The sequence below is a fragment of the Pseudomonas sp. GD04058 genome (assembly GCF_029836855.1).
Classification (GTDB): domain Bacteria; phylum Pseudomonadota; class Gammaproteobacteria; order Pseudomonadales; family Pseudomonadaceae; genus Aquipseudomonas; species Aquipseudomonas bharatica.
This window is the reverse complement of sequence record NZ_JAOECN010000042.1, coordinates 1-40,580: the sequence shown is the minus strand read 5'-3', so window position 1 is coordinate 40,580 and position 40,580 is coordinate 1. Positions and strand designations below refer to the sequence as shown.

Annotated in this window: 38 protein-coding genes and 1 pseudogene; 21 read left to right on the top strand and 18 right to left on the bottom strand. The window is 63.8% G+C overall.

Annotated elements, in window-relative coordinates; genetic code table 11:
• Positions 1-490: 490 nt before the first annotated feature.
• The 3 genes from N7650_RS24115 to N7650_RS24105 all read left to right on the top strand — a co-directional run bounded on the left by N7650_RS24115 (position 491) and on the right by N7650_RS24105 (position 2,855).
• Positions 491-1,180 (top strand): YetF domain-containing protein, encoded by a 690-nt coding sequence (locus N7650_RS24115; RefSeq protein ID WP_279900334.1) that lies wholly within the window; start codon positions 491-493, stop codon positions 1,178-1,180.
• Positions 1,181-1,269: 89 nt separating this feature from the next.
• Entirely contained in the window at positions 1,270-1,590 is a 321-nt protein-coding gene (locus tag N7650_RS24110; protein ID WP_279900333.1) for a helix-turn-helix transcriptional regulator, read from the top strand.
• Between the two features lie 293 nt (positions 1,591-1,883).
• On the top strand, positions 1,884-2,855 hold the full coding sequence (locus tag N7650_RS24105) for a DNA topoisomerase IB (RefSeq protein WP_279900335.1): 972 nt from the start codon (positions 1,884-1,886) through the stop codon (positions 2,853-2,855).
• 19 nt (positions 2,856-2,874) lie between these two features.
• Here N7650_RS24105 and N7650_RS24100 read toward each other — a convergent pair whose 3' ends face one another.
• Positions 2,875-3,189 (bottom strand): DUF3077 domain-containing protein, encoded by a 315-nt coding sequence (locus N7650_RS24100; RefSeq protein WP_009396051.1) that lies wholly within the window; start codon positions 3,187-3,189, stop codon positions 2,875-2,877.
• A gap of 533 nt (positions 3,190-3,722) precedes the next feature.
• On the opposite strand from N7650_RS24100, the pseudogene N7650_RS24095 reads away from it, so the two are divergent.
• Both N7650_RS24095 and N7650_RS24090 read left to right on the top strand, forming a co-directional pair.
• Positions 3,723-3,920, top strand: a pseudogene (locus N7650_RS24095) (DUF4172 domain-containing protein); the annotation flags it as partial.
• 122 nt (positions 3,921-4,042) lie between these two features.
• The gene (locus tag N7650_RS24090; protein WP_009396046.1) at positions 4,043-4,495 is read left to right on the top strand and encodes a DUF2846 domain-containing protein; all 453 of its coding nucleotides are present in this window, start codon (positions 4,043-4,045) and stop codon (positions 4,493-4,495) included.
• 104 nt (positions 4,496-4,599) lie between these two features.
• Here N7650_RS24090 and N7650_RS24085 read toward each other — a convergent pair whose 3' ends face one another.
• The 6 genes from N7650_RS24085 to N7650_RS24060 all read right to left on the bottom strand — a co-directional run bounded on the left by N7650_RS24085 (position 4,600) and on the right by N7650_RS24060 (position 10,087).
• Complete coding sequence (locus N7650_RS24085; protein WP_009396044.1) at positions 4,600-5,004, bottom strand: type II toxin-antitoxin system HicB family antitoxin; 405 nt, start codon at positions 5,002-5,004, stop codon at positions 4,600-4,602.
• 13 nt (positions 5,005-5,017) lie between these two features.
• The gene (locus N7650_RS24080; RefSeq protein WP_347815658.1) at positions 5,018-5,152 is read right to left on the bottom strand and encodes a type II toxin-antitoxin system HicA family toxin; all 135 of its coding nucleotides are present in this window, start codon (positions 5,150-5,152) and stop codon (positions 5,018-5,020) included.
• A gap of 420 nt (positions 5,153-5,572) precedes the next feature.
• A complete protein-coding gene (locus N7650_RS24075; RefSeq protein WP_279900332.1) occupies positions 5,573-6,862 on the bottom strand; it encodes a hypothetical protein in 1,290 nt (429 codons plus the stop codon).
• A gap of 19 nt (positions 6,863-6,881) precedes the next feature.
• Positions 6,882-7,271, bottom strand: coding sequence for a nuclear transport factor 2 family protein (locus N7650_RS24070; protein ID WP_279900331.1), 390 nt, complete (start codon positions 7,269-7,271; stop codon positions 6,882-6,884).
• A gap of 65 nt (positions 7,272-7,336) precedes the next feature.
• Positions 7,337-8,638: an FAD-binding oxidoreductase gene (locus tag N7650_RS24065; RefSeq protein WP_279900330.1), complete on the bottom strand. Its 1,302-nt coding sequence runs from the start codon at positions 8,636-8,638 to the stop codon at positions 7,337-7,339.
• 33 nt (positions 8,639-8,671) lie between these two features.
• Positions 8,672-10,087, bottom strand: a complete 1,416-nt coding sequence (locus tag N7650_RS24060) for an APC family permease (protein ID WP_279900329.1) — start codon at positions 10,085-10,087, stop codon at positions 8,672-8,674.
• A 227-nt stretch (positions 10,088-10,314) separates the two neighbouring features.
• Between N7650_RS24060 and feaR the strand changes: the two genes are divergently transcribed.
• Entirely contained in the window at positions 10,315-11,253 is a 939-nt protein-coding gene (gene feaR / locus N7650_RS24055) for a transcriptional regulator FeaR (protein WP_009396032.1), read from the top strand.
• Between the two features lie 229 nt (positions 11,254-11,482).
• On the opposite strand, the gene N7650_RS24050 is transcribed toward feaR, so the two are convergent.
• The 4 genes from N7650_RS24050 to N7650_RS24035 form a co-directional block, all read right to left on the bottom strand.
• Positions 11,483-12,763 (bottom strand): OprD family porin, encoded by a 1,281-nt coding sequence (locus tag N7650_RS24050; RefSeq protein WP_279900328.1) that lies wholly within the window; start codon positions 12,761-12,763, stop codon positions 11,483-11,485.
• 389 nt (positions 12,764-13,152) lie between these two features.
• Positions 13,153-13,353: a hypothetical protein gene (locus tag N7650_RS24045; RefSeq protein ID WP_037059064.1), complete on the bottom strand. Its 201-nt coding sequence runs from the start codon at positions 13,351-13,353 to the stop codon at positions 13,153-13,155.
• 197 nt (positions 13,354-13,550) lie between these two features.
• Entirely contained in the window at positions 13,551-14,660 is a 1,110-nt protein-coding gene (gene aguA / locus N7650_RS24040; RefSeq protein ID WP_279900327.1) for an agmatine deiminase, read from the bottom strand.
• Between the two features lie 142 nt (positions 14,661-14,802).
• On the bottom strand, positions 14,803-17,703 hold the full coding sequence (locus N7650_RS24035) for an aminotransferase (protein WP_279900326.1): 2,901 nt from the start codon (positions 17,701-17,703) through the stop codon (positions 14,803-14,805).
• A gap of 213 nt (positions 17,704-17,916) precedes the next feature.
• Between N7650_RS24035 and rfbB the strand changes: the two genes are divergently transcribed.
• Genes rfbB through N7650_RS24000 form a run of 7 tightly spaced genes read left to right on the top strand, consistent with a single transcriptional unit; the run spans position 17,917 to position 24,977 of the window.
• A complete protein-coding gene (gene rfbB / locus N7650_RS24030; protein ID WP_009396022.1) occupies positions 17,917-18,999 on the top strand; it encodes a dTDP-glucose 4,6-dehydratase in 1,083 nt (360 codons plus the stop codon).
• Positions 18,996-19,871: a glucose-1-phosphate thymidylyltransferase RfbA gene (gene rfbA, locus N7650_RS24025; RefSeq protein WP_009396020.1), complete on the top strand. Its 876-nt coding sequence runs from the start codon at positions 18,996-18,998 to the stop codon at positions 19,869-19,871. Before rfbB ends, rfbA begins: the two co-directional genes overlap by 4 nt.
• Positions 19,868-20,413: a dTDP-4-dehydrorhamnose 3,5-epimerase gene (gene rfbC / locus N7650_RS24020; protein ID WP_009396018.1), complete on the top strand. Its 546-nt coding sequence runs from the start codon at positions 19,868-19,870 to the stop codon at positions 20,411-20,413. The genes rfbA and rfbC overlap by 4 nt, the downstream gene beginning before the upstream one ends.
• Positions 20,410-21,270, top strand: coding sequence for a dTDP-4-dehydrorhamnose reductase (rfbD, locus tag N7650_RS24015; RefSeq protein ID WP_279900325.1), 861 nt, complete (start codon positions 20,410-20,412; stop codon positions 21,268-21,270). The genes rfbC and rfbD overlap by 4 nt, the downstream gene beginning before the upstream one ends.
• Before the next feature lie 37 nt (positions 21,271-21,307).
• The gene (locus N7650_RS24010; protein WP_009396015.1) at positions 21,308-23,122 is read left to right on the top strand and encodes an ATP-binding protein; all 1,815 of its coding nucleotides are present in this window, start codon (positions 21,308-21,310) and stop codon (positions 23,120-23,122) included.
• Positions 23,119-24,522, top strand: coding sequence for a sigma-54 dependent transcriptional regulator (locus N7650_RS24005; RefSeq protein WP_279900324.1), 1,404 nt, complete (start codon positions 23,119-23,121; stop codon positions 24,520-24,522). Before N7650_RS24010 ends, N7650_RS24005 begins: the two co-directional genes overlap by 4 nt.
• Positions 24,522-24,977: a YiiD C-terminal domain-containing protein gene (locus N7650_RS24000; RefSeq protein ID WP_279900323.1), complete on the top strand. Its 456-nt coding sequence runs from the start codon at positions 24,522-24,524 to the stop codon at positions 24,975-24,977. The genes N7650_RS24005 and N7650_RS24000 overlap by 1 nt, the downstream gene beginning before the upstream one ends.
• On the opposite strand, the gene cysQ is transcribed toward N7650_RS24000, so the two are convergent.
• Together cysQ and nudE are read right to left on the bottom strand one after the other, a co-directional pair.
• Positions 24,966-25,793, bottom strand: a complete 828-nt coding sequence (cysQ, locus tag N7650_RS23995; RefSeq protein ID WP_279900322.1) for a 3'(2'),5'-bisphosphate nucleotidase CysQ — start codon at positions 25,791-25,793, stop codon at positions 24,966-24,968. The genes N7650_RS24000 and cysQ overlap by 12 nt on opposite strands.
• Positions 25,790-26,356 carry an ADP compounds hydrolase NudE gene (gene nudE / locus N7650_RS23990; RefSeq protein WP_009396011.1) on the bottom strand — a complete coding sequence of 189 codons (567 nt, stop codon included), beginning with the start codon at positions 26,354-26,356 and terminating at the stop codon, positions 25,790-25,792. The genes cysQ and nudE overlap by 4 nt, the downstream gene beginning before the upstream one ends.
• Before the next feature lie 73 nt (positions 26,357-26,429).
• Here nudE and yrfG point away from each other — a divergent pair, with 73 nt between their 5' ends.
• The gene (yrfG, locus tag N7650_RS23985; protein WP_279900320.1) at positions 26,430-27,092 is read left to right on the top strand and encodes a GMP/IMP nucleotidase; all 663 of its coding nucleotides are present in this window, start codon (positions 26,430-26,432) and stop codon (positions 27,090-27,092) included.
• A 120-nt stretch (positions 27,093-27,212) separates the two neighbouring features.
• Here the strand turns inward: yrfG and lysM are convergent, their stop codons facing one another.
• Complete coding sequence (gene lysM, locus N7650_RS23980) at positions 27,213-27,653, bottom strand: peptidoglycan-binding protein LysM (RefSeq protein WP_279900319.1); 441 nt, start codon at positions 27,651-27,653, stop codon at positions 27,213-27,215.
• A gap of 82 nt (positions 27,654-27,735) precedes the next feature.
• Here lysM and N7650_RS23975 point away from each other — a divergent pair, with 82 nt between their 5' ends.
• From N7650_RS23975 to N7650_RS23965, 3 genes are all read left to right on the top strand, one after another.
• Positions 27,736-28,623: a LysR family transcriptional regulator gene (locus N7650_RS23975; protein WP_279900318.1), complete on the top strand. Its 888-nt coding sequence runs from the start codon at positions 27,736-27,738 to the stop codon at positions 28,621-28,623.
• Between the two features lie 98 nt (positions 28,624-28,721).
• Positions 28,722-29,558, top strand: a complete 837-nt coding sequence (gene fdhD / locus N7650_RS23970; protein WP_279900317.1) for a formate dehydrogenase accessory sulfurtransferase FdhD — start codon at positions 28,722-28,724, stop codon at positions 29,556-29,558.
• Complete coding sequence (locus N7650_RS23965) at positions 29,555-31,891, top strand: FdhF/YdeP family oxidoreductase (protein ID WP_279900315.1); 2,337 nt, start codon at positions 29,555-29,557, stop codon at positions 31,889-31,891. The genes fdhD and N7650_RS23965 overlap by 4 nt, the downstream gene beginning before the upstream one ends.
• Positions 31,892-32,007: 116 nt before the next feature.
• Here N7650_RS23965 and tauD read toward each other — a convergent pair whose 3' ends face one another.
• From tauD to tauA, 4 genes are read right to left on the bottom strand one after another with little or no spacing between them, the layout of a single operon-like run.
• Positions 32,008-32,841: a taurine dioxygenase gene (gene tauD / locus N7650_RS23960; protein ID WP_009396005.1), complete on the bottom strand. Its 834-nt coding sequence runs from the start codon at positions 32,839-32,841 to the stop codon at positions 32,008-32,010.
• Positions 32,842-32,865: 24 nt separating this feature from the next.
• The gene (gene tauC, locus N7650_RS23955; RefSeq protein WP_064303799.1) at positions 32,866-33,696 is read right to left on the bottom strand and encodes a taurine ABC transporter permease TauC; all 831 of its coding nucleotides are present in this window, start codon (positions 33,694-33,696) and stop codon (positions 32,866-32,868) included.
• A complete protein-coding gene (gene tauB / locus N7650_RS23950) occupies positions 33,693-34,487 on the bottom strand; it encodes a taurine ABC transporter ATP-binding subunit (protein WP_009396003.1) in 795 nt (264 codons plus the stop codon). Before tauB ends, tauC begins: the two co-directional genes overlap by 4 nt.
• Positions 34,488-34,501: 14 nt before the next feature.
• On the bottom strand, positions 34,502-35,479 hold the full coding sequence (tauA, locus tag N7650_RS23945; protein WP_279900313.1) for a taurine ABC transporter substrate-binding protein: 978 nt from the start codon (positions 35,477-35,479) through the stop codon (positions 34,502-34,504).
• A 329-nt stretch (positions 35,480-35,808) separates the two neighbouring features.
• On the opposite strand from tauA, the gene N7650_RS23940 reads away from it, so the two are divergent.
• From N7650_RS23940 to N7650_RS23925, 4 genes are read left to right on the top strand one after another with little or no spacing between them, the layout of a single operon-like run.
• Positions 35,809-37,050, top strand: a complete 1,242-nt coding sequence (locus N7650_RS23940) for an SfnB family sulfur acquisition oxidoreductase (protein ID WP_279900311.1) — start codon at positions 35,809-35,811, stop codon at positions 37,048-37,050.
• 22 nt (positions 37,051-37,072) lie between these two features.
• Positions 37,073-38,278: an SfnB family sulfur acquisition oxidoreductase gene (locus tag N7650_RS23935; protein ID WP_279900310.1), complete on the top strand. Its 1,206-nt coding sequence runs from the start codon at positions 37,073-37,075 to the stop codon at positions 38,276-38,278.
• Positions 38,278-39,678, top strand: a complete 1,401-nt coding sequence (locus tag N7650_RS23930; RefSeq protein ID WP_279900308.1) for an LLM class flavin-dependent oxidoreductase — start codon at positions 38,278-38,280, stop codon at positions 39,676-39,678. The genes N7650_RS23935 and N7650_RS23930 overlap by 1 nt, the downstream gene beginning before the upstream one ends.
• Positions 39,671-40,486, top strand: a complete 816-nt coding sequence (locus N7650_RS23925) for a MetQ/NlpA family ABC transporter substrate-binding protein (protein WP_009395997.1) — start codon at positions 39,671-39,673, stop codon at positions 40,484-40,486. Before N7650_RS23930 ends, N7650_RS23925 begins: the two co-directional genes overlap by 8 nt.
• Positions 40,487-40,580: the final 94 nt, after the last annotated feature.

Below are 40,580 nucleotides of genomic sequence, written 5' to 3'. Positions count from 1 at the left end.
TTGACGGGCTCTTACATCTACCTAAAATGCCCCCCAACACACCCGCCAAGCCTAGGTTGACCCAGTCAGCAAGCTCAAATCGTGCGGGTTTTTTCTGCCTGGAGAAAACTACATGAGGCCCTTCGACAAGCCGGCCTTCAGTAGAACAGAAATTGGAACTGCTAAAGAAACGAGGCCTGCACGTCGCCAACGATGATCGGGCCATGCGCTTTCTTGAAGTCCGCCCTTCCACGCGGGTCAATGGCCACTACTATGCCGATGCATTCAACCCGGCACTTTGTCGATGAGCACAATTTACCGAGCGGGTACTCGACGCTGGAAAAGCATTAGTCCTGCTTGCCTGGGCAAGCCTGCCCAGCAACAAGGTGTCTACACCTATCTGAATAGCCAGTGTCTGCCCCTCGACAGCCCATCCCTTAGACTCTTCCACTTGAACTAATCGACCACGCCCAGGGCTAACTCAGTATCGACAGTCTCTCAGCCCAGAAAAATGACCGCTTTCGACTGGCCCCGCATGCTCCTCGACGATCACCCCCTGGCTTTCCTCGGCGAAGTCATGGTCCGCACTCTGCTGGCCTATGCCGTGGTCTTCATTTTCCTCAAGGTCGCCGGCCGCCGTGGCGTGAAGCAGCTTTCCTTATTCGAACTGGTGGTGATCCTGACCCTGGGCTCTGCAGCCGGCGACGTGACCTTCTATCACGACGTGCCGATCCTGCCGGTGCTGATGGTGTTCGTCGCCATGGGCATCGCCTACCGACTCACTACCCGCCTGTTGAGTCGCTATCACCGCCTGCAACGCTGGCTGGAGGGAGAGCCTTTCATCCTGATCAGGGATGGACGCTTCGAACTGGAGACGTTGAACAAGGGCAATATCGCCCACGACGAATTCCTCATGGAACTGCGCCAGGGCGGCGTGGAACATCTGGGCCAGGTGCGCCTGGGCATCGTCGAGATCAACGGCGGCGTCAGCCTGTATTTCTATGACAAGGACGAAACCCGCCCCGGCTTGCCTGTTCTGCCGCCGAGCTTGAAGGCCGTGCATCGCCAGCCCAAGCACGACGGCTTGCATGCCTGCTTCCATTGCGGGGAATTGGCAACGCTGCAAGCAGGCCAGAACCTCCCATGCCCTCGCTGCTCAGATCAGTGCTGGGTGCAGGCGTTGAGCAACGCTAGAGCCTGAAGAAGCCCAAACGTCAGAGCGCTTTGACAACCAGCTCCTTGGTGAATAACCTTTTATCTTAAATTTTAGATAATCCAGGTGGCCGCCCAATGGCACTTCAATTCCACGAAAGCCCTTTCCACGTCACTCACGACGACAAAACGGCCAGCAAAATGGCCTTGAAGATGGACCTGTCGATCTTCATCACAGACTGCATCAAAAAAATGGGCCTCAAGCAGAGTGAGGCCGCAACCAGGCTAAACGTGACCCAGTCTCGTGTATCCGAACTGGCCAATGGCAAGATCGAGAAGTTCACGCTGGACGCCATGATGGACATGCTCGACAAGCTCGGATTCCGTACCAGCTTCACCGGCCCTGATGACGCGGGGTCCTCCCCTCGAATCATCATCGCCCAAGCCCAGAACAGCTAAACCTTGAAGCCCATGTTTCTGAGCTCCTGCTTGAGTTCCTTCATCCGGTCCTCAGCAACCTGCATTGCATGACGATCGGATCATGTCTGCCATACCCGCCAAATCGTCACGAGATGTCACCTGGCTCAACGACAGAAAATCCCGGAACTTAATCCCCCTCCAACCGGGCTAACTGAATACCGACACCGCGATTGTCCCGGACCTGCAAGCGAGCCCCCAAAGTGAGCGAATCCCCCCTCCTCCCCGCCGGCCTTCACTACGTCGATGACACCACCCCCGGCCTTACCCGCCGAATGCTCCGTGGCAAGTTCGCCTACTTCACCCCTGCCGGCGAGCGCGTGCGTGCGGCTGAGGAGATCGCCCGAATCAACGCGCTGGCCATCCCGCCGGCCTACACCAACGTCTGGATCTGCCCCGACCCCGACGGCCATCTGCAGGCGACCGGCCGCGATGCCCGAGGTCGCAAGCAGTATCGTTACCACCCGCGCTGGCGCGAGATCCGCGATGCCGACAAGTACGGCAGCCTGCTGGCCTTCGGCAAGGCCTTGCCCAAGCTGCGCGCTACCCTGCAACGCCACCTGGCCCGCCCCGAGCACAGCCGCGAGAAGGTGATGGCGACCGTTATCCATCTGCTCGACGAAACCCTGATCCGCATCGGCAACGCCCGCTACGCCGAGCAGAATCGTTCCTACGGCCTGACCACCCTGCGCAACCGCCATGTCGAGGTGAGCGGCAGCACCATCCGTTTCCATTTCCGTGGCAAGAGCGGCATCGAGCATGAGGTGAGCGTCAACGACCGACGCCTGGCGCGCATCATCAAGAGCTGCCTGGAGCTTCCCGGCCAGCAGCTGTTCCAGTACCTGGACGACAACGGCGAGCGCCATAGCGTGACGTCGAGCGATATCAATCGTTATTTGCAGGAGTTGACCGGTGCCGAGTTCACCGCCAAGCATTATCGCACCTGGGCCGGCAGCGCCCTGGCCCTGACCCTGTTGCGCGAGCTGGAGTGGCAGCCGGAAAGTGCTGCGAAGAAGCACGTGGTGGCGATCATCAAGGAAGTGGCGGCGGAACTGCGCAACACCCCGGCCGTGTGCCGCAAGTGCTATATCCACCCGGCAGTGATCGAGGCCTTCCACGCAGGCGAACTGGCGAACCTGCGCATGGCCGCGCCCCGCAAGGGCCTGCGTGCCGAAGAGAGCCTGCTGATGCGCTTCCTGGAAAAGCTGACCGTCAGGGAAGCTTCAGGAAAGCCCACCGAGGGGTGAGCCTTCCCGTATCGCGCGGCTAGGCGCTAACCCTCAGCCGCCCCATTTCGATCCCGTCGATCACCGCATCCACCAGGCCCTTGGCCATTTCCGCCGAGTACAGCGACGAGAAGAGCAGCCCGTTCTTGGGCACGTCTTCGGCGAATTCGGTGAGTTGCTGGAGGGTGTCGTAGATCCCCTTCATCAACAGGGATGCATGGACCAGGGCATCCTCCGTGTCGATTTCCGCACGGACGGTGAACATCGGGGTATGACCGGCCTTGCAGTGCCCGAAGGCGACCATGGCGGTTTTGCCGAAGATGGCGTGGGGTGGGTCTGGAACAATCTTGTTCATGGTGAAGCTCCTTTTTTGTCAATTAAGCAGCCACCGCCTGCGACCAAACAGGGTTGGTGACGACTGTACGCAGGTTGGTCGACTGGGACAAAAAGGCAAAACCCAGCAGGCACGAATGCCTCCCGCGCACAGCCGCCATAGCACGAACCTACAAGCGCAGAACGCCCGTACCCGTGAATGAACAGCTTTTGCATTTTTGTCAGCCGGGCGACCAAACCCGATCGCCAAACCGCAGCGACCGCGAGAGCCTACATTTCATACCGGGATCAGGCAAGGGCAGCCAACGCATACCCTGTGGGAGCGGGTTTACCCGCGATTGCTATTGTGAACCCACTACCGTAATCGCGGGTAAACCCGCTCCCACAGGGTATGCGTCGTGCCTTGGAACTGTTGCCTGAAAGGCTGGGCGTCCCACATTGCTCGCATCGGCACTTGCCACCCTCTGTGAGCCGAATAGACAGTTTATTCGGCTCACCAAGTGAGCCGATTAGCCCTCCTATTCGGCTCAGAGGCAGAGATGGCCCCTACCTGGGATCAACCGCCTGCTGGACGGCGGCCCGAAGGGCTTCGAGGACGGGATCAGCGCAGCGCAGTATCAGGCCGTGGCCAAGGTCAGCAAGGCGACCGCTACGCGCCATCTCGCCGATCTGCTGGAGAAGGGAGTACTGGAGAAGCTGGCGGGCGGCGGGCGAAGCACGCGCTATCAGATCACCAGCCACACCAGAAATTGACGCCGCTCACACACCCTCGAAAAACCCGAAATAGAGAAAGAATATCCAATCGATGGCATGGCACAATGCCACCGCGCTATTCATCGTTCCTGCTTTTCATCCCTCGCAAAAAAGGATTTTCAATGCGTAACAGCATCAAGCTGCTGAGCACCGCCCTGGGCTTCGCCATCCTCACCGGTTGCGCCTCGGTCCCAATGGGTTCTTCCGAAGCAGACGCTCAACTCAAGACCTTCACTGCCCCACCTGCAGATCAGTCCGGCCTGTACATCTACCGTGACAGCTTCGTCGGCCAGGCACTGAAGAAGTCGGTGAGCATCGACGGTCAGATCATCGGCGAAACTGCCAAGGGCGTGTACTTCCACCGCTTCCTGGCGCCAGGCAAGCACGTGATCGGTACCGAGTCCGAGTTCAGCGACAACACCCTGACCCTGGTCACCGAGCCAGGCAAGAACTACTACCTGCGCCAATACATCAAGATGGGCGCCTTCGTTGGCGGCGCTAACCTGGAGCAGATCTCCGAAGAACAAGCTCAGCGCGACCTGAAGGGTTGCTGCAAGTTGGCCGCTTCGAAGTAAGTTCTTTGCGTCAGGCGTGCGGAAGGAGCCATTCGGTTCCTTCCGTAGTGCTTATCCTCCCGGCGTAATCGCCCCGCCGCAGCACTCCCATACCTGGCAACAAATCAGCTACCGGAAAGTACCCTTAAAGCAGCAGAGGCTAGAAAACCCGAGCGGCTTCTCTGCTCAGGGTGGTTTCTCACATAGTCGTCGATACGATTCAGCAGGTGCTCAGGCAGGGTGGCATTAAAGCGGATGGATTTTCCAAGGTAGGGGGTGATATCGAAGTCCACCACCGCCCATACACCGCCTACGTAGTCAGGATCCGCCAACCAGGTGTCGATGGTGCTGCCTTGAGGCAGAGGATCACCATCGGCAACCAGTGCTTCGAAATGTAGGGACAGTGCCTCTTGAACGTTGTCCATCGCTTCTTCGACGGTTTCACCGCCGCTAAAGCAGCCGGGAACATCGGGAATGGTTACGCCGTAGTCGGAATCAGGGTCTCTGTGGATGACGATGGGAAATTTCATGGGGTTCTCCTGGTTACTTGAGGCGGGCGCTCCTGAGAATGCTGCTCAGGGTGCCGACGGGGAGCTGGATCTTGGGATGCGGGACCGTCACCCGCCCCGGCTTCACCGGATGCTTGAAGTGATGATGGCTACCTCTGATGCCTACCAACGCCCATCCATCAGCCTCCAGTAATGCATGACTTCCCTGCTACGCATGGCCTTCAGTGCCTCTCTCAAGTGTGTACCGTACACACCAAATTTCAGAAGGCAAGAAATTTAATACACACCATGCACATCATTCGATCAGCCCTAGGCAAAAGTCTTGTGCATCATTTCCTTCTATCAGTCATCAAGACGGCTCAATTGGAGGTGAGATATTTCCTGACTTTTATGGCCTACGAATCCGTCTCTGGACCGCCTTGAGCCGAAGACGAAAACGCGAGCTGACTCAAACCCTGTGGGAGCGGGTTCGCCCGCGATTGCGGTAGTGAGTCCACCATAGCAATCGCGGGTAAACCCCACACACAGGGGTTTACCGCCATTCACCGAATAGGTGATCAGCAGGCCCACCAGTTACGTGGTACTGGACTCAGAACCCAAAAACCAATAACACCTGCCCATACACATTCCCCCGCGCCGTCCCCAACTGGCTCCCACCTGCCTCCGCGCTCCGCGACGGCTTGTAGTACCCCACCAACGGCAACACGCTCCAGTGCTCATCAACCGCCCATTCGGCGTACACATCCAGCTCCCGCGCATCGCGGTTACCGAGGCTGCGATCAATCGTGTCGAAGTCATAGAACAGCGCCCCGACATTGACGCTGTCACTCACCGCCGCCTTCACCCCGACATGCTGCACTCGGGTATTGCTGCTGAACGGCCCGGCATAGTTGGAGGCCACCTCGCCCTGGAACCAGGTCCCCAACGCCCGGCCATTACCGTAGAACAACGGGTCATAGCCCTCCGAGAACCGGCTGTAGCGATAGTTGACCACCGGCTTGCCCGGCAACTGCGAGAAGGTCCAGCCCGTCTCCAGGTACCACGCACTTTCCTGCCCGCCAGACTTGCGCTCCCAGGCATGTTCACCCGCCAGGAACAGATCGCTGACCCCGGCATTGCCCTGCCCCCGAACGCTGTAGAGCTTCATGCCCTTGCGCTCGGGATAGAGAATGTCGGCCAGCTCCTGATCGGTATCACTGACCTTGATCGCCGTCACGCCCAGCGTACCCGCCTCGGCCAGATGCTCCAGCGTCGCCACGGACAATTCAGGACTCGCCTGCGCCGGGTTGTCGGACTTGAGCCACATCAGGTCACCACGCCAGCCCTCTTTCCCACCCCAGCGCACAATGGCCGTCTGGTCGAAGGCCTTGCGCCCGGTGAGGTAGTAGGCGCCGCCGCGATTGACCTCGCCATCGAGCAACCCCTTGCCGATATTCAGCGCGTCGCCAGAGATCAGGAAGCCATCCCCGACCACCACGTTCTGCCGGCCCCCGGAAAACTCCAACGACTCGCCGCGCCACCCGAGGTAGGCGTTCTCGATCTTGGTGGTGCGCTCGTCACCGACCGTCCAGCCCGCCGCATCGCCGTCGCCGAAGCTGGCACTGCTGACCCAGTCGAGCCCACCGAAGACCTCGCCCGTGGCGATTTCACGTCGCTTGAATTCAAGCCCGTATTGCAGCGTGGCCTCCTGCCAATCGACACTGCCGGCCTCGCGCACGCCGGTTTGTGCATAACTTTCCCGGCTGTGGAAAACCCCGACAGCGCCCTGCACCTTGGCGGACAGTTCGGTATCGGCGTCCTCGTACAGTGTCACCGCACCCGCCATGGGCGACAGCGCCAGCAGCAGCGGCAGGGATGCTTGTAGTTGTTGTTTGCGCATCGTCAGTCCCCAGGAAAAGTCAGGCAGGAATTTCGCCTTCGGCGTACATGTCGGCGACCACACGCCACTCGCTCTCGACCAGGCGCCAGACGAACAGGCTCTTCATCGAAAACGCCTCGCCTTCCAGCGGCAGCACGCGCCAGGTCACCCAGGTGTAGGCGGCGCTTTCGCCCAGCCCGGTGACACGGTCGATACGGATCGAGGCACCACGCGAGTCATTGACCAGCGCAGCCAGCAGTTCTTCCAGTTGCGCGGTGCCGTGGTACAGCGCATCGCTGCCGGCGCCGGTGATTTCGGTGTGCTCCGTGTACAGCTCGCGGACGATGGCATTGCCGTCGCGGCGTTCCCACAGGTGTTGCAGCAGGTCGAGACGGGCTTGCAGGGCATTTCTCAAGGCGACAGCAGGCATATTCGAATCCTCTCGGTCGAAGTGGGGGCTCCCTTGTGGGAGCGGTCGGAAGAAAACGTCGGGGGTCAGCGACGGCCGTTGCGGTAGCCGGCGAGCTGGTGGCTCACCTTGCCAAAGGTGCAGATCAGGTTGCGCAGGCTGTCCTTGCCGGGAATGCGCGTACGCGGGATCGCGCTCATCACGTCCCAATGCCGCGAGCCGCTGGTCATGCCGTCTGCCACCACCTGGCTGATGACATGGCTCGGAGTCACGCCAAAGCCCGAGTAGCCTTGGACGAAGTAGGCGTTGGGGCGTCCGGGCAGGGTGCCGATCTGCGGAAACAGGTTGGCCGTGCACTCCATCGGCCCGCCCCAGGCCAGGTCGATGCGGACCGGTTCCAGGTAGGGGAACACCTTGAGCATCAACTGGCGGTTCCACTCCTTGAGGTCGTTGGGGATGTACTCCAGCAACCGCGTGGCCGAGCCGAACAGCAGGCGGTTCTCGTTGGTTACCCGGTAATACTCGATGACCGGCCGGATATCGCTGAACGCCCCGCGGATCGGGCTGATCTGCTGGATCAGCGCCTCCGGCAGCGGCTCGGTGACCAATTGGAAGGCATAGGTGTTGATTATGCTTTTGTGCAGCTCCGGCTCCAGGCGATCGAGGAAGGCGCCGCAGGACCAGAGGATCTTCCTTGCCCGAACCGAGCCCTTGGCCGTACGGATATGGATGCTGTCGCCGTAGGTGACTTCAAGCACCGGGGTGTTCTCGTAGATCCGTCCGCCCAGCCCCACCAGCGCCTTGGCCGAGCCCAGCAGCATGTTCAGCGAATGCAGGTGGCCGTTGCCCATGTGCTTGAGGGCACAGGTGTAGGCATCCGAGCCGACGATGCTGCGCACTTCGCTGCCTTCCAGGTAGGCAATGTCATGGTTGGGGCTGAGTTGCTTGAACTCCTTTTCCCAGGCTTGCAACAGCTTCCCCTGACGCTTGTTGAAGCCGAGATAGCCGTAGCCGTGACGGAAGTCGGCGTCGATGCCGTACTTGGCAATGCGTGACTGGATAATGCTCGAACCCAGGTCGCTGATCTCGAACACCGCCTGCAGGCCCTCGTCGCCGACGCTCTTGCGGATCTTCTCCAGATCGTGGCCGATGCCGGCCATAATGTGCCCGCCGTTGCGCCCCGAGCCGCCGAAGCCCAGGTAACGCGCCTCCAGCACGACGACATCGGTGACACCCCGTTCGGCCAGCTCCAGGGCGGTGTTGATCCCGGAAAAGCCGCCGCCGATCACTACGACCTCGGCGTCCAGATCCTGCTCCAGATCGGGAAACTTCAGGTCGTACTTGCGGGTTGCGGTGTAGTAGGTGGTAGGAGTTTCGACGGACAGCATGGGTTCACCTTGTTCTTGTCATGCAGCAAAAGGTTATCGGGACATCGCACCCTGGCCGGCCTGGCGATCCTGCAGGCGGCGAATGGCGTAGAGCACCAGCGAGAGCAGCAGCACACCGATGCCGGTGGCAACTTCCTTGAGCCCGCCATAGCCGGCCAGCTCGGCAGAGGCCGTGCCGACCACCACCACGACGCCGGTGAACAGGCTGAGCACCCAGGCCAGCGGAATCCAGCCACGGCCCAGGCGCACGGGCCGCGGCAGGTCCGGAGAATCGCGGCGCAGCAGGATGAAGCCGGAAAGCGCAAAGAAGATCGCCACCAGGTAGCCGATATTGGCCGTGACCAGCATGGCCAGCGGTGACGACAGCAGGAAGATCATCGCCAGGTTGAGCACCACCGCCACGCTCATGCAGCGCCCCGGCACCTGGTGCTTGTTGAGGGTACCGAGCTGACGGATGGTCAGGCCTTCCAGGGCCATGCCGTAGAGGGCGCGGGAGCCATCGGCCAGGGCGGCGTTGAGGCCCATGAACAGGCCGACCAGCAGCGCGACGATGAAGAAGTCGCTGAAGCCGCTGCCGACCACGGCATTGAAGGCATCGATGTAGAAACCGCTGGGGTTGGCCAGGGCGGTTTCCCGGTCTACCAGGCCGCCGAGGCCGAAAGCGACGGCGGCGAACACCAGCACGGTATAGGTGCCGGAAGTCAGCAGCGCCAGGCGCATATCTCGCTGGCTGCGGTACTCGGGGCCGAAGGCCGCGCACATCTCGGTGCCATAGGCGCTCCAGCTGACCAGGAATAGCCAGACCAGCGCAGTGCGCCAGAAGCCCCAGTCCAGTACCAACGGCTCTTCCAGCGCGTGGCGGAAACGCTCGAAGCTCCAGCCGTCGCCGAACACCGGCGACACCGCCAGTACCAGGATCGGCACCAGCAACAGCGCGCCCATGTACCTGGAAACCGACGCCGCCGTATGTACGCCAAGGCGGTTGAACTGCCAGAACACCAGCAGCAGGCCGGCACCGATCAGTTGCGCCAGGCCGACGCTGAGCGGGCCGAAGCTGTAGCTCCAGCTCTGGTTGGCGAACCACTGCGCCTGGATCAGCGCACCGGCACTGACGCTGACGATCGACAGCACCGCCGACCAGCCCAGCCAGTAGCCGAAGGAGGCCAGCGGGCCGACCAGGGTGCAGCGCCGGCGCCAGCCTTCGGTAGCGATCATGGCGATGCCGCCGGGTTTGTCCGGGAACATCGCCGTGACTTCGAGGAAGATCCAGTTCTGGCAGGCGCCGATGGCTGCCGAACCGACCCACAGCGCCAGGGCGCCCAGCGGGCCAAGAACGCCGAGGGCGAAGCCGAAGGACGCGAAAATGGAGCCGGACACCGCCATCGACAGGGCGAAGGCGTCGGTCCAGCGCAAGGTTTGCTGCAGATGCTGGCTGTTGTTGTTATTCATGACCGATTACGCAGTGACGGAAGATGAGCCCCGATTAAAGGCCCTTCGCCGCGTTGCCACCACTGCTCACAGCGCCAGACGCTTGGCTTGCCGTGCCAGCGGTCGCGGCGCGCGGCGGCTGGCTTGCCAAAACAATTAACATGTTAGTAAATGTGCAAAAGCTTCGGCGCCAGCCCGGACGGCGCACCACAAGAAAAACACCGGTTGCAGCCGGCCCGAGGTGAAGCATGAATCTGCAGCACGCCAATCTGTTTCAGGGGCGCGAGGGTTTCGAGGTCTGGCACGGTGATCTTGCCAGCAGCTGCGGGACCTTCCATGTCGAACCACCCGCCGCCCCCATCAACCGCTTCCGCGGCGCGGTGACTGCGCTGGACAGCCAGCGCAGTCACATCGAAGGTGCGCGCATCACCAGCAACTGCTCCCACGTGCACCGCTCGCTGCGGGATATCCGCGGCGACGACAAGGACTTCTTCTACCTGGTGATGCAACTGAGCGGCGAGGCACTGATCCGCCACAGCGACCAGGAAACCCGCCTGGGCCGCGGCGACCTGGTGCTGCTGGACGTGGCGCGCCCCAGCGACTTCTACTTTCGCGGGCTGAGCGACCAGGTCTCGGTGATTCTGCCGCGCGACGAGGTATTGCAGCGCTTCAGGGAACCACGCCTGCGCCTGAACCAGCGCATCGACGCCAGGTCGGCAATCGGTGGCATGAGCGCGATGCTGATGAACCAACTGATGGACAACCGCGACCTGGCCAGCAGCGAGGCAGAGGCCGTGCTGGACGCCATCCTCGCCCTGCTGCGTCCGGTGCTGGCGCCGCGCCAGGACGAACCGCTCATTGCACCGCCACCGGCATTGATGACCAAGGCCAAGGCCGTGATCGAACGGCACCTGGCCGATGAAAGCCTCAGCCCGGAGCGCATCGCCACGGCGGCGGGAACCTCGGTACGCAATCTGCACCGGCTATTCGCCCAGCATGAGACCAGCGTCGGCCGCTACATCCTCGAACGACGGCTGAGCCGCTGCGCGCAGGCGATCCTGCAGAGCGAGGTGAAGATCACCCATATCGCGCTGAGCTGGGGATTCAAGGACCTGAGTCACTTTTCCCGAGCGTTCAAGAGTGCGTTCGGGGTGTCGCCGAGTGAGTATCGGGGGCGGCGGGGGTAGCGGCATCCAGTGACGGGCAGCTATCCACCGAAGGACTGGATGAGCTCTTGTTGGCCTAATCGCTGGCAAGTCGGGGCGCCGAAACGCAGCTCCCACAGGTCCAGCGGTGCACGCCACCCTGTGGGAGCTGGCTTGCCAGCGATCAGGCCCTTCCAGACAACGTAAATCTCTCTGTCCAAAACAAAAAAGGGGCCGCATCAGCGGCCCCTTTCCTACCCAGAAACCAGAATCAGAAGATGCTGATCGGGTACTCGACGAAGATACGGACTTCGTTGCCGTCGTCGTTGTAGCCGTTGACGCGGACGTTGTCCGAAGTCCGCAGCCAGGAACCACGCAGCTTCACGCTCAGGTCCTTGGCAGGGCCTTCCTGTACTACGTATTTGACCTGGTTGAAGATCTCGCGCTCGGTGCCTTCGCCAAAGCCGTGGGTGTTGATGTTGTCACCACGCACGTAGGCGATGTTGTAGGTCAGGCCCGGTACGCCGACGGCGCTGAAGTCGAAGCCGTAGGCGATCTGCCAGGAACGCTCGTCTTCGGCGTTGAAGTCGGACCAGTAGGAGTTGGCCAGGTAGATGGTCGAACCACCGTCACCCACGCCGCCGCCATTCTGGTACCAGCCGTACTGGTAGCCGGTGCTGCCGGTGCTGCGCTGGTGCGCCAGGGTCACCGAGTGAGGGCCGAAGGCGTAGGTGGCCGCCAGGCTCCAGATGGTGTTGTCGTCACCGGTCAGGCCGGCCTTCTGCACATACTTCTTGTCGATGTCAGACTTGTAGCCGTTGAAGTCCAGGGTCAGCGACTGGTCCTTGGCGATGGCGTGAACGTAGTTCAGGCCCAGGTAGTGCTTCTTCAGCACGTCTTCGACATCGGAGGTGTACAGCGAGGCGGTCAGGTTCGGCAGGAACTTGTAGCTACCGCCGAAGACGTTGATCGACTTCAGGCCGCTGTCACGCTGCTCGGTGGACTTGCGCGCTTCGCGGGTATAGCGACCGGCGTTCAGCTCCAGGCCTTCGATTTCCTTGGAGTTGATCGAGGTACCGGTGTAGCTCTCTGGCAGCAGACGGGCATCATCGTATTGCAGGACCGGCAGCGATGGCATCTGGTCGCCGTACTTCAGCACGGTGTTGGACACGCGGAACTTGACCGCTGCGCCGCCACGAGCGATGTCGTGCTGGGCGTTGCCGCTGTCGCCACGTTTGAAGAAGTCGATACCGCCGCCGCCGTTGCGACCGCTACCGCCGTCCAGGCGCACGGCGTACAGGCCGAAGGCATCGACGCCAACACCGACGGTGCCTTGGGTGAAGCCGGAGCTGAAATTGCCGATGAAGCCTTGGCCCCACTGCTTTTGGTCAGGGGTGTCGTGCTTCTTGTCACGGTTCATGTAGGCATTGCGCAGCAACAGAGTGGCGCTGCTGTCTTCGACGAAGCCCTTGGAAGCTTCCTGATCGTTGGCCATTGCTTGGGTAGCGGCCATGAGCCCCAGTGCGAGCAGACTGATCCGGGTTTTCAACATCTTGTTTTCCTTATTACGTGATTTGGTACGCACTGCAGCCAAACGCCAGAACCACGCCCCCTGCGTGGGTTGACGCTCACGGACTGAAAATGAAAGGCCCGCGTGCGAGTGATCGCAGCGGGCCTTTTATTATTAGTGTTTTGGCCGAACGGCCTGCAGGCGCAGGGGCCGAATCCTAGCCGCGGGCGGAATGCCATGTCAAAAGTTCGTGAAAAGCTGATGACAAAATTCATGTTTTCCGTCGTTTTTCTCGGAAATTCCGTAATAACAGACGCGGAATGCGCCACAGGGTCCGTCAGAAATCGCCGTTCCGGATTGGCTCAGGACGCCCATGAAAAAGGGCGATGCCTCCCCGGCATCGCCCTTTCTTCCTGCTGCAACCGCGCCTTTCAACCGTGCCAGATACCCGCCAGCGCATCGAGCTCCGCTTCGCTGATCAGGCCGGCGGGATAACGCTCCGCCAGCAGCCGCCGTGGATCGGTCTTCCTGACCCGGATTGGTCCATTGTGTTTCAACCACTGCGCCAGTACCTGGAGCGCTTCATGGTTCATGACTGTCGGGTGCGAAGCCAACTCACGTGCAGTATTCATTTCACACGTACTCCCCAGAGCGTGAGTTGAGCAAACTACTCAAGATTTATGACAAATCCGTGGGTCACCACGGGCCGTCCATCTTGTTACCGCTTTCCAGCTTTCGAATTAATACAAAAGCTATGCCACGCACCAAAGCCGCCTGTCGCCCAGGCATAAAAAAACCCGTCGTAAGACGGGTTTTTTCTAACGTCGAATCAGCGACGTGCCGGTGCCGGCTGTTGCTGGGTCAGGCAGTGGATGTTGCCACCGCCCAGCAGCAGCTCACGGCCGGGCACCATGACGACCTCGTGTTCCGGGAACAGGCGCGCCAGGATTGTCCTGGCCTCGGCATCGGCCGGGTCGTCGAAACTCGGGGCAATGATGCCGCCATTGACGATCAGGAAATTCACGTAGGAACCGGCCAGCCGTGAGGACGGGCTGCGCTCCTGGCTACCCGCAACCATGTCTACGCCATCGCACTCGTCCTGGGTGGCGTACATCGGCCCCGGAATAGGCATCTTGTGCACCACGAACGAACGCCCCTTGGCATCGCGCTGGCTTTCCAGTACCGCCATGGCCGCACGGCAACGGCTGTAGTTGGGGTCATTGGAATCATCGGTCCAGGCCAGTAACACTTCGCCCGGGCTGACGTAACAGCAGAAGTTATCGACGTGGCCATCGGTTTCATCGTTGTACAGGCCATCCGGCAGCCAGACGATGGTGTCCACCGCGAGGTTGTCGCGCAGGATGGTTTCGATCTGCTCGCGGTTCAGGTGCGGGTTGCGGTTGGCATTGAGCAGGCACTCCTCGGTAGTGATCAAGGTGCCTTCGCCATCGACGTGAATCGAGCCGCCTTCGAGCACGAAGCCCTCGGTGACATACCGCGCGGTGCGCTCCAGCCCCATGATCTTGCCGGCGACCTGCTCGTCGCGGTTCCAGGGCGCATAGAGGCCGCCGTTGAAGCCGCCCCAGGCGTTGAAGCCCCAGTCCACGCCACGCACTTCGCCGCTGTCGTTGATAACGAAGGTCGGGCCGGTGTCACGCACCCAGGCGTCGTCGTTGCTCAGTTCGACCACACGAATATTCGGCTCGTCGCCCAGGCGCGACACGGCATTCTCGTACTGCGCAGCGGACACGCCGACGGTCACCGGCTCGAAGCGGGCGATGGCCTTGGCCACGGCAGTGTGGGCAGCCTGGGCAGGCTTGCCACCCAGGCGCCAGTTATCCGGACGCTCGGGCCAGATCATCCAGACCTGGGTTTGCGGTGCCCATTCGGCAGGCATATGGAAGCCATCGTCACGGGGGGTAGAGGTCAAGGTCTTCATGGGGCGCACCTGGGTGGATGATCGAGTGAGCGAATTTATATCCGATAAATATCGATAATGAAAGCTATTAAGCAAAAACGGAGCGCATAAAAAAGCCGGATAACCCGATAAGAATCGGCTTTATCCGGCTGCGATTCACGATCTAGAGGTCTTCTGACAACACCCGGGCAATGCTGTCCACGAAGAAATCGACGCTTTGACGAGTGGTGCACATCGGCGGCTTGATCTTGAGGATATTCAGGTAATCCCCCGTGGGCTGCATGAAGATCCCCAGGTCACGCAGGCGATTGCACAGGGTCATGGTCTCCTCGGTAGCCGGTTCCAGGGTGTCGCGGCTGCGTACCAGTTCCAGGCCCAGATAGAAACCTGAGCCGTGCACCGCGCCTGCCAGCGGATATTCATCGACCAGCTGCTGCAGCCGCGCCTTGAAGTATCCGCCCACGTCACGGGCGTTTTCCCACAGCCCCTCCTCGGCCATCACGTCCAGCACCGCCATGCCGATGCGGCAGCTCACCGGGCTGCCGCCGGCGGAGGAGAAGAAGTAGCCCTCGGCTTCCAGCGCTTCGGCGATGGCCCGGGTGGTGATCACCGCACCCAGCGGATGACCGTTGCCCATGCCCTTGGCCATGGTGATGATGTCCGGCACCACGCCCTGCTCCTCGAAGCCCCAGAAATACTCGCCCATGCGCCCGTAGCCGACCTGCACTTCGTCGGCGATGCATACCCCGCCGCGCTCGCGCACCCGGGCATAGACCTGTTGCAGGTAGCCCGGCGGCAACGCGATCCCGCCCGCATTGCCATACACCGGCTCGCAGATGAAGCCGGCCAGCTGGCGACCGGTGGCGTCCACTTCGGCCAGGGTCCCCTCGATGTCGCGCACATAGTCGGCGGTGCTGTCGCTGCCTCGGTACTTGCCACGGTAGGTGTTCGGCGCGGTGACCGGGTGCACCCACTGCGGCCGGGTGGTGAGGGCCTGCGGGTTGTCGGCGATGGACGTCGAGATGGCATCGGTAGCCACCGACCAGCCGTGGTACGCCTCGAGCACGCTGAGCATGTCGCGCCCGCCGCTGGCGGCCCAGGCCAGGCGGATCGCCAGGTCGTTGGCTTCGGTGCCGCTGTTGACCAGGAACACCCGGTCCATGCCCTTGGGCGCCAGGGCCAGCAGGCGTTCGGAGAACTCGGCGATGGCTGCATAGTGGAAGCGTGAGTTGGTATTGAGCAGCGACCATTGCCGGGCCGCCTCGCTGACCATGCGCGGATGACCGTGGCCAAGTACCGCAACGTTGTTGAGCATGTCCAGGTAAGACCGGCCCTGAAGGTCGATCAGGTAGTTGCGCCACCCGCGCTCGATCTGCGGTGGCTGCTGGTAATAATGCTTCTGCGAGCGGGCGAAGCTGGCGTCGCGGCGCGCCAGCAGGGCCTGCGGATCGCCAGGTAGCGTAGCATCGCAGTCGAAACCGAGCAGCGCCGCCGGCGAGGGGCAGAGCGCTTGCCAGGCCCTGGCCCGGGACGGCACGACAAACGCCGGCGGACGCAGGCCGGGAACCCGGCACAGTTGCACGGTGAGCGTACCCTCGACCCGGCCCAGCGACTGCCCGGCTTCGACCACCTGTCCATCGCTCAGCCCATCGCCACAGCCCCACAGCCACAAGCCGGCCTGCGCGCCTTGCAGGCAGCCGGCATTCGGCCCTCCGACCTGCCAGGTTCCGGCGAACGGGGCCCGCACCTCGGCACCCGGCTCCAGGAGCAACTCCACCTGCAACGCGAAGGTTTCCGGCTCGCGCGGGGTGTCGATATGGGTGCGGGACAAGCGGTACTGACCATACAACGACGAGGCCGGTGCCGGCTGTTGCAGCAGCAGTTGCCGGTCGATACCCGGTGTTTCCCAGTTGCCGGCGCTGTAATGCTCGCTGAGCACGCCAAGGTCGAGGCGAGTCACCACCTGGCCGACCAGGCCAGGCAGCAGCGGCGTGCAGCCATCCAGGTCGAGCCCCACCGGCTCCAGGCCCACGCTCTGCAGGATCGCCGCCTCCATCAGCTCGAAGGGTACGCTGTCGGCGACGTCGAAGATTTCCCACTCATGGGCCAGGTTGTCGCGGATATAAGCATTGCCCGGCTCCACGCCCAGTTGCTGCTCGCTGCTCAGTACCAGCACGGCGGCACGGGCGACCACCAGCGGCCAAAGCGCCTTGAGCTCGGCCTCGGTCAATGGGTTGATGGCGTGGTAGGCGGCCACCGCCGGAAGGATGCGCAGCGGGTCGCCCTCGGCATGATGCAGCAGCGCCGCGCAGGTCACCGACAGGTCGGCGATGCGCCAGGTATGCAGCAGATCGCCGAAGTCGATCACGCCTTGCAGTTGCCATTGCCGCTCGGCATCACGCTGCCAGACCACATTGTCGTCGGTGATATCCAGGTGCACGGCCTGCGACGGCAAGTAGTCCCGGACCTGCCCCAGCAACTCGTGCGCGCGGGCCGACGCGGCCTGCAGGCGCGCCTTGCGCGGCCCCTCGGCCAGTACCGGCAACAGGTGACCGACCAAGGCCTGAGCATGCCGTGGGTCCCATTGCAGGGTGCGGTCCAGGCCCGGGTGGCTGAAACCGGCCAGGGCCTGGCCGACCCGGGCGCACAGCGCGCCCAGTTCGGCGACCAGGCGCGGGTCGATGTGCTTGAGGCGGGTCAAGGTCTGGCCGTCAATGTAGTCCAGCAACCGGGCACGCACCTTCTGGCCGTCGATATCCAGCGACAACAACGGCTCGCCGGACACCGCCGCACGCACCCCGGGCACCGGCACGCCACGCTCGCGCAGATAGCCCAGGGCCGCGTGCTGGGCCTCCAGCTCCTGCGCCGAGTATTCGCCATGGCAAACCTTGAGCACAAAGCGTCCCTGGTCGCTATCGACCCGGAAGTTCAGGTCCTGCTGGCTGCCCAGCGCCTGCAACCCACCGTCCAGCCCATAGTGCTGGTTGAGCAAGGCGCGGGCCTGGCGTTCGCTGAGGGTCGGGCAAGGTTGGCTGGCGCGTTGGACAAGCGTGCTGAGGGGCATGGCGGAGACCTCGGTTTTTTTGCGGCTTATATCGCCATTTGCACTGACATTACGCAAGGGGGGTGGTTAAAATTCCGCACAATTCAGCGCCACTCGTTGAATAAAACGCGACAAAACGGTTATCCAGCGCAATGTGCTTGCACGGATCGGTATCTGCACACAAGCTATGCGCCTTTTTGCTCAATGTCAGTTATGGAAGAAAGGCAGCCCGACATGCGAATTCTCATCACCGGTGGAGCCGGTTTCATCGGTTCGGCACTGGTGCGCCACCTGATCAACAACACCAATCACGAAGTGCTCAACCTGGATAAGTTGACCTACGCGGGCAACCTGGAGTCGTTGACCAGCATCGCCACCAATACCCGCTACGAATTCGTCCAGGCGGATATCGTTGACCAGGCGACCGTCAGCGCGGTCCTGGAGCGCTTCCAGCCTCATGCGATCATGCACCTGGCGGCCGAGTCGCATGTCGACCGTTCCATCGACGGCCCTTCGGACTTCATCCAGACCAATATCGTTGGCACCTACAGCCTGCTGGAGGCCGCTCGTGGCTATTGGTCGAAACTGCCGGCCGGCGAACGCGAAGCCTTCCGTTTCCACCACATCTCCACCGATGAGGTCTATGGCGACCTGCACGGCGTCGATGACCTGTTCACCGAGACCACACCCTATGCGCCAAGCTCACCGTATTCGGCGAGCAAGGCCGCGTCCGATCATTTGGTCCGCGCCTGGCACCGCACCTATGGCCTGCCGGTTTTGCTGACTAACTGCTCGAACAACTACGGGCCGTTCCACTTCCCGGAAAAGCTCATTCCGCTGGTCATCCTCAACGCTCTGGCGGGCAAGCCGCTGCCGGTCTATGGCAACGGCCTGCAGGTACGCGACTGGCTGTTCGTCGAAGATCACGCCCGCGCCCTGTTCAAGGTGGTCACCGAGGGTGTGGTCGGCGAAACCTACAACATCGGCGGACACAACGAACAAAAGAACATCGACGTGGTGCGCGGCATCTGCGCCCTGCTCGAAGAACTGGCGCCACAGCGCCCGCAGGGCGTGGCCAGCTACGCCGACCTGATCACCTACGTTCAGGACCGTCCCGGGCACGACCAGCGCTACGCGATCGACGCCAGCAAGATCGAACGCGAACTGGGCTGGGTTCCCGAAGAAACCTTCGAGACCGGCCTGCGCAAGACCGTCCAGTGGTATCTGGATAACCTGGAATGGTGCCGCCATGTGCAGGACGGCAGCTACCAGGGACAACGCATGGGCACCACCGACTTCAAGGATTTGATTGCATGACCAAAGGTATCGTCCTGGCGGGTGGCTCCGGCACCCGCCTGCACCCCATTACTCTCGGCGTTTCCAAGCAACTGCTGCCGATCTACGACAAACCGATGATCTACTACCCGATCTCGGTACTGATGCTCGCCGGCATCCGCGAGATCCTGCTGATTTCCACTCCGCAGGACCTGCCGCAGTACCGCCAATTGCTGGGCGACGGCAGCCAGTTCGGTGTCGAGATCAGCTATGCCGAGCAGCCGTCTCCGGACGGCCTCGCCCAGGCCTTCCTGATCGGTGAAGAGTTTATCGGCAACGACTCGGTCTGCCTTGTGCTGGGCGACAACATCTTCCACGGCCAGGGCTTCACCCCCCAACTACTCAAGGCGGCCAGCCATGCCAACGGTGCTACGGTTTTCGGCTACTGGGTCAAGGATCCGGAGCGTTTCGGCGTGGTGGAATACGATGCCGAAGGCCGCGCCCTGTCGATCGAAGAAAAACCCAAGCAGCCAAAGTCCAGTTACGCGGTCACAGGCCTGTATTTCTACGACAACGACGTGGTCGAGATCGCCAAGGCGGTCAAGCCCTCGCCGCGCGGCGAGCTGGAAATCACCGACGTCAACAATGCCTATCTGAAGCGCGGCGACCTGCGTGTCGAGCGCCTCGGCCGTGGTTTTGCCTGGCTTGACACCGGCACCCACGACAGCCTGCTGGAAGCCTCGCAGTACGTGCAGACCATTGAGCATCGCCAAGGCCTGAAAGTAGCCTGCCTGGAAGAGATTGCCTTCCAGCACGGCTGGATCAGCTCGGAGCAACTGTCCGCCCGGGCAGAAGCCTTGAGCAAGACCGGCTATGGTCAATATCTGCTTGGGTTGATGAGCAAGACACGATGAAAGTCACCACCAGTACGCTGCCAGAAGTTCTGATCATCGAACCGAAGGTTTTCGGTGATGCGCGAGGTTTTTTCTACGAAAGCTTTAACGAGCGGGAATTCGCTGCACAGACCGGCGTCAGCGCTCATTTCGTCCAGGATAATCACTCGCGCTCGCAAAAAGGCGTGCTGCGTGGTCTGCATTACCAGATTGAAAATGCTCAAGGCAAAGTGGTGCGGGTCACGGCGGGCGAGGTGCTTGATGTGGCCGTGGACCTGCGCCGCAGCTCACCGAATTTTGGCCGCTGGACCAGTATTCGCCTTTCGGCGCAGAACAACCGACAGCTATGGATTCCGCCAGGATTCGGCCACGGTTTCGTGGTGCTCAGCGACGTTGCGGAGTTCCTCTACAAAACCACCGACTACTACAACCCCGAAGCCGAGCGCTGCGTGCGCTGGGACGATCCGACCCTGGCCATCGACTGGCAGATCGAGGGCGCGCCGCTGCTCTCGGCCAAGGACCAGAATGGCAAGCTGCTGGAAGAAGCGGACCTGTTCCCATGAGGATCCTTATCAGCGGTCGCAACGGCCAGCTCGCCCAGGCACTGCAACAGGCGCTGGGCGACCTCGGCGAACTGCACGTGTTCGGCCGCGACCAGCTCGACCTGGCCTATCACGAGCGCATTGCCGAAAAGGTCCGCGCCATCGGCCCCGACCTGATCATCAACGCGGCCGCGCATACGGCGGTGGACCAGGCCGAAAGCGAGCCGCAAGCGGCCTTCGCAATCAATGCCACGGCCCCGGGCATCTTCGCCGAAGAAGCCGCGCGCCTGGGCGTCCCGCTGATCCACTACTCCACCGACTATGTCTTCGACGGCAGCAAGCAAGGCCGCTACACCGAGGACGATGCGACCAATCCCCTGGGCGTCTATGGCCAGAGCAAACTGGCGGGCGAACAGGCGATTGCCGCGGTCGGCGGGCAGCACCTGATCCTGCGCACCAGTTGGGTCTACTCGACCCATGGGCGCAACTTCCTGCTGACCATGCAGCGCCTGCTGCAAGAGAAGCCGGAACTGCGCGTGGTCGCCGACCAGATCGGCGCGCCGACCTGGGCCGGGACCATCGCTGCAAGCACCCGTCGGCTCATCCAGCGCTTGCAGGCCGGCCAGGCCGGCGCCTGGGGCCTGTACCACCTGACCGCGCAGGGTGAAACCTCGTGGTTCGGCTTCGCCCAGGCCATCGGCGAACAGCTCAAGGCCCAGGGCAGGCCCTGTGCCAACCTGGTGCCGATCCCGTCCAGCGAGTACCCGACACCCGCCCGCCGGCCGTTGAACTCGCGCCTCGATTGCAGCCGCCTGCAACGCGAGTGGAACGTCAGCCAGCCCGACTGGCACCAGGCGCTGATCGACTGCCTGAAGTAGCGCATAATGCGCCAGATCCTTCTGGCGCATTTTCGCGATGACCATGACCCCCAGCCTTCCCCGCCGCCCCCGCTGGCGCAGCCTCGCCCTTCTGGCCCTGTGCCTGGCGCCGTTGCTCTGGCCGCTGAACCGCCTCGCCGAGCACTACTACCAGGACGAACTGGCCAGCCAGAACCGCCAGACCCTCGACCTGTACGTCGCCAACCTGCTCGGCACCCTGCGCCGCTTCGAAGCCCTGCCGCAGATCCTCGGCGACCTGCCGACCCTGCGCGCCGTGCTGGCCGACCCGCTGCGCCTGGAATTCCAGACCAACGCCAACCGCAGGCTCAAGGAAATCAGCACCCAGACCGGCGCCGAAGTCATCTATTTGATGGACGCCAAGGGCAACACCCTGGTCGCGTCCAACTGGGACAAGAAGGACAGCTTCATCGGCCGCAACTTCTCATTCCGCCCGTATTTCAGCGACGCCACCGCCGGGCGCCTGGGGCGCTTCTTCGGCCAAGGCACCACCTCGGCCAAGCGCGGCTATTTCTTCGGCGCGCCAGTCTGGGACAACGGCCAGGTAATCGGCGTCCTGGTGGTCAAGGTAGATCTCGACCATACCGAAACCCTTTGGGGCAAAAGCCCGGAACAACTGCTGCTGACCGACAGCAACGGCGTCGTGGTGCTGACCTCGCGTCCTGAATGGCGCTTCCGTGCCACCCGGCCGCTCAGTGATGAGGAGCGCCAGTCGATCACCGCGATCCAGCCCTACCCGACCCAGGAACCGCAGCCGCTCAACCTCGACCGCAAGGCCTGGCTGGTGCAGACCCGCTCGATTCCGGAGACCGGCTGGGAAGTGAACATCCTTGCCCCGCGAGTGCTGGTAGACCGCTCGGTAAGCACCGTCATGGCCGTCGGCGGCGCCACCCTGCTGGTGGTGATGCTGCTGGTTGGCCTGGTGATGCAGCGTCGTCGCCACTACATGGACCGCATCGACTTCGAAGCCCATGCCCGCCACGACTCGGAAAAACGCGTCGCCGAGCGTACCGCCGACCTCGAAGGCCTCAACCGGCGCTTGAAGACCGAGGTACTGGAGCGCGAGCAGGCCCAGCAGGAGGCGGCCCGCGCCCAGGACGAGCTGGTCCAGGCCGGCAAGCTGTCGGTGCTCGGGACCATGTCGGCGAGCATCAGCCACGAGCTTAACCAACCACTGGCGGCAATCCGCAGCTACGCGGAAAACGCCGAGATCCTGCTCGACCACCAGCGCATCGACGACGCACGCGGCAACCTCAAGCTGATCAACGAACTGACCGGGCGCATGGCCTCGATCATTGCCCACCTGCGCGCCTTTGCCCGCCGCGACCGCCATGCGCCGGAAAGCGTGGCGCTGCAACCGGCGCTGGACGATGCCCTGGCCCTGCTGGCCAAGCGTCGCAGGGCCATGGCCGTGGAGCTGATCCGCGATTTGCCGGAAGCCACTCTGTGGGTCCAGGCCGGCGAGACGCGCTTGCGCCAGGTGCTCGGCAACCTGCTGGCCAACGCCCTCGATGCCCTGACCGAAAAGGCCAACCCGCGCAAGCTCTGGCTAAGTGCCGAACGCCGCGATGATTACGTCTACCTGACGATCCGCGACAACGGTCCCGGCTTTACCAGCCAGGCCATGGCCCACGCCCGCGAGCCGTTCTTCACCACCAAAACCCGCACCCAGGGCCTTGGCCTGGGCCTGGCGATCTGCGACACGCTGATGCGCGCGCTGGGCGGCGAGCTGCTGCTGGCCAACCACCCGGAGGGCGGTGCGCTGCTGACCCTGCAACTGCGCGTGGCCAAGCCCGGCGCCAATCTTCAGACTTCGGAGGACTCCTTGGCATGACCGAGCCCCTGATCGACAGCCGCACCCAGGTGATCCTGGTCGACGACGACCCGCACCTGCGCCAGGCCCTCAGCCAGACCCTCGACCTCGCCGGCCTGCGCGTCCTGCCGCTGAGCGATGCCCAGGGCCTGGCCGGGCGTATCGAGGCCGACTGGCCAGGCGTGGTGGTCAGCGATATCCGCATGCCCGGCATCGACGGTCTGCAATTGCTCGAGCAACTGCACGGCCAGGACCCCGACCTGCCGGTGCTGCTGATCACCGGCCACGGCGACGTGCCGCTGGCGGTCCAGGCCATGCGTGCCGGGGCCTACGACTTCCTGGAAAAGCCGTTCGCCAGCGATGCCCTGCTCGACAGCGTGCGCCGCGCCCTTTCGTTGCGCCGCCTGGTGCTGGACAACCGCAGCCTGCGCCTGGCCCTGAGCGACCGCCAGGAATTGAGCGGTCGCCTGGTCGGCCATTCGCCATCGATCCAGCGCCTGCGCGAGCAGATCGGCGCCCTCGCCGGCACCCGCGCCGACGTGCTGATCCTCGGCGAAACCGGTGCCGGCAAGGAAGTCGTGGCCCGTGCCCTGCACGACCTGTCCAGCCGTCGAGACGGTCCATTCGTAGCGATCAACGCCGGCGCGCTGGCCGAGTCGGTGGTGGAAAGCGAGCTGTTCGGCCACGAGCCTGGCGCCTTTACCGGCGCGCAGAAAAGGCGCATCGGCAAGTTCGAATTCGCTAATGGCGGCACCTTGTTCCTCGACGAAATCGAAAGCATGAGCCTGGACGTGCAGGTCAAGCTGCTGCGCATGCTCCAGGAGCGGGTGCTGGAGCGCCTCGGCGGCAACCAGCAGATCCCCCTGGACATCCGGGTGATCGCGGCAACCAAGGAAGACCTGCGCCAGGCCGCCGACCAGGGCCGCTTCCGCGCCGACCTGTATTACCGCCTGAACGTCGCGCCCCTGCGCATTCCGCCACTGCGCGACCGCGGCGACGACATCCTCGTGCTGTTCCAGCATTTCGCCGATGCCGCCAGCGCGCGTCACGGCCTGCCGGCCCACGAGCTGCAACCGGCGCAGCGGGCCATGCTGCTGCGCCACGACTGGCCGGGCAACGTGCGCGAACTGCAGAACGCCGCCGAACGCTTCGCCCTCGGCCTGGAACTGGCCCTCGACGGCCAGGCCGAAAGCAGCAGCGCCTCGCAGGACTTGCCGCCGGCCCAGGGCAACCTGAGCGAGCAGGTCGAGCACTTCGAGCGCTCGCTGATCGCCGCCGAACTGACCCGCCCCCACGGTTCCATGCGCAGCCTCGCCGAAGCCCTTGGCATTCCGCGCAAGACCCTGCACGACAAGTTGCGCAAGCATGGCCTGAGCTTCGCCGACAGCCATGTCGCCGATGACCCCGAGGACACCCGCTGATGAGCAGCGACAGCCACTACCTGGAAAACATCCTGCACCACGACATCCCGCTGACCCGCGAGATGTGCATGGGCGTACTGGACTGGCAGGCACACTGCCTGCGCCTGCGTCTGCCGCTGGAGCCCAACGTCAACCACAAGAGCACCATGTTCGGCGGCAGCCTGTATTGCGGCGCGGTGCTGGCGGGCTGGGGCTGGCTGCACCTGCGCCTGCGCGAAGTGGGGGTCGATGACGGGCATATCGTCATCCAGGAAGGGACGATCAGTTATCCGCTGCCCGTGACAGGCGCGGCCATCGCAGTGTGCGAGGCGCCGGAAGAGAAGGTCTGGGAGCGCTTCATCAAGACCTATGAACGCCATGGCCGGGCACGCTTGAGCCTGCATACCCGGGTGTTCAACGAAAACGCCGAAGCGCCCGCCGTGGAGTTCGACGGGCAGTACGTGCTACATCGCTGAGGCCAGTGCCAGCAGCTTGCCGCGCCACGGGGCGGCGGCCGGCAGGCCGAGGAAGAACGGATTGAGCAACGACTCGCGAGGCGGATAGACGAACGCCTCGCCATCCAGCCCCAGCACTTCGCCGCCCGCCCCTTCCAGCACGCCCTGGGCGGCGGCGGTATCCCACTGCGAGGTCGGCGCCAGGCGCGGGTAGCAATCCGCGGCGCCTTCGGCCAGCAAGCAGAACTTCAGGGAGCTGCCGATATTCGCCAGCTCCAGCTCGCCCAGCGCTTCGCCCAGGCCGGCCAGCAGGCGCTCCTGCTGCGGGCTGGAATGGCGGCGACTGGCAACCACGGTAAATGCCTCGCCCGCCGGCGGCGCCAGGCGTACCTGGATCGCCTCCACTGAACCATCGGCCTCGGCACGCCAGGCGCCGATGCCCTGGCCGCCGTAGTAGCAGCGGCCATTGACCGGCATCGCCACCACTCCGAACACCACCCGGCCCTGTTCGACCAGGGCGATATTCACGGTGAATTCCTCGGTGCCGGCGATGAATTCCTTGGTGCCATCCAGTGGGTCCACCAGCCACCAGCGCTGCCAGGCCTGGCGCTGTTGCAGCGGGATGTCGCAATCCTCTTCCGATAGCACCGGGATCTCCGGTGCCAGCGCCTGCAAACCTTCGGCGATGACCTTGTGCGCAGCCAGGTCGGCGGCGGTTACCGGGGAGTCGTCGGCCTTGGCAACCACCGCGACGTCAGCGCGCCAGAACGGCAGGATGGCCTCACCTGCGCGGCGGGCCAGGTCCACCACCTGTGGCATAAGGTCGACAGGGTTCATACCGGGAAGACTCCACGCTGGGTCAGCAGATCACGCACCAGGTACAGCGCCGCCAGCGCCCGGCCTTCGGAGAACTGCGGATGCTGGGCCAATGCCGATAGCTCGCGCAGGCTGACGCGATCGACGCGCATCGGCTCCGGCTCGTCGCCCGGCAGGCTTTCCTCGTAGAGGTCGGTGGCCAGTACCACCTGGATCTTCTGGCTCATGTAGCCAGGAGACAGCGACAGTTCGGTGATGTGCTCCAGTTGCCGGGCGCCATAGCCGGCCTCTTCCTTCAGCTCGCGGTTGGCCGCCGCCAGCACGTCCTCGCCCGGCTCGATCAGGCCCTTGGGCAGGGACAGCTCGTATTCGTCGGTGCCGCCGCAATACTCCTCGACCAGCACCGCATGCTCGCTGTCGAGCATCGCCACGATCATCACTGCGCCATAGCCGTTGCCGCGCCCGACCAGACGTTCATAGGTGCGCTCGGTGCCGTTGGCAAAGCGCAACTGCACGGCTTCGACACGGAACAGGCGGCTGCTGGCGACGATCTCGCTGGAGAGGACAGTGGGTTTCTGGCGCATGAGGGGGCGGCTCCTTGGCGGTAACGGGGTACTATACCGCCCACCACGGCCTGACCGAACGAGAATCTTGCACATGCTTCCCCTCGCCTGGCGCGATATAGACACCGTCCTGCTGGACATGGACGGCACCCTGCTCGACCTGCACTACGACAACCACTTCTGGCTGGAGCTGTTGCCCCAGCGCTATGCCGAGCACCACGGGATCAGCCGGGCCATGGCCGAGCTGGAAATCCAGCCGTTGTTCGAGCGGCACGCCGGGTCGCTGAACTGGTATTGCTTGGATTTCTGGACCCGGGAACTGAACCTGCCGATTCGCGAGCTGAAGCAGCAGAGTGCCGACCTGATCGCCTTGCGACCGGATGCCGATACGTTTCTGGCCGCGCTGCGAGAAGCCGGCAAACGGGTGATCCTGATCACCAACGCGCACCGCGATTCCCTGTCGCTGAAACTGGAGCGGGTAGCGCTGGCGCCATACTTCGAACGGATGATCAGCTCGCACGACTATGGTTTCCCCAAGGAGAACCAGCAGTTCTGGAGCGCCTTGCGCGCCGATACCGGCTTCGACCCGTCGCGTAGCCTGTTCATCGACGACACCCTGGCGATCCTGCGCAGCGCCCGCACCTTCGGCGTCGCCCACCTGCTTGCCGTACGCCAGCCGGACAGCCGCAAGCCTGCGCGCGATACCGAGGAATTCGCGGCGCAGGAAGACTACCGGGCTTTACTGGAAGGACTGTGAAAGCTGACCCGGCCTCATCGCTGGCAAGCCAGCTCCCACAGGGATCGCATGCACCGCGGACTCTGTGGGAGCTGGCTTGCCAGCGATGAGGCCCTCAGACACAACACAAGGCTCGAAGGATTACTCCGGAATACGCAGTACCTGCCCCGGATAGATCTTGTCCGGATGGCTCAGCAGCGGTTTGTTGGCCTCGAAGATCTTCTGGTACTTGTTCGGATCGCCATACACCCGTTTGGAAATGGCACTGAGGGTATCGCCCTTCTCCACCGTGACGAACCGCGCCGCCTGCGCCACCGGCCCGGCCACGGTGATCTGGTCATCCACCGACGCCACACCCTGGATATTGCCCAGGGCCAGAAGGATCTTCTCCTTCTCTTCCTGACTGCTCACTTCACCGGTGACGATAACCTTGTCGCCTTCCACCGTGGCCTGCACATTGGGGTTGCCGAGCCCCACCTTGGCCACGTGCTCCTTGAGCTGCTCACCGGCATTGGCATTGCCGGGCGTCAGCAGATCGATGAGTTTTTCCCCCGCTTCTTTCACGAAACTGAACAGACTCATAGTGCTCTCCCTGATAAAGGAATCTCGGAGCCCAAAGTCTAGGACAGGTTAGAATGCCCCGCCCGCCAGCCCCGAGACGACGATGGACATCAAACAGCTGAAATTCCTCATCGCCCTGGACGAAACCCGCCACTTCGGCCAGGCCGCCGCGCTGTGCCACGTGACCCAGCCGACCCTGTCGATGCGCCTGCGCAACCTGGAGCGCGAACTGGGGCTGGAGCTGGTCAACCGTGGCCAGCGCTTCGAGGGCTTTACCGCCCAGGGCGAACGGGTGCTGGCCTGGGCCCGCTCGGTGCTGGCCGCCTACGACGGGCTGCAGGCCGAGGCCGCCGCCTGTCGCGGGCACCTGGCCGGTACCCTGCGCCTGGGCATGGTGCCGCTGTCCAGCTTCGATCCACTGCCGCTGCTGCAACGCCTGCACCGCCAACACCCGGACCTGGCCTTCGAACTCAGCGCCCTCAGTTCCGAACAGATCCTCGAACAGCTCACCAGCAACCGCCTCGACCTCGGCCTGTCGTACCTGGAGCGCCTCGACCAAGAGCGTTTCGAAGCCCTGCCGCTGGGTGAGTCGCCCATGGGCCTGCTTTATGACCCAGCGCATTTCCAGTTCCACGATGCACCGCTGCGCTGGGAAGCCCTGGCCGGACTGCCCCTGGGCCTGCTTACCGCCGGCATGTATTTCCGCCAGTCGGTGGACCACAATTTCCATAGCCGCGGCATCACCCCGCGCCTGCTGCTGCAGACCGACGCTGTCCATCAGTTGGTCCAGGCCGTGCACGGCGGCCTGTGCTGCGCGGTGATGCCGCTGGGCAGCGGCCTCGAAGCGGTAACCGGTGGCTTGCATCTGCACCCCATCGAACAGGCCACCACCCTCGCCCCGTTGGGCCTGATCATGCGCCGTACCGCACCACGCTCGGCCCTGGCCGAAGCCTGCCTCAGCGAATACCGCAAACTGCTCGACGAAGCATGATCGACGGCCTCTATCAGCACATCGGCAGAAGCGATTAGACGGTACCCGAGCGCAGGCCTAGGCTTAAAGCCTGATCAGCCTTGCCGGTAATCCAATAAATGAGCAGCAAACCCCCGGTTTGCGCGGCCTCCACCAGCCTGGAAGCCCCTGCCGCCAGCGTGCGTTACGACTACAGCCAGCTCGAAGACCAGTCTCCCGCCAGTGCCGACCTCGCCGAGGAAGTGGCCCTGGCCATCGCCTACAACGGCATCAGCCAGGCGGTGATGCTGGTCAGCCCTACCGATCTCGACGATTTCGTGGTCGGGTTCAGCATTGGCAGCGGCATCGTCGACAGCGCCGACGAGATCTACGACATCAAGCTCGCCGGCAGCGGTTCGGCGCTGCATGCCCAGGTGGAAATCGCCAGCCGCGCGTTCTGGAACCTCAAGACCCAACGCCGCCAGTTGGCCGGTACCAGCGGCTGCGGCCTGTGCGGCGTGGAAGCCGTGGAACAGGCCCTGCCTGACCTCAAGGTGCTGCCTGGCGCACCGCTGCCACCGCCTGAATGGCTGGTCGGCCTGCGCCAGCGTATCGCTGCCTTCCAGCCCCTCGGCCAACACTGCGGCGCGGTCCACGCGGCGGCATTCATGGACGCCAGCGGCGAACTGCTCCTTGGCCGAGAGGATATCGGCCGGCACAACGCCCTCGACAAACTGATCGGCGCCCTGGTCCGCCAGCGCATCGACACCCGGGGCGGCCTGGCCGTGGTCACCAGCCGCTGCAGCCTGGAACTGATCCAGAAAGTCCTGCGCGCCGGCATCCAGACCCTGGTCAGCCTGTCGTCGCCCACCGGCCTGGCCCTGCAATGGGCCCGGCGCCATAACCTGAACCTCATCCACCTGCCGCAGCACAGTGCACCAAGGGTCTACAGCCCTGCACGGGAGAACAGATCGTGAGCCTGCATCATCAAGCCGACCAGAAACCCGTTCCGCGCTACAAACCCTACAACGGCGCTGCCGGAGGCTGGGGCGCACTACGCAGCGTGGTACAGGCGTGGGTCGGTAGCGACAACGCCCTGAAGAACATCCGCGCCCTGCTCAAGACCAACCAGAACGGCGGTTTCGACTGCCCGGGCTGTGCCTGGGGCGACTCGCCGGAACACGGCATGGTCAAGTTCTGCGAGAACGGCGCCAAGGCGGTGAACTGGGAAGCGACCAAGCGCCGGGTCGACCCGACCTTCTTCGCCCGCCACAGCGTCACCTCGCTGCTCGCGCAGAGTGACTACTGGCTCGAATACCAGGGCCGCCTGACCGACCCGATGGTCTACGACCCGGTGGGCGACCGTTACCGGCCGATCACCTGGGACGATGCCTTCGCCCTGATCGCCCGCCACCTGAACGCGCTGGAAAGCCCGGACCAGGCCGAGTTCTACACCTCGGGCAGGGCCAGCAACGAAGCGGCCTATCTCTACCAACTGTTCGTCCGCGCCTACGGCACCAACAACTTCCCGGACTGCTCGAACATGTGCCACGAGGCCAGCGGCGTGGCCCTGAGCCAGAGCGTCGGGGTCGGCAAGGGCACGGTCACCTTCGACGACTTCGAACACGCCGATGCGATCTTCGTCTGGGGCCAGAACCCGGGGACCAACCACCCGCGCATGCTCGAACCGTTGCGCGAGGCCGTGCAGCGCGGCGCCCAGGTGGTGTGCATCAACCCGCTCAAGGAGCGCGGCCTGGAGCGTTTCCAGCACCCGCAGCACCCGATCGAGATGCTGACCAACGGCGACAAGCCGACCAACACCGCCTTCTTCCGCCCTGCCCTGGGTGGCGACATGGCGATGATGCGCGGCATGGCCAAGTTCCTCCTGCAGTGGGAGCGCGAGGCGCTGGCCAAGGGTGAAGCGCCGATCTTCGACCACGATTTCATTGCCGAGCACACCGCTACCGTCGACGACTACCTGGCAGTGGTCGATGCCACCTCGTGGGAACAGATCCAGACCCAATCCGGCCTGCCCCTGGGCGAGATCGAACTGGCCGCGCGGATGTACGTGAAGGCCAGCAAAGTCATCATGTGCTGGGCCATGGGCATCACCCAACACCGCCACTCGGTGCCGACCATCCAGGAAATCGCCAATCTCATGCTGCTGCGCGGCAACCTCGGCCAGCCGGGCGCCGGCCTGTGTCCGGTGCGCGGCCACAGCAACGTGCAGGGCGACCGCACCATGGGCATCAACGAACGCCCGCCGGTGGCGCTGCTGGATTCGCTGGAGCGTCGTTTCGGCTTCCCGGTGCCGCGGCACAACGGCCACAACACGGTCGAGGCGATCCACGCCATGCTCGCTGGCCGGGCCAAGGTGTTCATCGGGCTGGGCGGCAATTTCGCCCAGGCCACTCCCGACACCGAGCGCACCGCCCAGGCCCTGCGCAACTGCGACCTGACCGTGCATATCAGCACCAAGCTCAACCGCAGCCACCTGGTCCACGGCAAGGAAGCGTTGATCCTGCCCTGCCTTGGCCGTACCGATATCGACCAGCAAGGCGAAGGCCCGCAGGCCGTGACCGTGGAAGACTCGTTCAGCATGGTCCACGCCTCCAATGGCCAGCTCAAGCCGCTGTCGTCGCAGATGCGCTCGGAGCCTGCGGTGATCGCCGGTATCGCGGCGGCGACCGTGGGCAACCATCCGGTGGACTGGAACTGGCTGATCGCCGACTACGACCGCATTCGCGACCTGATCGCCGAAACCATCCCCGGCTTCGACCGCTTCAACGAACGGCTCAAGCACCCGGGTGGTTTCTACCTCGGCAACAACGCCGGCCAGCGCATCTGGAAAACCGCCAGCGGCAAGGCCAACTTCAAGGCCAACCGCCTGCCGGACGACCTGATTCACGAAGGCGTGCGGGCCAGCGGCAAACTGCCGGACCTGATCATGCAATCGATGCGCTCGCACGATCAGTACAACACCACCATCTATGGGCTGGACGACCGTTATCGCGGGGTGCGCGGGCAACGCAACGTGCTGTTCGCCAACGAGGCGGACATCCTTCGCCTGGGCTTCAACCCGGGTGACAAGGTAGACATCGTGTCGCTGTGGGGGGATGGCCTGGAGCGTCGGGTCACCGGCTTCACCTTGCTGGCGTTCGACATTCCGGCGGGACAGGCGGCGGCCTACTATCCGGAGGTGAACCCGCTGGTGCCGCTGGAGAGCGTGGGGGATGGCAGCCATACCCCGACCTCGAAGTTCGTCGCGATCCAGCTGAAGCCGGCCACTGTCGAGGCCCGCATTATCTAGGTTGTTGCTGATGGCCCTATCGCTGGCAAGCCAGCTCCCACAGGGATCGCGTGCACCGCAAAACCTGTGGGAGCTGGCTTGCCAGCGATAGGGCCATCAAATCCTCTACAAAACTGTCAGAAGGGCACATCCCCCAGGATCGTCGCCCGATGCATCACCCGCCGCTGCGGCCGGTAATCATCCACCGCGTAATGCTGGGTCACGCGGTTGTCCCAGAACGCCACGTCACCCACCTGCCAGCGCCAGCGGATGGTGAATTCCGGGCGGGTGGCGTGGGCGAACAGCAGCTTCAGGATCGCCTCGCTTTCCTGCTCGCTCAGCTCATTGATCCGGGTGGTGAACCCGTCACTGACGAACAACGACTTCCTGCCACTCACCGGATGCGTGCGGATCACCGGATGGGAGATCGGCGGGTTGGCCTTGCGCGTGGCTTCCCAGCGCGCCAGGTCCTCCGGTGTGCTGCCGAAGCGCGCCAGGGGGAACGACTTGGTGAAATCATGGGTCGCCGTCAGCCCGTCCAGCAGGCGCTTCAACGGCTCGGACAGCGCCTCGTACGCCGCGATTCCGCTGGCCCACAAGGTATCCCCGCCAAACGCCGGCACCTGCTTTGCCGCCAGCACCGCGCCCAGCGCCGGGGTCGGCAGGAAGGTGACGTCGGTGTGCCAGATGGCGTTGTCGCGCACATCGGTGACCGCGGTATCGAGTACCAGCACCTGCGGGGTTTCCGGAATGTTCGGGTAGATCGGGTGAATATGCAGGTCGCCAAAGCGCGCCGCGAAATTGGCCTGTTGCTGCGGGGTGATCGATTGCTCGCGGAAGAACAGCACCTGGTGCGCGAGCAGGGCTTGCTCGATGGCATCGCGGGTGGTGGCGTCGATCTCGCGGCTGAGGTCCACGCCACTGATGTGTGCGCCGAGCGCCGGGCTCAGCGGGGTTATGATCAGGCTCATGTCTGTCTCACTGATGAATTCGTTTCAATGGCTCTGGCCGTGCCACGGCACCAGCTTGCGCTGCAGGGCGCGCAGGCCCATTTCCAGGGCGAAGGCGATCAGGGCGATGACCAGGATGCCCAGCACCACCACATCGGTGACCAGGAACTGCGCCGCCGACTGGACCATGAAACCCAGGCCGCTGGTGGCCGCGATCAGCTCGGCGGCGACCAGGGTCGACCAGCCTACGCCAAGGCCAATGCGCACACCGGTAAGGATGTCGGGCAACGCGCTGGGCAGGATCACATGGCGGATCAACTGCGCCTTGCTCGCCCCCAGCGACTGCGCGGCACGCAGTTTCGCCGGATCGACGGTGCGCACGCCGGTGGCGGTGGCAATGGCGATCGGGGCGAAGATCGCCAGGTAGATCAGCAGCACCTTGGACAGCTCGCCGATGCCGCACCAGATCACGATCAGCGGCAGATAGGCCAGCGGCGGGATCGGCCGGTAGAACTCGATCAGCGGATCGAGTACGCCACGGGCGATACGGTTGCGGCCGATGGCAATGCCGATCGGGATTGCAGTGAGGATCGCCGCCCCCAGGGCCAGGCCGATACGGCTCAGGCTGGCGCCGAGGTGCTGCCACAGGGTCGATTCCATATAGCCCTGGGTCAGCAACAACCAGGCCTTGCCCAGTACCGCTTGCGGCGAGGGCAGGAACAGTGGCTCGATCCACTCCGCCGCAGTCACCAGCCACCACAGCGCCAACAGGCCGCCGAGGGTCAGGCCGCTGATCCAGCGGGTGCTCAGGGTGCGCCGCGCACGGTGGGCGCTGGCTACCGGTTTGGCCGTTACCGGCAGGTCGAGGCTGCTCATGCGAACTCCTGCCGGCCAGCGGCGCTGCGTTGGGAAAAGACCCGCGCCAGCACATGCTCGCGGGTTTCGATAAAGCGCGGGTCGGACTTGATCGAACGCGCCGACTCACCGGCCGCGTAGCGCTGGCCGAAGTCCAGGTGCAGGCGCTCCACTACCCGGCCCGGGTTGGGCGCCAGGAGGATCAGGTCGGTGGCGAGGAACACCGCTTCCTCGATGTCGTGGGTAATCAGGAATACCGGCTTGGCGGTACGCTGCCAGACCTGCAGCAGCAGTTCCTGCATCTGCTCGCGGGTGAAGGCGTCGAGGGCGCCGAAAGGTTCGTCCATCAGCAGCACCCGAGGGTCGGCCGCCAGCGCACGGGCCAGGCCGACGCGCTGTTTCTGCCCGCCGGAAAGCTGCCAGATGCGCCGTTCGGCGAAGCCAGCGAGGTCCACCAGGGCCAGCATTTCCCGCGCCTTCTGCTCGCGCTGCGGGCGCGGCACACCGGCCAGTTCGAGGCCGAAGGCGACGTTGGCCAGCACGTCCTGCCAAGGCAGCAGGGCATCGTCCTGGAACACCACGCCGCGCTCGGCACTCGGGCCTTGCACCGGCACCCCGTCGAGGGTGATGCGTCCGGCGCTCGGGCTGACGAAGCCGGCGATCAGGTTGAGCAGCGAGGTCTTGCCGCTGCCGGAAGGGCCGAGGGCCACCAGCAGTTGCTGCGGGCCCAGGCTCAGAGAGATGTCGGCGAGCACCGGTTCGGCGGCGCCGGGATACTGTGCGCTGATGCGCTCCAGTTGTAACAGGGCCATGACGACTCCGGGAATCAGTTGGTGATAAACGAGGAACTCACGTACGGCGAGTAATCCGGCAGCACCGCCTCGACCTTGCCCTGCTCCTTGAGGAACTTGGCGGTCTCGGTGATCGCCTGGGTGGTCGGCGCGCCGAGGGCGGCGACCTGGTCGGCCGCCAGCGGGAACACGTTGCCTTGCAGCAGGCCGGGGATATCGCTGGTCTTGGCGCCGGACAGCTTGGCCAGCTTGTCGACGTTGGCCTTGTCGGCCAGCCAGGCTTGCGGGTCCTTGCGGTAGTCGGCGTAGGCGTCGAGGGTCACCTTGGCGAAGGCCTTGACCACGTCCGGGTGCTTGGCGGCGAAGTCCTTGCGCACGATCCAGGCATCGAAGGTCGGTGCGCCTTTCTTGGCCAGCTCGCCGGAGGTGATCAGCACCTTGCCGTTTTCCTTGGCTACACCGAGCGCCGGGTCCCAAACGTAGGTGGCATCGATATCACCGCGCTTCCAGGCGGCGATAATCGCCGGCGGGGCGAGGTTGAGGATCTGTACCTTGGACGGGTCGATATTCCACTGCTTCAGTGCAGCCAGCAGGCTGTAATGGCCGGTGGAGACGAAGGGCACGGCGACTTTCTTGCCGATCAGGTCCTGCGGCGAATTGATGCCCGAACCTTCACGGGCGACCAGGGCTTCGGCAGCGCCGATCTGGGTGGCGATAAGGAAGGTTTCCACCGGCAGCTTGCGGGTCGCGGCGGCGGCCAGGGGGCTGGAGCCGAGGTAGCCGATCTGCACGTCGCCGGAGGCGACAGCGGTGATCACATCGGCACCGTTATCGAATTTGCGCCAATCGATGCTGGCCTTGCTGGCCTGCTCGTAACGGCCATCGACCTGGGCCACCTTGGCCGGATCGACGGTGGTCTGGTAGGCCACGGTCAGGTCGGCGGCCTGGGCGAAAACGGCAGCACCGGCCAGGGCCAGGGCGGAAAACAGGCGCAGCGGGGCGAAGAAGGTCATGTTGCACTCCTGGCGGGACGGTAGTGTGGTGAATGTGATGAAGATTAATTGATCTAAGAAAACAGAAATAAATAACTTTTTCGAATTAGCTTAGGAGACAAAGATTGATGGGGCTCTTGAGGGCCCTATCGCTGGCAAGCCAGCTCCCACAGGGACCGCGTGCACCGAAAAACCACCTGTTGAATCTGTGTTGCTCCAGCAACAACCCGCTGTCTATTCATATTCCCAATCGTTAGTTCAAATATTTTTTATACACGATTACGGTATATGCACCGGACCACCGGACCCCAACGCTTTTCTGTCGAGTTCCCAGAAGATGAGGTCAGGTCATGTCCAATCTCGCCACTACCACCGTCCATAGCGATCTGGACACCGCGCCGCTGCTGTTGCCCGCCAAGGTCCTGCGCAGCGACGCCGAGGCCATCCAGGCCGCCCACGAACTGGCTGCCATCGCCCGCCCCCAGGCCGGCAAGCGCGACCAGCAACGCAAGCTGCCCTGGGCCGAGGTCGAGCAGTTCACCCGCAGCGGCCTGGGCAGCATCAGCATTCCCCGTGAATACGGCGGACCAGGGCTGTCGTTCGCCGCCCTGGCCGAAGTGTTCCGCATCGTCAGCGCCGCCGATCCGGCGCTGGGGCAGATACCGCAGAACCAGGTCGGTATCCTGCAACTGATCCGCGGTGCCGCCACCGAACAGCAGAAAGAAGTGCTGTTCCAGTCCGTGCTGGACGGCTGGCGCATCGGCAACGCCGGCCCCGAGCGTGGCACGAAAAACACCCTGGAACTGAAGGCACGCATCACCCGTCAGGGCGACGGCTATGTCATCAGCGGCCAGAAGTTCTATTCCACCGGCGCCCTGTTCGCCCATTGGGTGGCGGTCAAGGCGCTGAACGACGAAGGGCGCCAGGTCATGGCGTTCGTCCGTCGCGGCAGCCCGGGGCTGCGCATCGTCGATGACTGGTCCGGCTTCGGCCAGCGCACCACCGCCAGCGGCACCGTGCTGCTGAACGAAGTGCCGGTAGAGGCCGATCTGGTGATCGAGAACTGGCGCATCGGCGCTACCCCGAATATCCAGGGCGCCGTGTCCCAGCTGATCCAGGCCGCCATCGACGCGGGGATCGCCGAAGCGGCCATCGAGGACACCATCGCCTTCGTCCGTGAACGCGCCCGTCCGTGGATCGATGCCGGCGTCGAGCGGGCCAGCGACGACCCCTACGTGATCGCCGATATCGGCCGCCTCAAGCTCGAACTGCATGCCGCCAATGCCCTGCTGGCCAAGGCCGCCAAGGTATTGGACGAGGTGGATGCCGCCCCGGTGACCGTCGAATCCGCCGCCCGTGCCTCCATCGCCGTGGCCGAGGCCAAGGTGCTGACTACCGAGATTTCCCTGCTTGCCAGCGAGAAGCTGCTGGAGCTGTCCGGCAGCCGCGCGACTCTGGCCGAATTCAACCTCGACCGCCACTGGCGCAACGCCCGGGTGCACACCCTGCACGACCCGGTGCGCTGGAAGTACCACGCCGTCGGCGCCTACCACCTCAACGGCACCCTGCCTGCCCGGCACTCCTGGATTTGACCAGACCACTGGAGCCCCTTCGATGAGCCATGTTTCCCTTCCGCACCACGATGTGCCGGTGATCGCCGACGACGCCCAGGCACTCGCCATTGCCGAGCAGATCGCCGGTGCCTTGCAACAGGACAGCATCCTGCGCGACCGTGAACGCCGCCTGCCCCATGCCGAACTGGAGCTGTTCTCACGCTCCGGGCTGTGGGGCATCAGCGTGCCCAAGGCCTACGGCGGCGCGGGCGTGTCCAACGTCACCCTGGCGAAAGTCATCGCCCGCATAGCTCAGGCCGACAGCTCCCTGGGGCAGATTCCGCAGAACCATTTCTACGCCCTCGAAGTGCTGCGGGTGAACGGCAGCGAAGCGCAGAAGCAGCGGCTCTACGCCGAGGTGCTGGCCGGTGTGCGCTTCGGCAACGCCCTCGCCGAACTGGGCACGAAAACCGCCCATGACCGCACCACCCGCCTGACCCGCGACGGCGAGCAGTTGCGTATCAACGGTCGCAAGTTCTATGCAACCGGCGCCATCTACGCCCAGCGCATCCCTACCTCGGTAGGCGATGAAAACGGCGTGCAGCAGCTGGCCTTCGTGCCCGCCGACAGTGCCGGTCTCAAGGTAATCGACGACTGGAGCGGCTTCGGCCAGCGCACCACCGGCAGCGGCTCGGTGGTGTTCGACAACGTGCCGGTCGATGCCGACGACGTGGTGCCCTTCCAGAGCGCCTTCGAGCGGCCGACACCGGTCGGCCCGCTGGCGCAGATCCTCCACGCCGCCATCGACACGGGCATCGCCCGCGCCGCCTACGAGGACGCCCTGCACTTCGTGCGCACCCGTACGCGCCCGTGGATCGACTCGGGCAACGACAAGGCCAGCGAAGACCCGCTGACCCTGAAATCCTTCGGCCACCTGGCAATCCGCCTGCACGCCGCCGAAGCCCTGCTGGAACGTGCCGGCGAATTCCTCGACCGCGCCCAGGCCGAACCGAATGCCGACAGCGTGGCCGCCGCGTCCATCGCCGTGGCCGAGGCCCGCGCCATCAGTACCGAGATCTCCCTGGCCGCCGGCAGCACCCTGTTCGAACTGGCGGGCAGCCAGGCCACCCTCGCCGAGCACGGCCTCGACCGCCACTGGCGCAACGCCCGCACCCATACCCTGCACGACCCGGTGCGCTGGAAATACCACGCCATCGGCAACTACTACCTGAACGAGCAGAACCCACCGCTGCGGGGGACCATCTGATGGCGAAGAAGAAGATCCTGCTCAACGCCTTCAACATGAACTGCGTCGGGCATATCAACCACGGCCTGTGGACCCACCCGCGGGATACCTCGAGCCAGTACAAGACCCTCGAATACTGGACCGAGCTGGCAAAGCTACTGGAGCGCGGGCTGTTCGACGGCCTGTTCCTGGCCGATATCGTCGGCGTCTACGACGTCTACCAGCAGTCGGTAGAGGTGCCGCTGAAGGAGTCGATCCAGTTGCCGGTCAACGACCCGCTGCTGCTGGTCTCGGCCATGGCGGCAGTAACCCGCAACCTCGGTTTCGGCCTGACCGCCAACCTCACCTACGAGCCGCCCTACCTGTTCGCCCGGCGCCTTTCCACCCTCGACCACCTGAGCCGTGGCCGGGTCGGCTGGAATATCGTTACCGGCTACCTCGACAGCGCGGCCAAGGCCATGGGCCTGGACGAGCAGCCCGAGCATGACCGGCGCTACGACCAGGCCGACGAGTACCTGGAAGTGCTCTACAAGCTGTGGGAAGGCAGCTGGGAAGACGGCGCCGTCATCGAGGACCGGCAGCAGCGGGTCTACGCCCGGCCGGACAAGGTGCACAAGGTCCGCCACCAGGGCGAGTTCTACAAGGTCGAGGGCTACCACCTGTGCGAGCCCTCGCCGCAGCGCACGCCGGTGCTGTTCCAGGCCGGCGCTTCCGAGCGCGGCCTGGGCTTCGCCGGACAGCACGCCGAATGCGTGTTCATCAGTGGCCAGACCAAGGCCGCGACCCGCGCCCAGGTCGACAAGGTGCGTGCCGCCGCCGTGGCCGCCGGGCGAGATCCGCAGGCGATCAAGGTATTCATGGGCATCACGGTGATCGTCGCCGACAGCGAAGAACAGGCCCGGGCCAAGCATGCCGAATACCTGCGCCATGCCAGCGCCGAAGCCGGCGTTGCGCATTTCTCCAGCTCCACCGGCATCGATTTCTCCGCGTACGAACTGGACGAGCCGATCCAGTACGTCAAAAGCAACGCCATCCAGTCGGCAACGAAGAACCTGCAAAGCAACGACTGGACCCGCAGGCGCCTGCTCGACCAGCACGCCCTGGGCGGACGCTACATCACCCTGGTCGGCTCGCCCGGGCAGGTTGCCGACGAGCTGGAAAGCTGGGTCGCCGAAACCGGCCTGGACGGCTTCAACCTCGCCCGCACCGTGACCCCGGAAAGCTACGAGGACTTCATCGACCTGGTCATTCCCGAGCTGCAAAAACGTGGCTCGTACAAGACCGCCTACGACAACGGCAGCCTGCGGGAAAAACTCTTCCCCGCCGGCACGGCGCACCTGCCCGCCGAACACCCCGGCGCCCGCTATCGCCATTCGCACACCACCACCGCCCAGCAGAACGGAGCGCTCCAGCATGCTTAAGACCCTTATCGGCCGCCCCGTCGCGGCACTATCCCTATCAATCGGCCTGTCCCTCGGCCTGATCGGTGCCAGCCACGCCGCCGATGCCCTGAAAGTCGGCACCACCGCAGCCTTTGCCGTACCACTGGAAGCCGCGGTCAGCGAAGCCAAAAAGCAGGGGCTGGACGTGGAGCTGATCGAATTCAGCGACTGGATCGCACCGAACGTCAGCCTCAATGCCGGCGATATCGACGTTAACTACTTCCAGCACATCCCCTTCCTGGAAAACGCCAAGGCCGCCGCCGGCTTCGACCTGGTTCCCTATGCACCGGGGATCATCAACAACGTCGGCCTGTACTCGAAGAAGTACAAGAGCTTCGACGAGCTGCCGCAGGGCGCCACCGTGGCCATCGCCAACGACCCGATCAACAGCGGGCGCGGCCTGCAACTACTGGCCAAGGCCGGGTTGATCACCCTCAAGGACGGTGTCGGCTACAAGGCCACCGAAGAGGACATCATCGCCAACCCGAAGAAGATCAAGATCCTTCAGGTCGAAGCCGTGCAACTGGTGCGCGCCTACGATGATGCCGACCTGGTGCAGGGTTACCCGCACTACATCCGCCTGGCCAAGACCTTCGATGCCGAATCCGCGCTGCTGTTCGACGGCATCGACCATAAGGAATACGTGATCCAGTTCGTGATCAAGCCCAAGAGCAAGGACGACCCGCGCCTGGCGAAGTTCATCGACATCTACCAGCACTCGCCGGTAGTCCGCGCGGCACTCGACAAGGCCCACGGCAAGCTCTACCAGCCGGGCTGGGAGAGCTGAGATGGGTATCGCCAACGCCCGCGTGGCGCTGGATGCGCCGCCGCTCGAAGCGGTGCGCCGGGTGCTGCACCCGGAGCTGAACAGCGCCCATGTA

What these genes read in the sequence shown, in the direction of transcription:
- N7650_RS23925 (WP_009395997.1), top strand. Translation starts at nt 39,671, where the DNA reads ATGCTTAAGACCCTTATCGGCCGCCCCGTCGCGGCACTATCCCTATCA.
- N7650_RS24090 (WP_009396046.1), top strand. Translation starts at nt 4,043, where the DNA reads ATGCGTAACAGCATCAAGCTGCTGAGCACCGCCCTGGGCTTCGCCATC.
- rfbD (WP_279900325.1), top strand. Translation starts at nt 20,410, where the DNA reads ATGAGGATCCTTATCAGCGGTCGCAACGGCCAGCTCGCCCAGGCACTG.
- N7650_RS24035 (WP_279900326.1), bottom strand. Translation starts at nt 17,703, where the DNA reads ATGCCCCTCAGCACGCTTGTCCAACGCGCCAGCCAACCTTGCCCGACC.
- rfbC (WP_009396018.1), top strand. Translation starts at nt 19,868, where the DNA reads ATGAAAGTCACCACCAGTACGCTGCCAGAAGTTCTGATCATCGAACCG.
- N7650_RS24115 (WP_279900334.1), top strand. Translation starts at nt 491, where the DNA reads ATGACCGCTTTCGACTGGCCCCGCATGCTCCTCGACGATCACCCCCTG.
- nudE (WP_009396011.1), bottom strand. Translation starts at nt 26,356, where the DNA reads ATGCGCCAGAAACCCACTGTCCTCTCCAGCGAGATCGTCGCCAGCAGC.
- rfbA (WP_009396020.1), top strand. Translation starts at nt 18,996, where the DNA reads ATGACCAAAGGTATCGTCCTGGCGGGTGGCTCCGGCACCCGCCTGCAC.
- N7650_RS24045 (WP_037059064.1), bottom strand. Translation starts at nt 13,353, where the DNA reads ATGAATACTGCACGTGAGTTGGCTTCGCACCCGACAGTCATGAACCAT.
- N7650_RS24000 (WP_279900323.1), top strand. Translation starts at nt 24,522, where the DNA reads ATGAGCAGCGACAGCCACTACCTGGAAAACATCCTGCACCACGACATC.
- N7650_RS24075 (WP_279900332.1), bottom strand. Translation starts at nt 6,862, where the DNA reads ATGCGCAAACAACAACTACAAGCATCCCTGCCGCTGCTGCTGGCGCTG.
- N7650_RS24065 (WP_279900330.1), bottom strand. Translation starts at nt 8,638, where the DNA reads ATGCTGTCCGTCGAAACTCCTACCACCTACTACACCGCAACCCGCAAG.
- N7650_RS24105 (WP_279900335.1), top strand. Translation starts at nt 1,884, where the DNA reads ATGCTCCGTGGCAAGTTCGCCTACTTCACCCCTGCCGGCGAGCGCGTG.
- tauB (WP_009396003.1), bottom strand. Translation starts at nt 34,487, where the DNA reads ATGGCCCTGTTACAACTGGAGCGCATCAGCGCACAGTATCCCGGCGCC.
- tauD (WP_009396005.1), bottom strand. Translation starts at nt 32,841, where the DNA reads ATGAGCCTGATCATAACCCCGCTGAGCCCGGCGCTCGGCGCACACATC.
- N7650_RS24110 (WP_279900333.1), top strand. Translation starts at nt 1,270, where the DNA reads ATGGCACTTCAATTCCACGAAAGCCCTTTCCACGTCACTCACGACGAC.
- N7650_RS23975 (WP_279900318.1), top strand. Translation starts at nt 27,736, where the DNA reads ATGGACATCAAACAGCTGAAATTCCTCATCGCCCTGGACGAAACCCGC.
- N7650_RS23940 (WP_279900311.1), top strand. Translation starts at nt 35,809, where the DNA reads ATGTCCAATCTCGCCACTACCACCGTCCATAGCGATCTGGACACCGCG.
- N7650_RS24070 (WP_279900331.1), bottom strand. Translation starts at nt 7,271, where the DNA reads ATGCCTGCTGTCGCCTTGAGAAATGCCCTGCAAGCCCGTCTCGACCTG.
- aguA (WP_279900327.1), bottom strand. Translation starts at nt 14,660, where the DNA reads ATGAAGACCTTGACCTCTACCCCCCGTGACGATGGCTTCCATATGCCT.
- rfbB (WP_009396022.1), top strand. Translation starts at nt 17,917, where the DNA reads ATGCGAATTCTCATCACCGGTGGAGCCGGTTTCATCGGTTCGGCACTG.
- tauA (WP_279900313.1), bottom strand. Translation starts at nt 35,479, where the DNA reads ATGACCTTCTTCGCCCCGCTGCGCCTGTTTTCCGCCCTGGCCCTGGCC.
- cysQ (WP_279900322.1), bottom strand. Translation starts at nt 25,793, where the DNA reads ATGAACCCTGTCGACCTTATGCCACAGGTGGTGGACCTGGCCCGCCGC.
- yrfG (WP_279900320.1), top strand. Translation starts at nt 26,430, where the DNA reads ATGCTTCCCCTCGCCTGGCGCGATATAGACACCGTCCTGCTGGACATG.
- N7650_RS24005 (WP_279900324.1), top strand. Translation starts at nt 23,119, where the DNA reads ATGACCGAGCCCCTGATCGACAGCCGCACCCAGGTGATCCTGGTCGAC.
- fdhD (WP_279900317.1), top strand. Translation starts at nt 28,722, where the DNA reads ATGAGCAGCAAACCCCCGGTTTGCGCGGCCTCCACCAGCCTGGAAGCC.
- N7650_RS23930 (WP_279900308.1), top strand. Translation starts at nt 38,278, where the DNA reads ATGGCGAAGAAGAAGATCCTGCTCAACGCCTTCAACATGAACTGCGTC.
- feaR (WP_009396032.1), top strand. Translation starts at nt 10,315, where the DNA reads ATGAATCTGCAGCACGCCAATCTGTTTCAGGGGCGCGAGGGTTTCGAG.
- N7650_RS23935 (WP_279900310.1), top strand. Translation starts at nt 37,073, where the DNA reads ATGAGCCATGTTTCCCTTCCGCACCACGATGTGCCGGTGATCGCCGAC.
- N7650_RS24060 (WP_279900329.1), bottom strand. Translation starts at nt 10,087, where the DNA reads ATGAATAACAACAACAGCCAGCATCTGCAGCAAACCTTGCGCTGGACC.
- lysM (WP_279900319.1), bottom strand. Translation starts at nt 27,653, where the DNA reads ATGAGTCTGTTCAGTTTCGTGAAAGAAGCGGGGGAAAAACTCATCGAT.
- tauC (WP_064303799.1), bottom strand. Translation starts at nt 33,696, where the DNA reads ATGAGCAGCCTCGACCTGCCGGTAACGGCCAAACCGGTAGCCAGCGCC.
- N7650_RS24085 (WP_009396044.1), bottom strand. Translation starts at nt 5,004, where the DNA reads ATGAAATTTCCCATCGTCATCCACAGAGACCCTGATTCCGACTACGGC.
- N7650_RS24100 (WP_009396051.1), bottom strand. Translation starts at nt 3,189, where the DNA reads ATGAACAAGATTGTTCCAGACCCACCCCACGCCATCTTCGGCAAAACC.
- N7650_RS24050 (WP_279900328.1), bottom strand. Translation starts at nt 12,763, where the DNA reads ATGTTGAAAACCCGGATCAGTCTGCTCGCACTGGGGCTCATGGCCGCT.
- N7650_RS24010 (WP_009396015.1), top strand. Translation starts at nt 21,308, where the DNA reads ATGACCATGACCCCCAGCCTTCCCCGCCGCCCCCGCTGGCGCAGCCTC.